General features: G+C 69.8%; 55 protein-coding genes and 2 tRNA genes (2 of these 57 running past the window's edge). 33 read left to right on the top strand and 24 right to left on the bottom strand.

The window, feature by feature from the left end; translation table 11 throughout:
- Positions 1–822, bottom strand: the 5' portion of a protein-coding gene (locus MCHT01_RS20115) for a LysR family transcriptional regulator (RefSeq protein ID WP_067067870.1). The gene continues 90 nt to the left of window position 1, outside the view; 822 of the gene's 912 nt are visible here — the first part of the coding sequence; its start codon is at positions 820–822; the stop codon falls past the left edge of the window.
- A 196-nt stretch (positions 823–1,018) separates the two neighbouring features.
- Here MCHT01_RS20115 and MCHT01_RS20110 point away from each other — a divergent pair, with 196 nt between their 5' ends.
- From MCHT01_RS20110 to MCHT01_RS20105, 3 genes are all read left to right on the top strand, one after another.
- On the top strand, positions 1,019–2,446 hold the full coding sequence (locus tag MCHT01_RS20110) for an aldehyde dehydrogenase family protein (RefSeq protein ID WP_067067868.1): 1,428 nt from the start codon (positions 1,019–1,021) through the stop codon (positions 2,444–2,446).
- A 195-nt stretch (positions 2,447–2,641) separates the two neighbouring features.
- Positions 2,642–2,812, top strand: coding sequence for a hypothetical protein (locus tag MCHT01_RS26860; RefSeq protein WP_169806169.1), 171 nt, complete (start codon positions 2,642–2,644; stop codon positions 2,810–2,812).
- A 122-nt stretch (positions 2,813–2,934) separates the two neighbouring features.
- Positions 2,935–3,309 carry a response regulator gene (locus MCHT01_RS20105; RefSeq protein WP_067067865.1) on the top strand — a complete coding sequence of 125 codons (375 nt, stop codon included), beginning with the start codon at positions 2,935–2,937 and terminating at the stop codon, positions 3,307–3,309.
- Here MCHT01_RS20105 and MCHT01_RS26855 read toward each other — a convergent pair.
- On the bottom strand, positions 3,306–3,449 hold the full coding sequence (locus MCHT01_RS26855; RefSeq protein ID WP_169806174.1) for a hypothetical protein: 144 nt from the start codon (positions 3,447–3,449) through the stop codon (positions 3,306–3,308). The two genes, MCHT01_RS20105 and MCHT01_RS26855, sit on opposite strands and share 4 nt — an antisense overlap.
- A gap of 172 nt (positions 3,450–3,621) precedes the next feature.
- Between MCHT01_RS26855 and nadB the strand changes: the two genes are divergently transcribed.
- Positions 3,622–5,244: an L-aspartate oxidase gene (gene nadB / locus MCHT01_RS20100; protein WP_067068083.1), complete on the top strand. Its 1,623-nt coding sequence runs from the start codon at positions 3,622–3,624 to the stop codon at positions 5,242–5,244.
- A 57-nt stretch (positions 5,245–5,301) separates the two neighbouring features.
- Here nadB and MCHT01_RS20095 read toward each other — a convergent pair whose 3' ends face one another.
- The 3 genes from MCHT01_RS20095 to MCHT01_RS20085 form a co-directional block, all read right to left on the bottom strand.
- Positions 5,302–5,589 carry a late competence development ComFB family protein gene (locus MCHT01_RS20095; RefSeq protein ID WP_067067862.1) on the bottom strand — a complete coding sequence of 96 codons (288 nt, stop codon included), beginning with the start codon at positions 5,587–5,589 and terminating at the stop codon, positions 5,302–5,304.
- A 174-nt stretch (positions 5,590–5,763) separates the two neighbouring features.
- A complete protein-coding gene (gene nadA, locus MCHT01_RS20090) occupies positions 5,764–6,879 on the bottom strand; it encodes a quinolinate synthase NadA (RefSeq protein WP_067067859.1) in 1,116 nt (371 codons plus the stop codon).
- 36 nt (positions 6,880–6,915) lie between these two features.
- Positions 6,916–7,737 (bottom strand): AraC family transcriptional regulator, encoded by an 822-nt coding sequence (locus tag MCHT01_RS20085; RefSeq protein WP_067067857.1) that lies wholly within the window; start codon positions 7,735–7,737, stop codon positions 6,916–6,918.
- A 189-nt stretch (positions 7,738–7,926) separates the two neighbouring features.
- On the opposite strand from MCHT01_RS20085, the gene MCHT01_RS20080 reads away from it, so the two are divergent.
- The 6 genes from MCHT01_RS20080 (at position 7,927) to rraA (ending at position 13,047) form a co-directional block, all read left to right on the top strand.
- Complete coding sequence (locus MCHT01_RS20080; RefSeq protein ID WP_067068081.1) at positions 7,927–9,174, top strand: MFS transporter; 1,248 nt, start codon at positions 7,927–7,929, stop codon at positions 9,172–9,174.
- Positions 9,175–9,409: 235 nt separating this feature from the next.
- A complete protein-coding gene (locus MCHT01_RS20075) occupies positions 9,410–9,883 on the top strand; it encodes a Panacea domain-containing protein (RefSeq protein WP_067067856.1) in 474 nt (157 codons plus the stop codon).
- A complete protein-coding gene (locus tag MCHT01_RS20070; RefSeq protein ID WP_067067853.1) occupies positions 9,880–10,362 on the top strand; it encodes a hypothetical protein in 483 nt (160 codons plus the stop codon). Before MCHT01_RS20075 ends, MCHT01_RS20070 begins: the two co-directional genes overlap by 4 nt.
- Before the next feature lie 56 nt (positions 10,363–10,418).
- Entirely contained in the window at positions 10,419–12,152 is a 1,734-nt protein-coding gene (locus tag MCHT01_RS20065; RefSeq protein WP_067067850.1) for a thiamine pyrophosphate-binding protein, read from the top strand.
- A gap of 78 nt (positions 12,153–12,230) precedes the next feature.
- Entirely contained in the window at positions 12,231–12,458 is a 228-nt protein-coding gene (locus tag MCHT01_RS20060; RefSeq protein WP_067067846.1) for an RNA-binding S4 domain-containing protein, read from the top strand.
- A 64-nt stretch (positions 12,459–12,522) separates the two neighbouring features.
- The gene (gene rraA / locus MCHT01_RS20055; protein WP_067067844.1) at positions 12,523–13,047 is read left to right on the top strand and encodes a ribonuclease E activity regulator RraA; all 525 of its coding nucleotides are present in this window, start codon (positions 12,523–12,525) and stop codon (positions 13,045–13,047) included.
- Positions 13,048–13,081: 34 nt separating this feature from the next.
- On the opposite strand, the gene MCHT01_RS20050 is transcribed toward rraA, so the two are convergent.
- The 6 genes from MCHT01_RS20050 to MCHT01_RS20025 all read right to left on the bottom strand — a co-directional run bounded on the left by MCHT01_RS20050 (position 13,082) and on the right by MCHT01_RS20025 (position 21,745).
- Entirely contained in the window at positions 13,082–14,929 is a 1,848-nt protein-coding gene (locus tag MCHT01_RS20050) for a putative bifunctional diguanylate cyclase/phosphodiesterase (RefSeq protein WP_245643455.1), read from the bottom strand.
- Between the two features lie 149 nt (positions 14,930–15,078).
- Positions 15,079–15,816 carry a phosphoserine phosphatase SerB gene (gene serB / locus MCHT01_RS20045; RefSeq protein ID WP_067067842.1) on the bottom strand — a complete coding sequence of 246 codons (738 nt, stop codon included), beginning with the start codon at positions 15,814–15,816 and terminating at the stop codon, positions 15,079–15,081.
- A gap of 135 nt (positions 15,817–15,951) precedes the next feature.
- On the bottom strand, positions 15,952–16,509 hold the full coding sequence (locus tag MCHT01_RS20040) for a PIN domain-containing protein (protein ID WP_169806173.1): 558 nt from the start codon (positions 16,507–16,509) through the stop codon (positions 15,952–15,954).
- Positions 16,510–16,519: 10 nt separating this feature from the next.
- Positions 16,520–16,921 (bottom strand): hypothetical protein, encoded by a 402-nt coding sequence (locus MCHT01_RS20035; protein WP_148661629.1) that lies wholly within the window; start codon positions 16,919–16,921, stop codon positions 16,520–16,522.
- A gap of 144 nt (positions 16,922–17,065) precedes the next feature.
- Positions 17,066–20,533: a transcription-repair coupling factor gene (mfd, locus tag MCHT01_RS20030; RefSeq protein ID WP_067068076.1), complete on the bottom strand. Its 3,468-nt coding sequence runs from the start codon at positions 20,531–20,533 to the stop codon at positions 17,066–17,068.
- Positions 20,534–20,680: 147 nt separating this feature from the next.
- On the bottom strand, positions 20,681–21,745 hold the full coding sequence (locus tag MCHT01_RS20025; protein ID WP_067067834.1) for an RNA methyltransferase: 1,065 nt from the start codon (positions 21,743–21,745) through the stop codon (positions 20,681–20,683).
- Between the two features lie 69 nt (positions 21,746–21,814).
- Between MCHT01_RS20025 and ispD the strand changes: the two genes are divergently transcribed.
- From ispD to ispF, 3 genes are all read left to right on the top strand, one after another.
- A complete protein-coding gene (gene ispD, locus MCHT01_RS20020; RefSeq protein WP_067067833.1) occupies positions 21,815–22,543 on the top strand; it encodes a 2-C-methyl-D-erythritol 4-phosphate cytidylyltransferase in 729 nt (242 codons plus the stop codon).
- On the top strand, positions 22,540–23,295 hold the full coding sequence (map, locus tag MCHT01_RS20015) for a type I methionyl aminopeptidase (protein WP_067067830.1): 756 nt from the start codon (positions 22,540–22,542) through the stop codon (positions 23,293–23,295). Before ispD ends, map begins: the two co-directional genes overlap by 4 nt.
- 61 nt (positions 23,296–23,356) lie before the next feature.
- Entirely contained in the window at positions 23,357–23,848 is a 492-nt protein-coding gene (gene ispF, locus MCHT01_RS20010) for a 2-C-methyl-D-erythritol 2,4-cyclodiphosphate synthase (RefSeq protein WP_067067828.1), read from the top strand.
- A 15-nt stretch (positions 23,849–23,863) separates the two neighbouring features.
- Here ispF and MCHT01_RS20005 read toward each other — a convergent pair whose 3' ends face one another.
- From MCHT01_RS20005 to MCHT01_RS19995, 3 genes are all read right to left on the bottom strand, one after another.
- Complete coding sequence (locus MCHT01_RS20005) at positions 23,864–24,991, bottom strand: TRAP transporter substrate-binding protein (protein WP_084453067.1); 1,128 nt, start codon at positions 24,989–24,991, stop codon at positions 23,864–23,866.
- A gap of 15 nt (positions 24,992–25,006) precedes the next feature.
- Positions 25,007–26,026 (bottom strand): Bug family tripartite tricarboxylate transporter substrate binding protein, encoded by a 1,020-nt coding sequence (locus MCHT01_RS20000; protein WP_067067823.1) that lies wholly within the window; start codon positions 26,024–26,026, stop codon positions 25,007–25,009.
- Between the two features lie 85 nt (positions 26,027–26,111).
- Positions 26,112–26,915: a maleate cis-trans isomerase family protein gene (locus MCHT01_RS19995; protein ID WP_067067821.1), complete on the bottom strand. Its 804-nt coding sequence runs from the start codon at positions 26,913–26,915 to the stop codon at positions 26,112–26,114.
- Between the two features lie 180 nt (positions 26,916–27,095).
- Between MCHT01_RS19995 and MCHT01_RS19990 the strand changes: the two genes are divergently transcribed.
- Positions 27,096–27,794: a GntR family transcriptional regulator gene (locus tag MCHT01_RS19990; protein ID WP_067067819.1), complete on the top strand. Its 699-nt coding sequence runs from the start codon at positions 27,096–27,098 to the stop codon at positions 27,792–27,794.
- A gap of 27 nt (positions 27,795–27,821) precedes the next feature.
- On the opposite strand, the gene MCHT01_RS19985 is transcribed toward MCHT01_RS19990, so the two are convergent.
- Both MCHT01_RS19985 and ompR read right to left on the bottom strand, forming a co-directional pair.
- A complete protein-coding gene (locus tag MCHT01_RS19985; protein WP_067067817.1) occupies positions 27,822–29,147 on the bottom strand; it encodes an ATP-binding protein in 1,326 nt (441 codons plus the stop codon).
- Between the two features lie 4 nt (positions 29,148–29,151).
- Positions 29,152–29,880, bottom strand: coding sequence for an osmolarity response regulator transcription factor OmpR (ompR, locus tag MCHT01_RS19980; protein ID WP_067067815.1), 729 nt, complete (start codon positions 29,878–29,880; stop codon positions 29,152–29,154).
- A 230-nt stretch (positions 29,881–30,110) separates the two neighbouring features.
- On the opposite strand from ompR, the gene MCHT01_RS19975 reads away from it, so the two are divergent.
- Positions 30,111–30,848 (top strand): SIMPL domain-containing protein, encoded by a 738-nt coding sequence (locus MCHT01_RS19975; protein WP_067067812.1) that lies wholly within the window; start codon positions 30,111–30,113, stop codon positions 30,846–30,848.
- A gap of 79 nt (positions 30,849–30,927) precedes the next feature.
- Here MCHT01_RS19975 and MCHT01_RS19970 read toward each other — a convergent pair whose 3' ends face one another.
- A complete protein-coding gene (locus MCHT01_RS19970) occupies positions 30,928–31,698 on the bottom strand; it encodes a 3-hydroxybutyrate dehydrogenase (RefSeq protein ID WP_067067811.1) in 771 nt (256 codons plus the stop codon).
- A gap of 48 nt (positions 31,699–31,746) precedes the next feature.
- Between MCHT01_RS19970 and MCHT01_RS19965 the strand changes: the two genes are divergently transcribed.
- From MCHT01_RS19965 to phaR, 8 genes are all read left to right on the top strand, one after another.
- Positions 31,747–32,613, top strand: a complete 867-nt coding sequence (locus MCHT01_RS19965; RefSeq protein WP_067067808.1) for an alpha/beta fold hydrolase — start codon at positions 31,747–31,749, stop codon at positions 32,611–32,613.
- Positions 32,614–32,673: 60 nt separating this feature from the next.
- The gene (locus MCHT01_RS19960) at positions 32,674–34,947 is read left to right on the top strand and encodes a RelA/SpoT family protein (RefSeq protein WP_084453066.1); all 2,274 of its coding nucleotides are present in this window, start codon (positions 32,674–32,676) and stop codon (positions 34,945–34,947) included.
- A 104-nt stretch (positions 34,948–35,051) separates the two neighbouring features.
- Positions 35,052–35,128: transfer RNA gene (locus MCHT01_RS19955), tRNA-Val, on the top strand.
- Positions 35,129–35,232: 104 nt separating this feature from the next.
- Positions 35,233–35,309 (top strand) — tRNA-Val (locus MCHT01_RS19950).
- A gap of 159 nt (positions 35,310–35,468) precedes the next feature.
- Positions 35,469–36,095, top strand: a complete 627-nt coding sequence (locus MCHT01_RS19945) for a biliverdin-producing heme oxygenase (protein WP_245643453.1) — start codon at positions 35,469–35,471, stop codon at positions 36,093–36,095.
- A gap of 124 nt (positions 36,096–36,219) precedes the next feature.
- A complete protein-coding gene (locus MCHT01_RS19940) occupies positions 36,220–37,251 on the top strand; it encodes a LacI family DNA-binding transcriptional regulator (protein WP_067067805.1) in 1,032 nt (343 codons plus the stop codon).
- Between the two features lie 219 nt (positions 37,252–37,470).
- Positions 37,471–38,460, top strand: coding sequence for a Bug family tripartite tricarboxylate transporter substrate binding protein (locus MCHT01_RS19935; protein ID WP_067067802.1), 990 nt, complete (start codon positions 37,471–37,473; stop codon positions 38,458–38,460).
- Between the two features lie 135 nt (positions 38,461–38,595).
- The gene (phaR, locus tag MCHT01_RS19930; RefSeq protein WP_084453064.1) at positions 38,596–39,177 is read left to right on the top strand and encodes a polyhydroxyalkanoate synthesis repressor PhaR; all 582 of its coding nucleotides are present in this window, start codon (positions 38,596–38,598) and stop codon (positions 39,175–39,177) included.
- Positions 39,178–39,246: 69 nt separating this feature from the next.
- Here phaR and MCHT01_RS19925 read toward each other — a convergent pair whose 3' ends face one another.
- The gene (locus MCHT01_RS19925) at positions 39,247–39,714 is read right to left on the bottom strand and encodes a GFA family protein (protein WP_067067801.1); all 468 of its coding nucleotides are present in this window, start codon (positions 39,712–39,714) and stop codon (positions 39,247–39,249) included.
- Positions 39,715–39,855: 141 nt separating this feature from the next.
- On the opposite strand from MCHT01_RS19925, the gene MCHT01_RS19920 reads away from it, so the two are divergent.
- Complete coding sequence (locus MCHT01_RS19920; RefSeq protein ID WP_067067798.1) at positions 39,856–40,251, top strand: DUF2845 domain-containing protein; 396 nt, start codon at positions 39,856–39,858, stop codon at positions 40,249–40,251.
- A 95-nt stretch (positions 40,252–40,346) separates the two neighbouring features.
- On the top strand, positions 40,347–41,756 hold the full coding sequence (rimO, locus tag MCHT01_RS19915; protein WP_067067797.1) for a 30S ribosomal protein S12 methylthiotransferase RimO: 1,410 nt from the start codon (positions 40,347–40,349) through the stop codon (positions 41,754–41,756).
- Positions 41,757–41,870: 114 nt separating this feature from the next.
- On the opposite strand, the gene MCHT01_RS19910 is transcribed toward rimO, so the two are convergent.
- Positions 41,871–43,271 carry an SGNH/GDSL hydrolase family protein gene (locus MCHT01_RS19910; RefSeq protein ID WP_245643451.1) on the bottom strand — a complete coding sequence of 467 codons (1,401 nt, stop codon included), beginning with the start codon at positions 43,269–43,271 and terminating at the stop codon, positions 41,871–41,873.
- A 148-nt stretch (positions 43,272–43,419) separates the two neighbouring features.
- On the opposite strand from MCHT01_RS19910, the gene MCHT01_RS19905 reads away from it, so the two are divergent.
- A complete protein-coding gene (locus tag MCHT01_RS19905; RefSeq protein WP_245643449.1) occupies positions 43,420–44,631 on the top strand; it encodes a PLP-dependent transferase in 1,212 nt (403 codons plus the stop codon).
- A gap of 61 nt (positions 44,632–44,692) precedes the next feature.
- On the opposite strand, the gene smpB is transcribed toward MCHT01_RS19905, so the two are convergent.
- On the bottom strand, positions 44,693–45,157 hold the full coding sequence (gene smpB / locus MCHT01_RS19900) for an SsrA-binding protein SmpB (protein WP_067067794.1): 465 nt from the start codon (positions 45,155–45,157) through the stop codon (positions 44,693–44,695).
- Between the two features lie 126 nt (positions 45,158–45,283).
- On the opposite strand from smpB, the gene MCHT01_RS19895 reads away from it, so the two are divergent.
- Both MCHT01_RS19895 and MCHT01_RS19890 read left to right on the top strand, forming a co-directional pair.
- On the top strand, positions 45,284–45,748 hold the full coding sequence (locus MCHT01_RS19895; protein WP_067067792.1) for a type II toxin-antitoxin system RatA family toxin: 465 nt from the start codon (positions 45,284–45,286) through the stop codon (positions 45,746–45,748).
- On the top strand, positions 45,735–46,091 hold the full coding sequence (locus MCHT01_RS19890; RefSeq protein WP_084453060.1) for an RnfH family protein: 357 nt from the start codon (positions 45,735–45,737) through the stop codon (positions 46,089–46,091). The genes MCHT01_RS19895 and MCHT01_RS19890 overlap by 14 nt, the downstream gene beginning before the upstream one ends.
- A gap of 96 nt (positions 46,092–46,187) precedes the next feature.
- On the opposite strand, the gene MCHT01_RS19885 is transcribed toward MCHT01_RS19890, so the two are convergent.
- Entirely contained in the window at positions 46,188–46,697 is a 510-nt protein-coding gene (locus tag MCHT01_RS19885) for a DUF4124 domain-containing protein (protein WP_067067790.1), read from the bottom strand.
- A gap of 98 nt (positions 46,698–46,795) precedes the next feature.
- Between MCHT01_RS19885 and guaB the strand changes: the two genes are divergently transcribed.
- From guaB to guaA, 3 genes are all read left to right on the top strand, one after another.
- Entirely contained in the window at positions 46,796–48,268 is a 1,473-nt protein-coding gene (gene guaB, locus MCHT01_RS19880; RefSeq protein WP_067067787.1) for an IMP dehydrogenase, read from the top strand.
- A 5-nt stretch (positions 48,269–48,273) separates the two neighbouring features.
- Positions 48,274–49,578: an MFS transporter gene (locus MCHT01_RS19875; protein WP_245643448.1), complete on the top strand. Its 1,305-nt coding sequence runs from the start codon at positions 48,274–48,276 to the stop codon at positions 49,576–49,578.
- A 63-nt stretch (positions 49,579–49,641) separates the two neighbouring features.
- Positions 49,642–51,246, top strand: a complete 1,605-nt coding sequence (gene guaA, locus MCHT01_RS19870; protein WP_067067784.1) for a glutamine-hydrolyzing GMP synthase — start codon at positions 49,642–49,644, stop codon at positions 51,244–51,246.
- A gap of 131 nt (positions 51,247–51,377) precedes the next feature.
- On the opposite strand, the gene MCHT01_RS25780 is transcribed toward guaA, so the two are convergent.
- Both MCHT01_RS25780 and MCHT01_RS26415 read right to left on the bottom strand, forming a co-directional pair.
- The gene (locus MCHT01_RS25780; RefSeq protein WP_245643447.1) at positions 51,378–51,908 is read right to left on the bottom strand and encodes a type II toxin-antitoxin system VapC family toxin; all 531 of its coding nucleotides are present in this window, start codon (positions 51,906–51,908) and stop codon (positions 51,378–51,380) included.
- Complete coding sequence (locus MCHT01_RS26415; protein WP_148661628.1) at positions 51,886–52,101, bottom strand: AbrB/MazE/SpoVT family DNA-binding domain-containing protein; 216 nt, start codon at positions 52,099–52,101, stop codon at positions 51,886–51,888. The genes MCHT01_RS25780 and MCHT01_RS26415 overlap by 23 nt, the downstream gene beginning before the upstream one ends.
- A 186-nt stretch (positions 52,102–52,287) precedes the next feature.
- Between MCHT01_RS26415 and MCHT01_RS19865 the strand changes: the two genes are divergently transcribed.
- Together MCHT01_RS19865 and MCHT01_RS19860 are read left to right on the top strand one after the other, a co-directional pair.
- A complete protein-coding gene (locus MCHT01_RS19865; RefSeq protein ID WP_067067782.1) occupies positions 52,288–52,506 on the top strand; it encodes a hypothetical protein in 219 nt (72 codons plus the stop codon).
- A gap of 71 nt (positions 52,507–52,577) precedes the next feature.
- Positions 52,578–53,141, top strand: coding sequence for a 2'-5' RNA ligase family protein (locus MCHT01_RS19860; RefSeq protein ID WP_067067779.1), 564 nt, complete (start codon positions 52,578–52,580; stop codon positions 53,139–53,141).
- A gap of 140 nt (positions 53,142–53,281) precedes the next feature.
- On the opposite strand, the gene MCHT01_RS19855 is transcribed toward MCHT01_RS19860, so the two are convergent.
- Positions 53,282–54,839, bottom strand: partial view of a glycosyl hydrolase family 18 protein gene (locus tag MCHT01_RS19855; RefSeq protein WP_067067777.1) — the 3' portion only. It continues 482 nt past the right edge of the window; 1,558 of the gene's 2,040 nt are visible here — the last part of the coding sequence; its start codon lies beyond the right edge, outside the window; the stop codon is at positions 53,282–53,284.

Here is a 54,839-nt window from a genome sequence, read left to right as displayed (position 1 = left end):
CGGCATCGGCGGCGCCCAGTCGTCCAGCACGCGTCGCAGGCGGCCGCTGGCCAGATCCTCGGCGACATACCACTCGGCGACCTGCGCCAGCCCCAGCCCCTCGCGCGCGGCGGCCCGCATCATCAGCGCCGAATCCAGCACCATCGGTCCCGGCACGTCGATCGTCGTGATGGCGGCGGTCCTGGCGCGCCGGGACTTCAGGAAGTCCCAGGGCGAGGGCAAGCCGCTGGGCATGCGGGCGCGCAGGCAGGCGTGGCGGACCAGATCCGCCGGCTTCGCGGGCGTGCCGTGCCGTTCGAAGTAATCGGGCGTGCCGACGACCACTATGCGAAGCGGCTGGCCGATCTGCACGCGGATCATGTCGCGCGGCACTTGCGTGGCCAGCCGCAGCCCGGCGTCGAAGCCCTCGGCGACGATGTCCACCATGCGGCCCTCCGTCACGACGTCGAGCGTCACGCCGGGATGGCGCCGCAGGAACTCCGCGAGCACCGGCTGGAACACCATCAGCGCCGCGCCCAGCGAGCTGTTCAGGCGCAGCGTCCCGCCGGGCGGCCCAGCGCGATCGCCCGCGGCGGCCACCGCCTCCTGGATCTGCGTCACCGCGGGCCGGATGCGGTCGACGAAGGCGCGGCCGGCCTCGGTGAGCGAGACGCTGCGGGTGGTGCGATGGAACAGCCGCACGCCCAGGCGCGCCTCCAGCCCGGCGACGGCGTTGCTGACGGCGGAGGTGGACATCTCCAGCTCCACGGCGGCCGGCCGGAAGCCTTGGCGCCGCGCGACGGCGAGCACCACCTCGAACTCGGTCAGGCTGTCCTTCTGCATGGCGGGCCTCGTCGCTCTGTTTCGTGGATCGGCATGGACGCCATCCTAGCGTTTCGATTTCCGGGACGACCCATCTACCTTCGTATGGCTTATCGCGAAGGCCCCGGCTTCCTACATTGGCGACATCGGGCGAGGGATCGCGGCCCGCCCGGGCCGCGGGTTCCCCCTCGTCCTCCCTCCGAGAAGGAAGCGAATCATGTGGAATGTCGACCAGAGCTACATCGGCGGCCGTTTCGTCCCCACCGTCGGGGACGAGGTCGTCGACATCGTCAGCCCCGTCACCGAGGCCGTCATCGGCCGCGCGCGGCTGGCCAACGGCGAGGACGCGCGGCGCGCCATCGCGGCGGCGAAGCAGGCCCAGCCGGCCTTCGCTCGGGCCACCAAGGCCGAGCGGATCGCGCTGCTGGAACGGCTGCAGATGGCGATGCTGGCGCATGCCGACGAGATCCGCGACGCGACCATCCAGGAGTACGGCGGCCCGGTGGCGCGCTCGCAGTGGGTGGCCAACTTCGCGTCGCAGTGCTTCGGCGACGCGGCCCGGCTGCTGCCGACCTATGCCTTCGAGCGGCCGGCCGGGCTGGACGGTGTGTCCACGCTGGTGATGGAGCCGGTCGGGGTGAGCGGGCTCTACGCGCCCTGGAACGCGACCGCCGGCACCATGGCCAGCAAGCTGGCCGCGGCCATCGCCGCCGGCTGCGCCAGCGTCGTCAAGCCCAGCGAGCTGAGCCCGCTGCAGGCCGAGGTCTTCACGCGCGCGCTGCACCAGGCCGACCTGCCGCCGGGCGTGGTCAACGTGGTGACCGGCCGCGGCATCGACGCGGGCGCGGAGATCGGCACCCACCCGGACGTGGTCAAGCTGTCGTTCACCGGCTCGACGCCGACCGGCAAGCTGATCGCGCGCGCGGCGGTGGACACGATGAAGCGGGTCAGCCTGGCGCTGACGGGCAAGTCGGCCTCGCTGGTGCTGGACGACGCGGACCTGGCGTCCGCGATCCCGCTGGCCATCGGCACGGCCTTCATGAACAGCGGCCAGGCCTGCGTCGCCGGCACGCGCCTGCTGGTGCCGCGCGCGCGGATGGACGAGGTGATCGAGCGGGTGAGGGCGGCCGTCGCGGCGCTGAAGGTCGGTGATCCGGCGGACCCGGCGACGATGGTCGGCCCGATGGTCAGTCGCGCGCAGTACGACCGCATCCAGCACTTCATCCGGCGCGGCCTCGAGCAGGGGGCGACGCTGATCGCCGGCGGCGAGGGCCGACCCGAGGGGCTGGCCCGGGGCTGGTTCGTGCGGCCGACGGTGTTCGCCGACGTGCGCAACGACATGGACATCGCGCGCGAGGAGATCTTCGGCCCGGTGCTGTCCATCATCCCGGTGGACTCGGAGGAGGACGCGATCGCGATCGCCAACGACTCGCCCTACGGCCTGCACGCCTACGTGTTCTCGACCGACAGCTTCCACGCGGGCCGCGTCGCCGCGCGGCTGCAGGCGGGCACGGTGCTGATCAACCGAGTCGCGCCGGACCTGCTGGCGCCGTTTGGCGGCGTCAAGCAGTCGGGCGTGGGCCGCGAGTTCGGCGTGGCCGGCCTCGAGGCCTTCCTCGAACCGAAGACCATCACGCGCGGCTGAGCTGCAGGGCGACCGAGCCGCCGAATCGCCGAATCGCCGAGCCAACGAGCCAACGAACGGACCAGCAATCGGATGATCGGGCCATCGGATCGGGTCATCGGCAAAGCCGAACGGCCGGGTCCGAACTTCGACCTTGAGCGGGCGCGGCGCGGCGCCCACACTGCGGCCTTTCGTCAATCGGATCGAGGAACGACCGTGGAAGCGCTCAGCACGCCGGTGATTGCCGGGCTCCTGTTCACCGCGACATTGGCCGCCGTGGCCCTGATGGCCTGGAAGGGTGACAGCGAGCGCCGCGACGTCACTTTCCTCGCGTCGGCCGCCGGGCTGGGCGGCGTCTGCACGGTCGTGGCTGCCGTGCTGCTCTGAGGTTCGCACGCCCGGATACGACCCGTTGCCAATGCGACGCCCATGGCGTCCGTGGGTGAATGGCGGGCGCGCCAGAATGGCCTGTCGCCGGCGGAGTCCGGTCCAGGAGCGGAGGGGAGGGCATGCGGGTCTTGCTCGTCGAGGATTCGGAGTTCATTCGCCAGCAGTTCCTGCGGCTGTTCGACGAGGTCGGCTTCGTGACCGTCGTCGGCTATGCGGACCGCGAGGACGACGCGGTCGCCGCGATCGCGACGCTCCAGCCGGACGTGGTGCTGGTCGATCTCAACCTGCAGGGCGGCTCCGGCATGCATGTGCTGAGCCGCGCGCGGCAGGAGGGCTACACCGGCAAGCTGTTCGTGCTCAGCAGCCGCGATCCCGACTTCTACCGCGCGCTGTGCGAGCGTCACGGCGCCGATGGGTTCTACGACAAGGCGCATGAACAGGGACAGCTGATCGCGGACCTGAAGGCCCTGGCGGCCGCTGGCCCATCAAACTAGTCCTTCCAGCGATCCAGCACCCATCGCAGCACGGCGAGCGCCACGATGCCGCCGAGCATGAAGAGACGAGGCTCCCCGACGTTCATCGACGCGAGGACGATCGTCGCGAGGAAGGTGGTGAGGATGAGATCGCGATGCATGCGGGAAGGTCGTCGTGGGCCCGTGTGCATCGTTGCCGCGAGGTCTGCTGTCTTCAATGGCCCGAGTTTGCGGTGTCCGTCCCCGCGAAACCCCGCTGAAACCGGACGACCCACGGCGGTCCTTAGAATCGCTGCTCCCAAGCGATGACGCCCCGATGACCGGGCGATGACGATGACAGCTGCTGTTCGGACCGCTTCGAGCCCTTCTTCCGGGGCGCCGGTCGTGATCGTGGGTGCCGGCCTGGCCGGATTGACCGTGGCCCTGCACCTCGCCGAACAGGCGCCGGTCATCGTGCTCGCCAAGCGCGAGCTCCATGAGGCCGCCACGGCCTGGGCCCAGGGCGGCATCGTCGGCGTGCTCGGCTCTGACGACAGCATCGACAGCCATGTCCGCGACACGCAGGACGCCGGCGCCGGACTGGTCGACGAGATCACCGCCCGCTTCATCGCCGAGCGCAGCGCCGACGCGGTGGGCTGGCTGGTCGAGCAGGGCGTGCCCTTCACGCCCGACGAGCAGGGCCCGCTGGGCCTGCACCTGACGCGCGAGGGCGGCCATGCGGTGCGCCGCATCGCCCACGCCGCCGACGCCACCGGCAAGGCCATCCACGACGCGCTGCTGGCCAAGGCCAAGGCCCACCCCAACATCGAGCTGCGCGAGCGCTGGATGGCGCTGGACCTGATCACCTCCCGCCACGTGCAGCGCCACGAGCAGTCGCGCTGCTATGGCATCTACGCGCTGGACATGGACGCCGGCCGCGTCGAGACCATCGCCGCGCGCGCCGTCGTGATGGCCACCGGCGGCGCCGGCAAGGTCTACCGCTACACGACCAATCCGGACACCTCCACCGGCGACGGCATCGCCATGGCCTGGCGCGCGGGCTGCCGCATCGCCAACATGGAGTTCATCCAGTTCCACCCGACCTGCCTGTACCACCCGCAGGAACGCAGCTTCCTCATCACCGAGGCGCTGCGCGGCGAGGGCGGCCATCTGAAGCTGCCGGACGGCACGCGCTTCATGGCCGCGCACGACGAGCGCATGGAGCTCGCGCCGCGCGACGTGGTCGCCCGCGCGATCGACTTCGAGATGAAGAAGCACGGCCTGGACCATGTGTGGCTGGACGCCACGCACCTGGGCGAGGCCTTCCTCAAGGAACACTTCCCGACCATCCACGCGCGCTGCCTGGCGCTGGGCATCGACATCGCGCGCCAGCCCATCCCGGTCGTGCCGGCGGTGCACTTCACCTGCGGCGGCGTGGTCTCGGACCTGCACGGCCGCGCCGACCTCCCGGGCCTCTACACGGTGGGCGAGACCGCCTACACCGGCCTGCACGGCGCGAACCGCCTGGCCAGCAACTCGCTGCTGGAATGCGTGGTGCTGGGCCGCACCTGCGCCACCGACATCCTGTCGCAGCCCCCGCAGGAACCGGCGCCGCTGCCGGGCTGGGACGAGAGCCAGGTCGAGGACGCGGACGAGCAGGTCGTCATCGCCCACAACTGGGACGAGCTGCGCCTGCTGATGTGGAACTACGTCGGCATCGTGCGCACGACCAAGCGGCTGCAGCGCGCGCTGCATCGGATCGACCTGCTGCGCGCCGAGATCGACGACTACTACGCCAACTTCCGCGTCTCCCGCGATCTGCTGGAGCTGCGCAATCTGGTGGACTGCGCCGAGCTGATCGTGCGCTCCGCGCTGCTGCGGCACGAGAGCCGGGGCCTGCACTACAGCCGCGACTATCCGCGGACGCTCCCGGCCAGCCTGCCGACGGTGCTGGTGCGCAACGGCGAGACGCGTTGACCAGGGCGCCCGCCGCGGCCTCGAGGCGGGCGATGGCGCTGGCCCTGGAGGTGCGGCTCAGCGCGGCTTGGAGCGCAGCACGCTGCGCGCCTGCACGAAGTTGAAGGCGTAGCCGACGGCCTCCTTGATGGCGGCGTCGACGTCCAGCCGTTCCTGCTCGGTGAGGTAGAACGAATAGTCGACCGCGTGCCGGATGTAGCGCGGCGGCAGGCGGTTCAGCGCGACGCAGGCCACATCGGCCAGCAGCTCGGAGTTGCGATGGATCTCGGGATATTGCGTCGCGGTGTCCATGACCGCGGCGAAGACTTCGCGTTCGTGATGGTTGTAGAGCGAGGTGAAGTCCATGGCGCGTCCTGCGGATGACGGGGGAATGGCCACAGCATAGGCCCCGCGATGCGCAAATGAGAAGCCCCCGCGGACACTCGTTCACGCGGGGGCTTGGAGGCGTGGCCCTCGACGGGCCCGGTCGGCGGTGGCGTCCGTCGCCACGCCGGTCGAGCCCGCGGCACGGGCGTCAGCTCAGGCGGCGCCGATGCCCGGCACCATCGCGCCGGCGGCCTGACCGGCCTGCTTCGCCTTGAGCGCGGCCGTGAAGTCCAGCATGCGCTCGATGCACGACAGCGCCTTGGCGCGGGTCGGCTCCTCGACGAAGATCTCGCCGGTGCCGCGCTCCAGGCAATCGACGATGCCTTGCAGGCCGTTCATCGCCATCCACGGGCAATGCGCGCAGCTCTTGCAGCTGGCGCTGTTGCCGGCCGTCGGCGCCTCGATCAGCACCTTGCCCGGCGCCAGCTGGCGCATCGCATGCAGGATGCCCTTGTCGGTGGCGACCACGTACTCACGCGCCTTGCCCTCGACCACCGCCTTGATCAGCGCCGAGGTCGAGCCCACCACGTCCGCCTGCGCCACCACCGAGGCCGGCGACTCCGGATGCACCAGGATCATCGCGTCGGGGTGTTCCTGGCGCAGCAGTTCCAGCTCCAGGCCCTTGAACTCGTCGTGGACGATGCAGGCACCGTTCCACATCAGCATGTCGGCGCCGGTCTGCTCCTGGATGTAGCGGCCCAGGTGACGGTCGGGCGCCCACAGGATCTTCTCGCCGCGGGCCTTGAGCTCGGACACGATCTCCAGCGCGCAGGAACTCGTGACCATCCAGTCCGCGCGCGCCTTCACGGCGGCGCTGGTGTTGGCGTAGACGACGACGGTGCGATCGGGATTCGCGTCGCAGAAGGCGTTGAAGTCCTCGGCCGGGCAGCCCAGGTCCAGCGAGCAGGTCGCGTCCAGATCGGGCATCAGCACGCGCTTCTCGGGGCTGAGGATCTTGGCGCTCTCGCCCATGAACTTCACGCCGGCGACGACCAGCGTCTGCGCCGCGTGGTCGCGGCCGAAGCGCGCCATCTCCAGCGAGTCCGACACGATGCCGCCGGTCTCCTGCGCCAGGTCCTGCAAGTCGCCGTCGACGTAGTAATGGGCGACCAGCACGGCCCCCTTGGCCTTGAGCAGCTCGGCGGCGCGGGCCTTGAGTTGTTGGCGCTGGGGGGCGGTCAGCGGTGCCGGCACCTTGGCCCAGGCATGGGCGGTGCAGGTGGCGCCTTCGGCGTCCTGGCGGGCGAAGTCGTAGAGAACCTGATCCATAGGGGCGGGATTGTAGGGAGACGGGCGAGGGCGCTTTCAGCCCTGGCCGAAAAACCGGCTCGGCGGCATGCCCACCGTGCGGGTGACCATGGCGGTGAAGGCGCTGGCGCTGGCATAGCCCAGCTCGGCGGCGATCAGCTGCATGGGCTTCTTCTGCGCCGCCAGCCGCAGCGCCTCGGCCAGCAGCGCCTGCTGGCGCCATTGGGCATAGCTGCTGCCCAGCTCCTGCCGGAACAGTCGCGACACGGTGCGCGCGCTGGCGCCGACCTCGGCCGCCCAGTCGTCCAGGCTGGCGTGGCGCATGGGCTCGGCCAGCACCGCCTCGCAGAGCCGGCGCAGGCGCTTGTCCGCCGGCAGCGCGACGCCCAGCTGCAGGCTGCGGGCGCGGTGGATCTCGTCCAGGATCAGCTTGCCGAGCCAGACCTCGCGGTCGGTGACCGCGTCGCCGGGTTCGATCTCGTCGCGGGCCAACTGCACGACCAGCTCGCGCAGCAGCGGGGAGACCTCCAGCACCCGGTTCTCGTGCCAGACCTCGGCGTCATCGGGCGGTGTCAGCAGGTAGAGGGTGCGCAGCTCGCAGCGCTCGACGGCGGTGACGGCGTGGATCACGCCGGCCGGGATCCAGACCGCGCGCGAGGGCGGCACCAGGAAGGTCGCCCGGTCCGTGCTGACGCGCACGACGCCGGACACCGAGAACACCAGCTGGCCCCAGAGATGGAAGTGCGCCTGGATGTCCATGTCGCCGGCCATGCTGCGGGACTTGGCGCGCACCGGGCGCTGTGCGCTGGGGGCGAAGCGGCGCGGGTCCAGCGGCGGCACGCTGGAGCGGCCCGGCACCTGGCCGTCGGAGGACGGCATCAGCCGGCGCGGCCGCGGCGCCGCCGCGCGGGACGCGCTCCGCCTCGGGGACGGCGCCGGGCCGGACGAGGCCTCACGGGTCTGCGTCGATTGCCGGAGCGATGCGGGTGGTCGGGTCATGGCTGAAATTCGACAGAAGTTGTCCGGCTATCGTAATTCCGTCGTGGCGGCCCTGTCACCATGTCGCCCATGAACACCGCCACCACCACCGCCACCGGCGCCGCCCTCGGGCTCAGCGCCGAGCAGAGCGCCAAGCGAGACATCCAGACCATCAGCCTGATCGGTCTGGCCCACGGCACCTCCCACTTCTTCCACATGCTGCTGCCGCCGCTGTTCCCCGTGTTCATGCGGGAGTTCGGCCTGAGCTACTCGGAGCTGGGCCTGCTGGTGACGATCTTCTTCGTCATCTCGGGCGTGGGGCAGGCGCTGTCGGGCTTCCTGGTGGACAAGACCGGCGCGCGGCCGGTGCTGTTCGTGGCGCTGGGCTGCTTCGTGCTGGCCTCGCTGGCGGCGGGCACGGCGCAGGGCTTCAGCGGGCTGGCCTTGGCGGCGGCGCTGGCGGGGCTGGGCAACTCGCCCTTCCACCCGGTGGACTTCACCATCCTGAACAAGCGCGTGTCGCAGCAGCGGCTGGGGCACGCGTTCTCGGTGCACGGCATCACCGGCAACCTGGGCTGGGCGCTGGCGCCGGTGCTGCTGATCTCGGTCCATGAGGCCACCGGGCACTGGCGCTACGCCTACGCCGCGACGGCGCTGTGGGCGCTGATCGTGATCGCGTTGCTGGCCTTCAAGCGCGACGCGATCGACGACCGGCAGGGCTCGTGGGGCCATGAGAAGGCCGGCGCGGCGAAGGCGCCCGTGGACGAGCACCCGATGGCCTTCCTGAAGCTGCCCTCGGTGTGGCTGTGCTTCTCGTTCTTCTTCTTCACGACCGCGGCGCTGAGCGCGATCCAGAGCTTCTCCTCGCCGGCGTTGTCGGCGATGTACGGCCTGAGCCTGGCGAGCACCGCCTTCGTGGTGACCGGCTACATGCTGGCCGGCGCGGCGGGCATGATCGTGGGTGGCTTCCTGGTGGCGAAGTCGCAGAACCTGGAGCGCAACATCGCCGGCGCGATGGCGGCGGCCGCGGCCTTGCTGGCGCTGACGGCGACCGGCTGGCTGCCGGCGAGCCTGGCCTTGGTGGCGGCCGCGACGGCCGGATTCGGCACGGGCCTGGCGGGACCCTCGCGGGACATGCTGATCAAGCGCGCGGCGCCTCCCGGGGCGACGGGGCGGGTGTACGGCACGGTGTACTCGGGCCTGGACGTGGGCTTCGCGACGGCCGCGCCGATCTTCGGCGCGATGATGGACCGCCACTGGAACAACGGCGTGTTCTGGGGCGCGTCGATCGCGCTGCTGATGGGCATCGCGGCGGCGAGCGTGGTGCGCAAGGCCTGACCCTTGAGCGTCGGTGATGAGCCCGAGCGGGATGCTCGGGAATTGCCTTCCACAGGTCGCTCGGACGCCTGATTCAGGGGAGTCGAATGACGGTTGGCGGTAGGTCCTGGGTAGGGAAACGCGCATTCGAGTCGGGTGTTTCGGCGATGCTGATACCCAGGCGCAACGCCCTTGGATGCGCGCTTGCAAGCATGGACGCGGTCGATAGAGTCGACGGCCTTGGAGTCGTCGCGCCATGTCCTATTCCACCTTCGTCGTCGCCAATGCCGTCATCTTTCGAGCCAGAGAGAAGGGCATCTTCGTCAACCACCTGAAGATCCAGAAACTGGTGTTCTTCACGCATGCCTGGCTGCTGGCCTTGCATGGCGTCCCCGCCGTCCGGGAGCGACCCGAGGCGTGGGAGTACGGACCGGTCTTCGATGCGCTGTTTCATCGGCTCAAGAACAGAAGGAGGGACGCGATCCGAGATTGCATTCGTTTCGCGGACGTCACGACCAATGCGTTCCAGGCGTTGATGCCGTCTCGCAAGGACGAGCGCTTCTGGGACGTGCTTGAGCAGGTGCTGGATCGCTATGGTCGTCTGACCGAGCGACGTCTGTCGACCTTGGCTCATGTGCCGGGTGGACCTTGGGACCAGGCGCGAAGAAACAGGCAGGCCTTCATCCTCGATGACGTGGTTCGCGAGCACTTCAAGGGGATGCTGAAATGAGCCATCAGGATCCCGCGTCGGAGGAAGGCGAGCCCACCATCGTCCCACCCGCGTACTACTTCGACGACGACTCGCCGTCGTCGACCGAGTTGAGGAAATTCGATCTCGCCCATCTGGACTACCGGCTCAAGCGAGCCAGCGCCTACGGTGGCCTCGCAATCGCGGGCGCGCTGTACGCGATCGGCGTCATGGTCGTGCTTCGCCAGATGGGCATCTGGCCCTTCGACTGCATCCCTATCTCGGATCTCGCGGACGACGTCCTGCACATGGTGGAGTGCCCGGTGCCAGGCGCCGATACGTCGTCCTGGCATGTGTTCATCGCCATCATGATCGCGCTGTTCTCGGTGCCGACGGTGCTGGTGATCTCCATCCTGCGCGGCGTGTCCGCCAAGAAGGATGTCGCGGCCGACAACGCGTACTCGCTGGTCGGCGAGAAGCTGATGGGCGTGGTCGACAGTTTGCTTGGCCGCAAGAAGTGACCCTCTCAGGCGCATCCCGCTTGCACGAACGGATCCGCTCGCTACAGTCGTCCGCCATGAACAGCAGCCCTCCGCGAGCCGGCGCGCGTTCCGCCGGCCATGTCCTCGTCGAAGCCCTGATCGAGCAAGGCGTCGACACCGCCTTCGGCGTTCCAGGCGAGTCCTTCCTCGCCGTCCTCGACGGTTTCCACGAGCACCGCGACCGCATCCGCTTCGTCGCCTGCCGGCAGGAGGGCGGCGCGGCCTTCATGGCCGAGGCGCAGGGCAAGCTCACCGGTCGCCCGGGCATCTGCTTCGTGACCCGCGGGCCCGGCGCGACCAACGCCAGCATCGGCCTGCACACCGCCTTCCAGGACTCCACGCCCCTGGTCCTGTTCATCGGCCAGGTGGCCAGCGATCAACGCGATCGCGAGGCCTTCCAGGAGGTCGACTACCGGCAGATGTTCGGGCCCGGCACGCTGGGCATGGCCAAGTGGGTCGGCGAGATCCAGGACGCCGACCGGCTGCCCGAGTACGTCGCCCGCGCCTTCCACACGGCGCTGCAAGGACGTCCCGGCCCGGTCGTGCTGGTGCTGCCCGAGGACATGCTCACGCAACTCACCGACGCGCCCGTGCTGCCGCGGGCCAAGGCCGCGGTGGCCTGGCCGGCGCCCGCCGACCTCGTCGAGCTGCAGGCCCGGCTCGAGGCCGCGCAGCGGCCCTTCGTCATCGCCGGCGGCGGGGGCTGGACCTCCGAATCCACCGTCGCGCTGCAGGATTTCGCGCAGGCCTGGCAGCTCCCCGTCGGCTGCGCCTTCCGCTTCCAGGACCTGTTCGACAACCGCGATCCGCTCTATGCGGGCGATGTCGGCATCGGCATCAACCCGGCGCTGGCCCGCCGCGTCGCGGACGCGGACCTGATCCTGGCGATCGGCCCGCGTCTGGGCGAGATGACCACCGGCGGCTACACCTTGCTGAAGGCGCCGCGGCCGGCGCAGCAGCTGGTCCACATCCACGCGGGCGCGGAGGAACTGGGCCGCGTCTACGCCGCCGACCAGATGATCCAGGCCAGCATGAGCACGGCGGCGCTGGCGCTGCAGCAGCTGCGTCCGCCCGGCGGCGCGCAGGAGCTGCCCTGGCTCGACTGGACCCGCGAGGCCCATGCCGACTACCAGCGCAACCAGCAGGCGCAGCCCGTGGCCCCGATGGACATGACCGAGGTGATCCGCACGCTCGACCGCCTGCTGCCCGCCGAGACCATCTTCACCAACGGCGCCGGCAACTACAGCGGCTGGCTGCACCGCTTCCACCGCTACACCGCGCTGCATCAGGGCGGGCGGACGCAGCTCGCGCCCACCAGCGGCGCCATGGGCTACGGCTTCCCGGCCGCGGTGGCGGCCAGCGTGCTGCAGCAGGATCGCTGGGTGGTGAACATCGCGGGCGACGGCGACTTCCTGATGACCGGCCAGGAGATGGCCACCGCGATGGCCCATGGCGCGCGCAAGCTGATCTGCGTGGTCGTCGACAACGGCACCTACGGCACCATCCGCATGCACCAGGAACGCGAGTACCCCGGCCGCGTCAGCGGCAGCGACCTGCACAACCCCGACTTCGCCGCGATGGCGCGGGCCTTCGGCTGGCAGGCCTTCAGCGCCGAGCGCACTGCGGACGTCGAGCCCGCGTTGCGCCAGGCCATCGCCGCGCAGACCCCCACCTTGCTGCACCTGAAGCTGCCTGCTGATGTCTCCACCAGCCGCGCCACCCTCACCACCATCCGCGAGGCCGCGCGGCGACGCCTGGCCGGCGGCTGACGCCGACGGACAAGTCCCCGCGCCGCAGGACCCGCGAGGCCCGACGGACCCACCGACCGGCTGAAGGACAATGCGCCGATGTCTGCACCCGTGATCCCTTTCGCCCTGCGCGGCGACTTCATCGAACTCGACAAGCTGCTCAAGGCCACCGCGCTGACCGGCAGCGGTGGCGAGGCCCGGCACTTCATTTCCGAAGGGCAGGTCCGCGTCGACGGCCAGGTCGAGCTGCGCAAGACCGCCAAGATCCGCGCGGGTCAAGTGATCGAGTTCAACGGCCAGCGCATCGAGGTGCAGGCCCCCGCCTGATCCCTTTCCGAACCCCCGACCGCCGAGTCCTCCGGCCCAGCGCGGAGGCTCCAGGAGCCCCGCGATGACGACCCCGACCCCCGCGATCCGTTTCTCCACCTGCGACCTCTGCGATTCGCTGAAGTCCGACAGCAGCGGCGACACCCGCTGGCTGCCCGGCTCGCTGTATCGCGGCTACGGCGGGTTCCCGCGCTTCGCCGGGCCGGTGGCCACGGTGCGCTGCCTGGACGACAACTCGCTGGTGAAGGCCGCGGTCGAGAGCTTCGGCGCCGGCCGCGTGCTGGTCGTCGACGGCGGTGGATCGCTGCGGCGCTCGCTGGTCGGCGGCAATCTGGCCGTCAGCGCGGCCAAGAACGGCTGGGCCGGCCTGCTGATCCATGGCGCCGTCCGGGATCTGGAGGAACTGCGCGCCGCCTCGGTGGGCCTCTTCGCGCTGGGCCATGTGCCCATGCCGACCGAGCGTCGCGAGCAAGGCCTGGCCGATGTCCCCGTGCAGATCGAGGGCGTGTGGATCCGCCCCGGCGACTGGCTCTACGCGGACGAGGACGGCATCGTCGTCACGCCCAAGCCGGTGCATCCGGCCGTGTGATCCCGCGCGCGGTTCGCGTGGTCCGCGTGGGCGATCAGGCGTCGCGGGCGCGTTCCGCGATCCACGCGGCCAGCGCGTCCGCGGCCATCGGTCGCCCGAACAGCCAACCCTGGGCCGCCTCGCAGCCCATGCCCAGCAGGATCTCTCGCTGCCCCTCGGTCTCGACGCCCTCGGCGACCACGGTCAGCCCGAGCGAGCGTCCGATGCCGATCACGGCGCTGGACAGCGCCCGGTCGTCGGCGTCCTGCTCCAGGTCGCGCACGAAGCTCTTGTCCAGCTTGAGCTCGGTCACCGGCAGGCGCTTGAGGTAGCTCAAGCTGGAGTAGCCGGTCCCGAAGTCGTCCACCGACACGCCCACGCCCATCTCGTTGAGCTGTTGCAGCTGCTCCCGCGGCCGGCTGGTGTCGTCGAGCATCAGGCGCTCCGTCACTTCCAGGGTCAGGTCTTGCGCCGCGAGCCCGTGGCGTGCCAGGACCGCGCGCGCATGGGCGGCGACATCGTCCTGATGGAAGCGTTGCGGGGAGACGTTGACCGACAACGCCGGCACGTCCACGTCCGCCGCCCGCCAGCGCGCCAGCTGCGCGCAGCCATGTTCCAGCACCCACGCGTCCAAGGCGTTGATCAGGCCGCTTTCCTCGGCGACCGGGATGAATCGGTCCGGTGGCACCCAGCCGCGCGCGGCGTCGTGCCAGCGCAGCAGCGCCTCGACGCCGACCAGCCGGCGGTCGGCGACCCGCACCTTGGGCTGGTAGTGCAGTTGCAGCAGGTGGTTCGAGAGCGCGTGGCGCAACGCCGCCTCGATGTCCAGCCGCTCGTCCAGCGCCTGGTTCATCGCGTGCAGGAAGAAGCGCGCGCAGTCACGGCCGGCGCGCTTGGCCTCGTACATCGCGATGTCGGCGTTCTTCAGCAGCTGGTCGAGGTCGGTGCCGTCCTTGGGAAAGGCGCAGACGCCGATGCTGGCGGTCAGCTGCACGCGCGCGTGGCTGCCGTCGAGCGGGATCGGCGCCTCCAGCGCCGCGCGCAGCTTGGCGGCCACGTGCATCGCGTCCTCGGCGATGCAGCCGGGCAGCAGGACGACGAACTCGTCGCCGCCGATGCGGGCCAGGGTGTCGCTGTCGCGCAGCACGCGCAGCAGGCGCGCGGCGATGTGCTGGAGGACCTGATCACCGACCGCGTGGCCCAGCGAATCGTTGACGGTCTTGAAGCGGTCGATGTCCAGCAGCAGCAGGGACACCGGCGCCTCGGCGCGGGTCGCCAGCAGCAGGGTCTGGCGGGCGCGGTCGCCGAGCAGCGTGCGATTGGGCAGCCCGGTGACGCCGTCGAAGTAGGCCAGGCGTTCGATCTCGCGCTGATGGCGGTCGTGCATGAACGCGATCTGGCACAGCTGCGCGCAGGCCTGCACCATCTGGCGGTGAAAGGGGGCGGCGCCGCGGGGTTCGCGGTAGTAGAGGGCGAAGGTCGCGACCACCTGGTCGTGGCCGGTCAGGATGGGCGTGGACCAGCAGGCGGCCAGGCCGTGGGACAGCGCCAGCTCGCGGAAGTTGCGCCACAGCGGGTCCTGGGCGATGTCGGTGACCTCGACGGCCTCGCGCCGCCAGGCGGCGGTGCCGCAGGAACCTACCTCCGGGCCGACCTGCAGGCCCTCCAGCGCCGCGCTGTAGGAGGCGGGCAGGCTGGGCGCGGCCAGCGGATGCACGACGCCCTCGGGCGAGACCGACAGCACCGAGCAGAGCACTTCCGGTGCCAGCGCCTCGACGCCGCGGCACAGCAGGTCCATGACGGCCGTCAGCGGCCGGCCGAGGGCCACCGCCTCCAGCACGTCACGCTGCAAATGGTCGATGGACGCCTGTTCGTCCGTCCTGGTCGCGTGCTGTTCTCGCATCGCTGCTCCCTGTCAATTCGGGCAGCATGGCAGGGATGGCGCGCCGCTACAAGACCACGAACGCCGCCCTGTGGGTCGAACGCCCCGTCGCGTGACCGATTGCACCCGATGCCCGCGACATCGACGGCGACCCGTGGGCCGCGGAGGCCTCAGCGCAGGACGTCGAGCAGCCGGTCCAGGCCGCCGTCGTTGATCGCCACCATGGCTTGCTCGCGCACCTTGGGCTTGGCGTGGTACGCCACCGACAGGCCGGCGGCGCCCATCATGGGCAGGTCGTTGGCGCCGTCGCCGACGGCGATGCACTGCGCGGACGTGGCGCCGATGCGCTCGGCGCAGGCCAGCATCATCCTGCGCTTCTCCTCGCCGTCGCAGATGTCGCCCCAGTCCTGCATCACCAGGCCGCCGGTGAGCTGGCCGTCGACGATCTCCAGCTCGTTGCTGCGGACGAAGTCCATGCCGAGTTCGCTGGCGACGAAACGGGTGAAGTAGGTGAAGCCGCCGGACACCAGCACCAACTTCAGGCCCGCTGCCTTGAGCGCCGCGCAGAGTTCGCGCGCGCCGGGGTTGAAGCGCAGCCGGTCGCGCAGGACCTGGGCGAGGGCGTCCTCGCCGACACCCTTCAACAGGGCCAGCCGGCGGCGCAGGCTGTCCTTGAAGTCGGTGATCTCGCCACGCATGGCGGCCTCGGTGATCGCGGCGACCTCGGCCTTGCGGCCCGCGGCGGCGGCGATCTCGTCGATGCACTCGATGGTGATCAGCGTCGAATCCATGTCGAAGGCGGCCAGCTTGAAGCCGCCCAGCGACAGCGGCGGCGTGAAGCCTTGCAGCACGAGCGGAGTCAGGGAGACCGAGGGATCGGTCGACGAGGAGGACGGCGAGGTGGTCATGCGGGCGGCGCCTGGGGCGGAGACAGGAATGCGGACATGGAACCGCGGATACGGAACGCGGAAGGTTCCGCCAGCAATCAGGACGATGGGCCGGCGGGGACGGGCGGGAGCTTAGCGTACTCGCCGGGAGGCGATTCATTGTGCATGCGCATGCGCGTACGAGGCCATATCGGCGTGTGTCATCCAGACACCCGGCGATTGAGGGGCCCTCGCTGTCCAGGGGCGCAGCCCCGCCGCATAGTCGGCCATCGGCTCGGCCGCACCGGGAGAGCGACGCGACCGCGTGGGCTCCGGCAACAACCAGTTCTCCAGCTTCAGCCGTTCCACGCGCGACATCGACCGATCATTGCTCACCAGGGTGGCGCCGAGCGCGATCGCATGGGCGACGATGAAGGTGTCGAGCTCGGAGAGGGGGAGCCCTGCGCGCAGCAGCGCGGCCCGCTCGATGGCGTAGATCTCCGCGATCTCAAGATCGCGGTCGATGTACTCGACACGTATACGGCGCTTGAGCTCGAGGAATCGAGCCTCCTTGCGGATCGACATGCTCTTGCGGAATCCCGCTCGGGCTTCCGCGTCGACCACCACGCTGATCGCGAGGTCGCCGTCGAGCTGCGCCAAGCGTTGTTCGCAGAGCTCGCGCCGCGGCGTCCCCTCGGGCTCGACCAGCGCGCTCACGATGTTGGAGTCCAGCATGAAGAGCGGTTTAGTCGGCGCCATGACGAGCCTCCCAGTCTTGGAATCGCGCGAGACGAATCTGTTCGGCGGCGACGTTGTCGCCCCAATCGTCCACGCCCATCACCCGGAATCGGACCGGCTTGCCGTAGTTCTCGGGCAGATAGGGGCAGTCGTCGCAATCGCCTTGGGCATGGCAGGCCACGCGTCGATGGCGCCGCATTTCGATCAGGGTGAGAGAGAAATCGTCCAGGTCGGGCTCGACCTCGTTCTGCGGCAGATGGGGGCAGGCCAGGCAACGAGGCATGTTCTCCATGCCGCGATGTCGCGCCTCCCGCTCCGCCACCATCATTTCGTAGAACCCGTCGTCCTCGTCCTCGCTCATCTCCCGGACATGGGCGGGCAGGGGCACATTCCTCAGATCGACAATCACTTGGGGCATCGGCTTCTCCCGAAGTTGAGAAGCCAGCAGTCTAGGAATCGGTCATCGATCGCGCACTGACCCGAACTGGTCGACGTGCGTGACGCCTTCCAGCAGTTCGAGTCAGCGCGGGCCGTCCGCGCCCGAGCGGGGCCCTCAGTCCTGCTTCACCGGCGCGCCCAGCAGCCTCAGCACTTCGCGCACCGCATGCGCCCGATCCTTCGGATCGGTGAGCGCCTTGTCGATGCGCAGCTTCTCATTGCCCACCAGCTTGATGTTGCGGTTCTTCTGCACCAGCTCGATCACGCGCATCGGATCGATGGGCGGGTTGGGCCGGAAGTTGATGTTGATGACGCTGGGCGCCGCATCGATCTTCATCACGCCGTAGGGCTTGGCCAGCACCCGCAGCCGGTGCGTGTCGAACAGCGTCTGCCCCTGCGCCGGCAGCTTGCCGAAGCGATCGGTGATCTCCTCCAGCATCGCGTCGATCTGCTCGGCACGATCGGCCGTGGCCAGCCGCTTGTACAGCGACAGCCGCTGGTGCACGTCGCCGCAGTAGGCGTCGGGCAGCAGCGCGGGCGCGTGCAGGTTGATCTCGGTGGTGGCCGACAGCGGGCTGAGAAGATCCGGCTCGCGGCCGGCCTTGAGCGAGCGCACGGCCTCGGACAGCATCTCGTTGTAGAGCTGGAAACCGACTTCCATCATGTTGCCGCTCTGGTGCTCGCCCAGCACCTCGCCGGCGCCGCGGATCTCCAGGTCGTGCATCGCGAGATAGAAGCCCGAGCCCAGCTCCTCCATCGCCTGGATCGCGTCCAGGCGCTGCGCGGCCTGCTTGGTCAGGCCCTCGACGTCCGGGACCATCAGGTACGCATAGGCCTGATGGTGCGAGCGCCCGACCCGGCCGCGCAGCTGGTGCAGCTGCGCCAGGCCGAACTTGTCGGCGCGGCTGATCACGATGGTGTTGGCGCTGGGCACGTCGATGCCGGTCTCGATGATGGTCGAGCACAGCAGCACGTTGTGCTTGCCGCCGACGAACTCGCGCATCACGCGTTCCAGCTCGCGCTCGGGCATCTGGCCGTGCGCGACGACGATGCGCGCCTCGGGCAGCAGCTCCTCGAGCTTCATGCGCCGGTTCTCGATGGTCTCGACCTCGTTGTGCAGGAAGTAGACCTGGCCGCCGCGCTTGAGCTCGCGCAGCACCGCCTCGCGGATGGTGCCGCTGGTCTCGCTGCGCACGAAGGTCTTGATCGCCAGACGCCGCTGCGGCGCGGTGGCGATGACGCTCAGGTCGCGCAGACCTTCCAGCGCCATGCCCAGCGTGCGCGGGATGGGCGTGGCGGTCAGCGTCAGCACGTCGACCTCGGCCCGCATGGCCTTCATCGCCTCCTTGTGGCGCACGCCGAAACGGTGCTCCTCGTCGATGACCAGCAGGCCCAGGCGCTTGAACTTGACGTCGCTGGAGAGCAGCTTGTGCGTGCCGATGACGATGTCGATGGAGCCGTCGGCCAGGCCCTCCATCGCCGCCTTGATCTCCTTGGCGGAGCGGAAGCGGCTCATCTCGGCCACCTTCACCGGCCACTTGCCGAAGCGGTCGGCGATGTTCTGGTAATGCTGCTCGGCCAGCAGCGTGGTGGGCGCCAGCAGCGCGACCTGCTTGCCGCCCATCACCGCGACGAAGGCCGCGCGCAACGCCACCTCGGTCTTGCCGAAGCCCACGTCGCCGCAGACCAGCCGGTCCATGGGCTTGGGGCTGATCATGTCCTGGATCACGGCGTGGATGGCGGCGCGCTGGTCGGGCGTCTCCTCGAAGCCGAAGCTGGCGGCGAAGGCCTCGTAGTCGTGCGGCGAGTAGCGGAAGGCATGGCCCTCGCGCGCGGCGCGGCGGGCGTAGAGGTTGAGCAGTTCGGCGGCGGTGTCGCGCACCTGCTCGGCGGCCTTGCGCTTGGCCTTGTCCCACTGGCCCGAGCCCAGCTTGTGCAGCGGCGCCTCCTCGGCGCTGACGCCGGTGTAGCGGCTGATCAGGTGCAGCTGCGCGACGGGGACGTAGAGCGTGGCCTTGTCGGCGTACTCCAGGTGCAGGAACTCGCTGGGGCCGTCGCCCAGGTCGATGTTGATCAGGCCCAGATAGCGCCCGATGCCGTGATTGGTGTGCACCACCGGGTCGCCGACCTTGAGCTCGGACAGGTCCTTGATCAGCGCGTTGACGTCGCTGACCTGCTCCTGCTTGCGGCGCCGGCGAGTCGTGGGGGTGGTGGCGAAGAGCTCGGTCTCGGTGAGCAGCTGGATCTGGCGCCCATCGTCCGGCTCGTTCCAGAAGAAGCCCGCGGCCAGCGGGGCTGCGGTGATCGCGAAGCGCTCGTCCCGGTTCGCCTCGAACTCCGCCAGGTCCTTGACCGAAGGCGGATCGATCTTGTTGTCGCGCAGCAGCTCGAGCAGGCTCTCGCGCCGGCCCTCGCTCTCGGCCAGCAGCAGCACGCGGTAGGGCGTCTGCTTCAGGTGGGCGGCCAGGCGGGCGAGCGGCTCCTGCGCGCCGCGTTCGACGCTGACGTCGGGCAGCGGGCGGGCGTAGTCGACCGCGTCGGTGCCGCGCACCGACAGCACGGCATGGCGGTGCGTGGCGGTGAAGAAGTCCTCGGGGCGGAGGAAGATCTCCTCGGGCGGCAGGATGGGGCGGTCCGGGTCGTGCTGCAGGAAGCGGTGGCGCTCGCGGGTGTCGGTCCAGAAGCGCTGAAGCGCGTCGTCGACCTCCCCATGCAGGACCAGGCCGGCCTCGGCGGGCAGGTAGTCGAAGACGCTGGCGATCTCGTCGAAGAACAGCGGAAGGTAGTACTCGATGCCGGCGGTGGCCAGGCCGGTGTCGATGTCCTTGTAGATGCGCGACTTGGTCGGGTCGCCGTCCATCTTCTCGCGCCAGCGCGCGCGGAAGGCCTTGCGCGAGGCCTCGTCCATGGGGAACTCGCGGCCCGGCAGCAGACGCACTTCCGGCACCGGATACAGCGAGCGCTGCGAGTCCGGATCGAAGACGCGGATGGAGTCCACCTCGTCACCGAAAAGATCCACGCGGTAGGGCACCGGCGAGCCCATCGGGTACAGGTCGATCAGGCCGCCGCGCACCGCGTACTCGCCGGGCGAGACGACCTGGCTGACGTGCTGGTAGCCGCCCAGCGTGAGCTGCTGCTTCAGGCCGGACTCGTCCAGGCGCTGCTTCTGGCGGAAGTTGAAGGTCGTGGCGGCCAGGAACGAGGGCGGCGCCAGGCGCGTGAGCGCGGTGGTGGCGGGCAGCAGCACGACGTCCAGGTCGCGCTCGGCGACCGGCTTGCCGCCGGCCTGCTGCAGCCGCCACAGCGTGGCCAGGCGCTCGGAGATCAGGTCCTGGTGCGGGCTGAAGCTGTCGTAGGGCAGGGTTTCCCAGTCGGGGAAGACGGCCACGCGCAGCTCGGGCGCGAAGAACTTGAGCTCGTCCTCCAGGCGCTGGGTGTCACCGGGCTCGGCGGTGACGATCAGCGTGAGGCGTCCCGCCGCCACCTGCTGCCGCGCGAAGCGGGACAGCAACAGCGCGTCGGCGGAGCCGACGGGGCGGGGCAGGGTGAAGCGTTTGCCGGGAGAGATCGAGGACAGCTGCATGGCGCACAAATGAGGACAGCCCCGGGAAGGGGCCGAGGGGAATTGTAGGGAGCGGGCGGCGACAGGGCGTGACAGGAGCGCACGGCAGTCGGCAACCCCGTCGGCCAGCGCACGGGGGATCGGGGTCGCGAGCCGATCGGGGAGGCCTCAGGACGCCGGCCGGACCGGCGCGATCGGGATCGCGCGGCGGGCGTCCCGCATCGACGCGGGCGTCTCCTGGCTGCGCGCCCGCAGCTGGCCGCAGCCGCCGTCCACGTCCTGGCCGGCCGAATCCCGCAGCTTGGTCAGCACGCCGCGCTCATGCAGCCGCCGGGCGATCGCGCGCGCCTTGTCCCAGTCCGGGCGGGCGAAGGGGAGCTCGGGCACGCGGTTGTACGGGATCATGTTCAGCACGCCGTACTTGCCCTTGAGCAGCGCGACGATCCCGTCCATCTCGTCCTCGCCGTCGTTGACGCCCTCGATCAGCGTCCACTGGTACTGGATGGGATAGCCGCTGGATCGTGCGTAGCGCTCGCCGGCCTCGACGATCTCGCGCGGCGTCAGGCGCGGCGCGCGCGGCAGCAGCTCGCGCCGCAGCTCGGGCTTGCTGGTGTGCAGCGACAGCGCCAGCGCCGGTTTCACCGGCCCCTGGTCCAGGCGCTCGAACGCGCGCGGATCGCCGACCGTCGAGAACACCAGGTTCTTGTGGCCGATGTTCCCTTCGAGCCCCAGCAGCTCGATCGCCTCCATCACCGCCTCCAGGTTGTGCGAGGGCTCGCCCATGCCCATGAACACGACCTTCTTGACCGCCCGCTCGCGCCGCGCCAGCGCGACCTGCGCGACGATCTCGGCGCTGGTGACCTGGCGCAGCAGCCCGTCCTTGCCGGTCATGCAGAAGCGGCAACCCACCGCGCAGCCGACCTGGCTGGACACGCACAGCCCATCGCGCGGCAGCAGCACGCTTTCCACCGTCTGGCCGTCGGTGAGCCGCACCAGCAGACGGGCCGAGCCGTCCTCGCCGGGATGGCGCTCGACCAGCGTGGCCAGGCCGTGCAGCTCGTCCATCAGCGCGGGCAGCGCCTCGCGCACCGCCAGCGGCAGGTAGTGCTCCAGCTGGCGCCGACCCTGCGTCAGCGGCCGCGCCTGCACCCAATGCCGCAGCACGCGCCCGGCGTGGGCGTCGTTGGCGCCCAGGGCGGTCAGGCGGCGGCGGAGGTCGGCGATGGAGAACACGGTGGGACGGGCAGGGCGATCGCGGGAAGCGCGGATTTTCGCCGATCGCCCTCCCTACAATCGCGCCCCATGACTTCCTTTCCGATCGGCCTGACGCCGCGCTGCTACGCGCTGGTGCCGGCCGCCGGCGTCGGCAGCCGCTCCGGCGCCGACCGCCCCAAGCAGTACGTGCCCCTGGCCGGCCGCGCCCTGATCGCCCACACGCTGGACGCGCTCTCGCGGGTCGCGCGCGTCGAGGCGACGCTGGTCGTGCTCTCGCCCGAGGACGACCAGTTCGAATCCGCCGTCCCCGGCTTCGTCGGCGAGCGCGGCTGGATCGCGCGCGACGGCGGCGCCACGCGGGCCGACTCGGTCGCCGCCGGCCTGCGCGCGCTGCGCGAGCGCGGCGCCCAGCCGCACGACTGGGTGCTGGTCCACGACGCCGCCCGCTGCCTGCTTCGCCCCGAATGGGTCGATGCGCTGATCGACGCCTGCGACGACGACGAGGTCGGCGGGCTGCTGGCGCTGCCGGTGGCCGACACGCTCAAGGACGCGGTCGTGACCGAGGGCGAGGGCGCCCGCGTGGCCGCGACCGTGGACCGCCGCGGCAAGTGGGCCGCGCAGACGCCGCAGATGTTCCGGCTGGGGCTGCTGGCCCCGGCGCTCGCCGGTCCGCGGGACGGCATCACCGACGAGGCCAGTGCCATCGAGGCGCTGGGCCATTCGCCGAGGCTGGTGGAAGCCTCGATCGAGAATTTCAAAGTCACCTATCCGGCGGACTTCGCGCTCGCCGAACGCCTCTTGAGGAGCCGCGCATGACCATCGAATCCGACGACGACATCCAGGGCCTGAAGCTGGCCGGCGAAGCGGTGGCCACCGTGCTGCGCCGCATGCTGGACGCGATCCGGCCCGGCATGACCACCGGCGAGCTCGACGACCTGGGCGCGCGCTGGCTGGAGGAGTTCGGCGCCAAGTCCGCGCCGCGCGTCATGTACGACTTCCCCGGCGCCACCTGCATCAGCATCAACGAGCAGGCCGCCCACGGCATCCCCGGCAGCCGCGTGATCCAGAAGGGCGACGTGGTCAACGTGGACGTGTCGGCCGAGCTGGGCGGCTACTTCGCCGACACCGGCGGCACGCGCATCGTCCCGCCCACCACGCCGACCAAGACCCAGCTGGTCTTCGCCGCGCAGTACGCGCTGGAGCAGGCGATGAAGGAAGTGAAGCCCGGCGCGCGGCTGAACCGCATCGGCCATGCGATCGAGCGCGTCGCCAAGGCCCACAAGTTCAAGATCATCGAGAACCTGTGCAGCCACGGCGTCGGCCGCGCGCTGCACGAGGAGCCCAAGACCATCCCGGGCTACTACGACGCCAGCGACACCCGCATCCTGGAGGAGGGCATGGTGATCACCATCGAGCCTTTCCTCTCCACCAAGAGCCGCTGGGTGGACGAGGAGTCCGACGGCTGGACCTTGTCCGGCGTGAAGGGCAACCTGTCCGCGCAGTTCGAGCACACGATGATCGTCACCCGCGGCGGCCCGCTGGTCGTGACGCATCCGCGCGCGCAGTGAGGCCGAGGCGCCTCGCTGCCCGTTTCCCATCGATCCTGACGTCCGCGACGCGGCACCGCACATGAACTACGACTTCCGCATCGGCGAGGGCTGGGACACGCACCAGCTCGTCGAGGGCCGCCCGCTGATCCTGGGTGGCGTGACCATCCCGCACACGCACGGCCTGCTGGGCCATTCCGACGCCGACGCGCTGGCGCACGCGATCACCGACGCGCTGCTGGGCGCGGCCGCGCTGGGCGACATCGGCAAGCTCTTCCCCGACACGGCGGCCGAGTTCAAGGGCGCCGACTCGATGGTGCTGCTGGCCGAGGCCTATCGCCGCGCGCGCGGCAAGGGCTGGGTGATCGGCAACATCGACACGACCATCGTCGCGCAGGCGCCGAAGATGGCGCCGCACATCGACGCGATGCGCCGCCGGCTGTCGGAGGTGCTGGAGATCGCGCTGGACCAGGTGAACGTCAAGGCCAAGACGGCCGAGAAGATGGGTCCGGTCGGCGAAGGCAAGGCCATCGAGGCGCGGGCCGTGTGCCTGCTGGTGCGCCAGCCCGGCTGAGCGCCGGCACGGTCATCACGCCCCGCGCGCCTGGAACACCGCCTGGTCGGCGGCCAGGCTGTAGGCCTGCACGCGAGCCCGGTAGCCGAGCAGGCTGTCGATCACCCGGCGCGCGTCGGGATGCCTCGCGGCATCGGCGGCCAGTTCCTCCGCGGCCGCTCGGCGCAGGGCCGCTAGGACCTCCGCGGGCCAGGGGGTGATGTCCTGCCCGCGGGCTCGCATGGCCGCGAGCGCGACCGCGTTGCGGTCGTTCGCGCGGGCCATCGAGCGCATCGAGGCGGCTTGCGCGGCCTGCCGGACGATCTGGCGCAGGTCGTCGGGCAGGGTGGCCAGCCGGCCCGCGTCGATGAACAGGTGCAAGGCGACGTCGGGTTCGTGCCAGGGCGCCATGTAGTAGGGCGCGTGGCGCGACAGCGGCAGGGTCGCGTCGACGGCCGGCCCCACGACATCGGCGGCGTCGATGCGGCCGTCCTCGAAGGCCGGGATGATCTGCCCGAGCGGGAGATTCACCGGCGTCGCGCACACGCGTGCCAGCACGCGTCCAGGGAAGCCCGCGATGCGGATCCGCAGGCCGCGCAGGTCGGCCGCCGTGGCGATGGGTCTGTTGAACCATCCGCCCATCTGGATGCCGGTGTGCCCCGCCGTCAGCGGCACCACGCCGAGCGGGGCGAGCAGGGACTCGAACAAGGCCTGCCCCCCGCCTTCGGCCAGCCAGCCTTCCTGCTCGACGGGCGTGAGACCGAAGGGGATGGCGGTGAAGTAGTCGATGGCCGGCAGCTGCGCGGCGTAGTACTGCGCCGTCGTGTGCGCCATCTCGAACTCGCCGTCCCGCACCGCCGCCAGCAACCCGACGGGTCGGCCGTGGCGGGCGGGGTCGACCAGCTCGATCGACAGCCGTCCGCCCGATGCGTCGCGGACCAGGTGCGCGAAGTCCTGCGCGCAGTCGTTCAGCAAGGGCAGCGAGGCGGGCCAGGAGGTGGCCATGCGCCAGCGCAGCGGGGCGCTGGAGGCCGTCGGCGGCCGCGTGGACGCGCAGCCGGTCGCCACGGTGACCGCTGCCGCGCCGCCGGCGACAAGGCCGGCGCGCATCGCGCGGCGGCGGGATGGCGAGGACGGGAGGCAGGTCGTGTCAGGTGTGCTCATGGGGCCGTCCTCCGCTCAATCGGGCTTGATGTGCTTGGCCGCGGCCAGCCGGGCCCAGCGCGTGATCTCGGCGCGCAGATAGGCCTGGGCGTCGGCGGGGCCGAGGATGCGGATCTCGGTGCCCAGCTGCTCCAGCCTCGCGCGAACCTCTGGCGTGGCCAGGGTCTGGCGCATCGCGGCGGCGAGGCGCTCGACGACGGGCGGGGGCAGGCCGGCCGGCCCCATCAGCATGTACCAGGCGCCGATCTCGTAGTCCGGCACGCCGGACTCGATCAGCGTGGGGACCTCCGGCAGGCTCGCCGCCCGCTGGCGCGAGGTCACCGCGAGCGCCCGCAACTGGCCCGAGCGGATCTGCTGCAGGACCGTGGGCACGGTGTCGAAGTTGACGTCGACCTGACCGCTCAGCAGGTCGGTCAGGGCGGCGCCGCTGCCGCGATAGGGGACGTGCGTCATCGTCGTCCCGGTCGCCTGCTGGAACAGCTCCGCGGCGAAGTGCTGCTGCGTGCCGGCCCCGGAGGACGCGTAGTTGACGCCGCCCGGCTTGTCGCGGGTCCACGCGATGAAGTCCTTCAGGCTGCGCGGCGGCGCGGCGGCGCGCACGACCACCACCTGCGGCACGCTGCCGATCAGCAGGATGGGCGTGAAGGCCGTGGCCGGCGCGTAGGGCACCTGGGTGATGGCGGGGACCATCGCGTTGGAGCTGACATGGCCCAGCAGCAGCGTGTAGCCGTCCGGCCTGGCGCGCGCGGCCTGTCCCGTCGCGATCGTGCCGCTGCCGCCGGCGCGGTTCTCGATCACCACGGACTGGCCCAGCAGCTGGGACAGGCGCGGTGCGATCTGGCGCGCGATCAGGTCGGTGCCGCCGCCCGGCGCGAAACCGACCAACAGCGAGATCGGCCGCGTGGGCCAGTCCGTCGGCGCGCCGACGGCGGGGGCGGTCTGGGCCAGGGCCAGCGCCGGTGGCGCCAACGCCGCCATCAGGCCGGCCCGTGACAGCAGGCGCCCCAGGAGGCGCCGGCGGGAAGGATTCGTCATGGGGGTCTCCTCGTGATCGGCGCGCCTGGGCGCGCCGGCCGGCTCGCTCGCGGCACCGGCCAGAACGGGAACGCGGGGCAGGGGCTCAGTGGAATTCCATCAGGCTGCCGAATCCCGTCATCCGGTCCTGGATGCCCATCTTGCGCAGCGCCGACCAGTAGATGACGGGACCGGACGCGAAGACCGGCAGGCGGAGCCACTTCTCCGCGTCGTTGGCCACCTGCGCGTAGGCGAGGTTGGTGCCCAGCTGCAGGATCGCGTCCGGCCGCGCCGCGTGGCAGCGCAACGTGGCCTCGGCCAGTTCCTGGTAGGTCTGCGAGGCGACGTGGATGATGCTCTTGCACTTCAGGCCCTCCACGTGGACGACCTCGAAGCCGCGCGCGCTGAAGTAGCTCACCGCGTTCTGCTCGATCACCGGGTAGTAGGGCGTGAGCAGCGCGATGCGTCTGGCGCCGCACAGTCGGAAGGCCTGCTCGGCGGACTGGGCGCCCATGGTCACCGGCACGCCGGAGAGCTGCTCGAGATGCGCCTGCAACGCGAAGCTGCCGCGCTCGCCGCCCATGTAGCTCTGCGAGGACATGCCCAGCACCAGGTGGTCGATCAGCGCCTCCTTGAGCCGTCGCACCGAGTCGTCCAGGTGGGCGGTGACGTTGCGCATGATGATCGACCAGTCCTCGTCCTGCGCGATGCGCTGGTTGGGCACGTAGTAGCGGTCGACGGCATTGATCACGCCGGCGGGCCGCATGTCCATCATCTCGTTCTCGACGTTGACGTTGGGCCCCGGCGTCATCACGCCGATGACGCCGCGGGGCCCGAGCGCGTTCACGTAGCGCTGCGCGTCGTGGGTGGATCCCTGGACTTCCTGGATGCCGTGTTGAAGTGAATTCATTTTCGTCCTTGATCGGCGATGGTTGACGGTTTGTGGAGATTCATTGGGCCTAATGAATGCAATCAATGTAGGCCTGGCATCCAGCGAAGTCAACGAGATGAATTCACTCCCTGGGAAGCGTCGCTGTAGAAGTGGCGAAGGAACCGGGTGGAGATGAGGAATGAATTCATAATCGCCACCATGTCCAAGGATTTCGTTCACACGGGATTGGTGGCCTCGCTGCGCGAGCTGCTGGTGCAGGGGGAGTTGCCGCCCGGAAGCAAGGTGCCGGAGGCCGCGCTCTGCGAGCGCTTCGGCGTGTCGCGCACCCCGCTGCGGGAAGCGCTCAAGGTGCTCGCCGCCGAGGGCCATGTCGAGCTGCTGCCCAATCGCGGCGCGCGGGTGCGCGAGGTGTCGCTGGAGGAGGTGGAAGGGCTGTTCGCCGTCACGGGCGCCCTGGAGGCCCTGGCCGGTGAGCAGGCCTGCGAACGCATGAGCGCGCCGGCGATGGCCGCGCTGACGGCCCTGCACGAGCGGATGCGGGAGGCCTTCGAGCGCCGGGATCTGCCGACCTATTACGCGCTCAACCGGGAGATCCACGAGGCCATCGTGGCGGCCACCGGCAACCCGGTGCTGGCGGCCCAGTACGCCATGCTGAACGCGCGCATCCGGCGCATCCGCTTCGCCTCACCGATGACCGAGGAGATCTGGTGCCGGGCCATGGCCGAGCACGAAGGGATGCTCAACGCGCTGCAGCGTCGCGACGCCCAGGCGATGGCGGGCATCCTGCGCACGCACCTGAAGCACAAGAGCGAGGCGATCCTGACCGCGATGCGGGCCGAGATCGCCGCGCGCGAGGCCGCCGAGCCTCGTCGGCGCGCGCGCGGTCAGCCGGGCTGACGGCCCTCCGCTCGCGCGCTCACGTGCTCAGACGCTCGCCCGCTTGAGCCTCAGCTGCGCGACGAAGCCGCTGTCGTCGGCATTCGCGAGGCGCAGTTGCGCGCCCAGTCGCTGCACGGATTTCTCCACGATCGCCAGACCCAGGCCCGCGCCGGTCGCCGCCGTGCGCGCGCTGTCGCCGCGATAGAAGGGCGTGGTCAGCTTGGCCAGCTTGTCCGGCGGCACGCCCGGCCCCCGGTCGCGCACCGTCAGCAGCACCCAGGCGCTGTCGGCCTCGGCGGTGACCTCCACGCGCGCCGGCTCGTCCTCGAAGCGGCCGTAGCGGCGCGCGTTCTCGAACAGGTTCAGCAGGATGCGGCCGAACTCGGTCGGATCGGTCCAGATGCGCAGCGCCGCCGACAGCCGCACCGAGATCTGGATCTGCTGCGGATCGCGGAAGCCCTGGGCCTCGCGCTCCACCAGCTCGCGCAGGTTGAGCGCCTGCAGCTGCAGCTCGCTCGGGCGCGCGTAGTCCATGAACTTGTTGATGATGGCGTCGAGCTGGTCGATGTCCTGCGCGATGTAGGTCCGCGCCTGCTCGTCGTTGACGCTCATCTCGGCCTCGAGCCGCAGCCGCGCCAGCGGCGTGCGCAGGTCGTGGGAGATGCCCGCCAGCATCACGCTGCGGTCCTCTTCCATCTTGGCCAGCTCGCGCGCCATCCGGTTGAAGCCCATGTTGACCTCGCGGATCTCGCTGGTCAGGGTGCTCTCGTCCAGGCGCGAGTCGTACTCGCCCTCGCGGATGCGGCTGGCGGCGATGGACAGCTCGCGCAGCGGCTGGTTGATCAGCCGCGCGATCGCCGCCGCGCCCAGCAGCGACGCGCCCAGCGCGATCGCGATCCACCACCAGTTGCTGGAGAAGCTGGTCGACAGCGGGGCCGGATTGGTCTGCAGCCAGAACTGGTCCGGCCCGACATCGAAGCGCACCCACAGGCCGGAGACGCCGTTCAGCCCGCTGGCCAGCACCGTCTGCGGTCCCAGCCGCGACACCAGCTCCTTGCGCAGGCGCTGGGCGAAGGGGCTGTTCTCGTAGGGGAGCCAGCGGTCGGTGGCCTCGGCCACCTCGACCTGGACCGCCTCGCTGCGCGCCAGCGACTTGACCACCGCCACGCGGTTGATCGCGTCGGTGCTGGACAGCGCCACGCGGGACAGGTTCACCAGGCCGGCCAGCTGCTGGGCGGCTTCCAGCGCCTTGGGCTCGGCCTCCAGCGCCTTGAAGGTCTGCTGCCAGGCCAGCACCCCGGCGGCCAGCAGCAGGGCCAGCAGCGCGAAGGTGCGCCAGAACAGGTTGAGCGCCAGACGGGGCGGCGTCACGGGATCAGGCCGCCTCGTCGGGCACGAACACGTAGCCCACGCCCCACACGGTCTGGATGAAGCGCGGTTGCGCCGGATCCTCTTCCAGCAGCTTGCGCAGGCGCGAGACCTGCACGTCCAGGCTGCGGTCGAAGGGCTCGAACTCGCGGCCGCGGGCCAGCATGGCCAGCTTGTCGCGCGACAGCGGCTGGCGCGGGTGGCGCACCAGGGCCTTGAGCATGGAGAACTCGCCGGTGGTCAGCGGGACCGGCTCGCCGTTCTTGGCCAGGCGGCGCAGCGCCAGGTCGAACTCGAACGGGCCGAACTGGACCGTCATCGGCTCCTTGGACGGCGCGCCCGGGGCTTCCGGCGGCGGACGGCGACGCAGCACCGCGTTGATGCGGGCCAGCAGTTCGCGCGGGTTGAAGGGTTTGGCAAGGTAGTCGTCGGCGCCGACTTCCAGACCGACGATGCGGTCCACTTCCTCGACCTTGGCCGTCAGCATGATGATGGGCGTGCTGTCGCCGGCGGCGCGCAGGCGGCGGCAGATCGACAGGCCGTCCTCGCCGGGCAGCATCAGGTCCAGCACGATCAGATCGACCGTCTCGCGGGTCAGCTGCTTGTTCAGCGCCTTGCTGTCCTCGGCCAGCAGGACTTCGAAGCCTTCCTGCGCCAGGTACCGGCGCAGCAGGTCGCGGATGCGGGCGTCGTCGTCCACGACCAGGATGCGGTTGGGGCGGGTTGGGCTTTGCATGGCGAGGCCACTCCTGAATTTGTAACAGCGGGACTTTAAGGGCAGTTTTCCGCCGGTTTTGCCGGCTGCATCAGTCCTTACGGGTTGGTTACATCTTTTGTAACAGGCCAACCTGCGCCCTACAAGGTCTTAACAAACGGCACACAAACGGTGCACGGAAAGCGTCAACCGTGATCGATTCCTCAGCCGTTATGCTGGCCGCCCCACGGCACAACTACGGAGGAACCCTGATGATCCGAACTTCCAAGACCAAGGCGCTCACCCGCGTCCTGCTGGCCGCCGGCGCCGTTGCCCTGGTCCCCGCCGCCGCGCGCGCCGAGGCCCCCCGCACGGACGTGCTCAACCTGAGCGCCTCCGCCACCACCGAGGTCCCGCGCGACCTGCTGCAGCTGCGCTTCTCGACGACGCGCGAGGGCAAGGACGCCACCGCCGTGCAGAACGAGCTCAAGCAGGCGCTGGACGCCGCCCTGGCCGAAGCGCGCAAGGTCGCCAAGCCCGGCCAGGTCGAGCTGCAGGCCGGCAACCTGTCGGTCTATCCGCGCTACGGCAACGGAAAGACGAGCAGCAGCGCTCCCCAGATCACCGGCTGGCAGGGCAGCGTCGAGCTGCTGGTGCAGGGCCGCGACATGGAGTCGATCTCCCGCCTGAGCGGCCGCATCCAGACGCTGTCCATCGCGAACGTCGGCTACGGCCTGTCGCGCGAGGCGCGTGAGAAGGCCGAGGGCGACGTGGTGTCGCAGGCGATCTCGGCCTACAAGGCCAAGGCCGCGACCTATGCGCAGCAGTTCGGCTACACGAACTACCGCATCGGCGAGGTCAGCGTGAACGCCGACCAGCCGCAGCTGATGATGGCCGCGGCGCCGCGCTTCAAGGCCATGGCCGCGAGCGCCGACGAGGCCCTGCCGGTCGAGTCCGGCAAGGCCACGGTGACGGTGAACGTCAGCGGCAACGTGGTGATGACCCGCTGATCGGGTCTCCCCCGCGACGAGAAACGCCCGGCTTGGCCGGGCGTTTTTCATGGGGGGATCCGAACGGATCAGCGCGCGCTCATTGCGCCGTCCAGCCGCCGTCCATCGCCCAGGCCTGGCCGCGCACGTTGATGGCCGCGTCCGAGCACAGGAACACCGCCAGCGCGCCCAGCTCCTCGGGCGTCGTGAACTGCAGCGAGGGCTGCTTCTCCGCCAGCAGCTGGCGCTTGGCCTCGGCGGGATCGAGCTTCTCGTTCTGGGCGCGGGTGTCGATCTGCTTCTGCACCAGCGGGGTCAGCACCCAGCCCGGGCAGATGGCGTTGACCGTCACCGGGAGCTGCGCCGTCTCCAGCGCCGCCGCCTTGGTCAGGCCGACCAGCCCGTGCTTGGCCGCCACGTAGGCCGACTTGCCGGCGGAGGCGACCAGCCCGTGCGTGGAGGCGATGTTGATGACCCGGCCCCAGCCCCGCTTCTTCATGCCCGGCAGCGCCAGCCGCATGGTGTGGAAGGCCGAGCTCAGGTTGATCGCGATGATCGCGTCCCAGCGGTCGGCGGGGAACTCGTCGACATTGGCGACGAACTGGATGCCGGCGTTGTTCACGAGGATGTCGCAGCCACCGAACGCCTCGTCGATGTACTGCATCATGGCCTCGATCTCGGCCGGCTTGCTCATGTCGGCGCCGTGATAGCCGACCTTGACGCCCAGTGCTTCGATCTGGGCCTTGGGCCCCTCGTGGTCGCCGAAGCCGTTGAGCACGATGTTGGCGCCTTGCCCGGCCAGGGTCAGGGCAATCCCCAATCCGATGCCGCTGGTCGAGCCGGTGACGAGCGCCGTCTTTCCTTTCAACATGCGAGGTCCTCTTCAGGGTTGTTAGGATGGGTGCAAAGGATACGAGCGATGGCTGAACCGTTGTTGAAAAAAGTCCAGGCGCTGAGCCCCTGCGGCCTGCACCGGGTGGCGTATTGGGAGTGGGGGCGCAGCGACAACCCGCGGGTGCTGGTCTGCGTGCATGGCCTGTCACGCCAGGGCCGTGACTTCGACGTGCTGGCCCAGCGCCTGAGCGACCGCTACCGGGTCATCTGTCCCGACGTGGTCGGTCGCGGCGAGTCCGACTGGCTCGGCGACCCCCGCAACTATCAGCTGCCGCAGTACGTCTCCGACATGGTCACGCTGCTGGCGCGGGTCGGGGCGACGCAGGTGGACTGGCTGGGCACCTCGATGGGCGGGCTGATCGGCCTGGCCTTGGCGGCGATGCCGGCCAGCCCCATTCACCGGCTGATCCTCAACGACGTGGGACCGGCGATCGAGTTCGCCGCGCTGCAGCGCATTGCCGGCTATGTCGGCCGCGCGCCGCAGTTCGAGAACTGCCAGCAGGGCGCCGACTATCTGCGCAGCGTCTCCGAGGGCTTCGGCAAGCACACCGACGAACAATGGCTGGCGCTGTCGCGCGCGATGTTCAAGCCCGACGGCGACCGTTGCCGGCTGCATTACGACCCGCGCATCGGCCAGGGCCTGGCCGGCCTGACGCCCGAGCTGGCCAAGGCCGGCGAGGCGCAGCTCTGGGCCGCCTACGACGCGGTGCGCGTGCCCACGCTGCTGCTCCGGGGCGCGGACTCGGACCTGCTGACCCGCGCCACCGCCGAGTTGATGACGCAGCGCGGCCCGCGGGCCGAACTGCACGAGTTCCCGAACGTCGGCCATGCGCCGACGCTGGTGCGGGAGGAACAGATCCAGGTGGTCGAGCAATTCCTCGACCGCGGATGACGTCCGGCGGCGCGCGCGGGGGACCGACGAGCGCCGCGCCGGGACACGATTGAGAGAAGCATGAAGACCGAATTGGGTCTGCGCCCGGAACCGGCGGCGCCCATCGTGGCGCTGCTCGACGGGGACCTGCCGAGCCGGCTCCCCACCGCGACGCCGCAGACCGAAGAGAAGATCGATCCGGTGCGCCGCGCGCGCGCCTTCGCGGAACCGCTGCTGGCGGACCATCTGCTGGGAACGGGCGAGCAGGCGCTGGCGCATGCCGACGGCGTCGCCGCGATCCTGGCGGGCGTGGGCGCGGCCCCCTCGATGCAGGCGGCCTCCTACCTGGTCTACGCCGGCGACTACCTGAACAAGCCCGAGGAGATCGTCGCCAAGGCCTTCGGCGAGAGCGACGCCAGCCTGGTCAGTCACACGCGGCGTCTGGTGCAGATCCAGCGCGCCGCGCGCGAGGCCAAGGTCGAGGACCAGCGCAAGCAGGAACAGACCGAGCTGGTGCGCAAGATGCTGCTGGCGTTCTCGCGCGACCTGCGCGTGGTGCTGCTGCGCCTGGCCTCGCGGCTGCAGACGCTGCGCTGGTTCGCGGCCAGCAAGACCCCGTGCCCGCGCGATCTGGCGGCGGAGTCGCTGCAGGTCTTCGCGCCGCTGGCCAACCGGCTGGGCATCTGGCAGATCAAGTGGGAACTGGAGGACCTGGCCTTCCGCTTCCTGGAGCCGGAGCAGTACCACCAGCTCGCCAAGGGCCTGCACGAGAAGCGCGTCGAGCGCGAGCAGTCGGTCGAGGCGGTGCGCGCCGCGCTCGAGCGCGAGCTCCAGTCGCAAGGCATCGCCGCGCAGGTGCAGGGGCGACCCAAGCACCTGTACAGCATCTGGAAGAAGATGCGCGGCAAGGGCCTGACGCTGGAACGGGTCTTCGACCTGCGCGCGCTGCGCGTGGTCGTGGCCGAGGTGGCCGACTGCTACGCGGTGCTGGCGCGGCTGCACGAGCTCTACACCCCCGTCGACGGCGAGTTCGACGACTACATCGCCCGCCCCAAGCCCAACGGCTACCAGTCGCTGCACACGGTGGTGATCGCGGCGGACGGCCGGCCGATGGAAGTCCAGATCCGCACCCGCGCCATGCACGAGCACGCCGAGCACGGCGTGGCCGCGCACTGGGCCTACAAGGAGGCGGGCACCAAGGGCTACGCCGGCGTCACCGCCGCGGGCGAGTTCGAGGAGCAGGTCGCGCAGGCCCGCAAGGCGGTGCTGCGCCAGCTGCTGGCCTGGGAGCGCGACTACATCACCGAGAGCGGCCCCGCGTTCGATGACCGCATCTACGTCTTCACGCCGCAGGCCAACGTGGTGGAGCTGTGTGCCGACGCGACCGCGATCGACTTCGCCTATGCGCTGCACACCGACCTGGGTCACCGCTGCCGCGGCGCCAAGGTCGACGGCCAGATGGTGCCGCTGAACACGCCGCTCAAGAGCGGCCAGACGGTGGAGATCGTCGCGCTGAAGGAGGGCGGTCCCTCGCTGGACTGGCTCAACGCGGAGCTCGGCTATCTGCAGAGCCCGCGCAGCAAGGCCAAGGTCCGCGCGTGGTTCAACGCGCAGGTGCAGACGCACACCATCGCCAAGGGCCGCGAGCTCGTCGAGAAGCTGCTGCAGCGCGAGGGCAAGACGGCGGTCAAGCTCGACGACCTGGCCGCTCGGCTGGGTTTCAAGAGCGCGGATGCGCTGTTCGAGGTCGTCGGCAAGGACGAGTACTCGCTGCGCAACATCGAGACCTTGCTGCGTCCGCCCGTCCCGGAAGCGGACGAGGAGGAGTTGCTCGTCCAGAAGCACACCCGCAGCCCGGCCTCGGAAGGACGCACCCCCAAGGGCGGCGTGCTGGTGGTGGGCGTGGACTCGCTGCTGACCAGCCTGGCACGGTGCTGCCGGCCGGCGCCACCGGACGTGATCGCGGGCTATGTGACACGAGGGAAGGGCGTGGCCATCCACCGGGCGGATTGCTCCAACCTGCGCCAGATGGCCAAGACCTCGCCCGAACGCGTGATCGCCGTGGCCTGGGGTGAGCCTGCGCCGGATCGGCAAGGCAAGACCGCGCAGTACCCGGTCGACCTGGTCGTCGAGGCCGCCGACCGGCCCGGCCTGCTGCGCGACGTGCTGGAGCTGTTCGCCAAGGACAAGCTCCACGTGATCTCGGTGAACCAGCAGAGCGGCAAGGGCAAGCCCGCGCGCAACGACCTGTCGAGGATGAACTTCACCGTCGAGGTGAGCGATGCGCAGCGGCTCCAGCAGACGCTGGTGGCGCTGTCGCAGCTGTCCGGGGTGAGGAGCGCGCGGCGACGTTGAAGGGCGTCGACGGACGCGGAGAAATTGATCGTGCGCTATTCGCTCAATTTCCGGTCGATTCTTGGAATGGTCTCGGATTCCGGTCTATACTGCGAGGCTGCATTAGGCGCGTAGCTCAGTTGGTTAGAGCACCACCTTGACATGGTGGGGGTCGTTGGTTCGAATCCAATCGCGCCTACCAGATTTGGTAGGAAGGTCCTTCGGGACCCCTCAAGCAAATCGCCCGGTCAGACGGGCGATTTGTTTTCCGGACCCGCGGATTGACCACCGTCGGCCGAGTATTTCAGGCGCGTAGCTCAGTTGGTTAGAGCACCACCTTGACATGGTGGGGGTCGTTGGTTCGAATCCAATCGCGCCTACCAAACGGTAGGAACTCCCTCGGGAGATTTCTCTGCAAAAAGCCCGCTTCATGCGGGCTTTTTGCTTTGGCGAGACGAGTGCCGCACAGGGCCACGCTGGCCGAACCGGCTGTGATCCAGGATCGATCCTTGCCCTGGGCCGCCATGACCCACGCGACCCCGATGCCTCTGAGCCAACGCCTGAAGGCCGCGACCCGCGGTGACCACGAGGGCCTGGACCAACGCCTCATGGCCTTCCAGCCCTTCGCCTCGCGAGCGCGCTATGCGGCCTTCCTGCAGGTGCAGTACCGCTTTCACCGTGATGTGGCGCCGATCTTCGAGGCGTCGATGCTGGAACGGATGCTGCCCGGGTTGCGCGGTCGGCAACGCCTGGACGCGGTGATCGCGGACCTCGGCGACCTCGGACAGGCCGTGCCGATCTGCTACGAACCCGTGGTGCTGTCGACCTCCCCATCTCCTTCCCCGCAGATGGCGGCGGACGCGGCAACGCCACCGCTGGATCTGCCCACGGCCCTGGGCTGGCTGTACGTGGAGCAGGGCTCGCATCTCGGCGCGGCGTTCCTGTTCAAGGCCGCGGCGGGGCTGGGCCTGGACGCCACCTGCGGTGCGCAACACCTGGCCCCGTTGCCCGGCGGTCGCGCGATGGGCTGGAAGGACTTCGTCTCGCAGCTCGACGGCGTGCCGTTGACACCCGACGAGATCGAGCGCGCCGAGGCTGCCGCCCGCGCCGCGTTCACGCGTGTGCGGGAGCACATCGAGGTCTGCTGCCCGGTGGTCGCGACGACCTGATCCGCGCGCCGAGGCGCACGCTCACGGCCGCCCGATGCGTGCCGATGGCGCCTCGGTCGGTTGGAGCGCCGACTCCAGCGCGAACCCTCGCGACGGCGCCCCCCGACGCCTATGATCGGCGCCCATGTCGGAGAACGAATCCTTCCCCCGTCCCCGCCGCCGCAAGGGCAGCGGTGCCGTGACGCTGCGCGACGTCGCGCAGATCGCGGGCGTCGCCCCCATCACGGCCTCGCGCGCGATCAACACGCCCAACCAGGTCTCGCCCGAAGTGCGCGAGCGCGTCACCGAGGCGGTCCGCAAGACCGGCTATGTGCCCAACCTGCTCGCCGGCGCGCTGTCCTCGATGAAGAGCCGCATGGTGGGGCTGGCGGTGCCGACCATCGCCGGCCCCGTCTTCCTCGACACCGTGCAGAGCCTGACCGAGGCGCTGTTCGAGGCGGGCTACCAGGTCCTGCTCGGCCAGACCGGCTACGACAACGCGCGCGAGGACGCGTGGCTGGACGCGATGATCGGTCGCCGTCCCGACGGGCTGGTGCTCACCGGCACGAGTCATTCGGAACAGACCCGCACGCGGCTGCGCGCCTCCGGTGTGCCCGTGGTCGAGACCTGGGACCAGAGCGACGATCCCATCGACATGCTGGTGGGCTTCTCCCACGTCGAGGTGGGCCGCAAGGTCGCGAGCTATCTGCATGAGCGCGGGCGGCGCAAGCTGGCCGGCGTGTCCGGCAGCGACGAGCGCGCGCTGCGTCGCTTCCATGCCTTCCAGGAACAGGCCCGTGCTCTTGGCGTCGAGGAGGTGCCGGTGGCCACGGTCGCCACGCCGACCACGCTGGGCAGCGGCCGCCGCGGGCTGTCCGATCTGCTGGACCGGCCGGGCGGGGTGGACGCGGTGTTCTGTAGCTCCGACTCGCTGGCGCTGGGCGTGCTGATCGAGGCGCAGGCGCGTGGCCTGCGCGTGCCCGAGGACATTGCCATCGTCGGCTTCGGCGATCTGGCGCTCGCCCGCGATCTGGAGCCCGCGCTGACGACGATCCGCATCGACGGCTTCGCCATCGGCCGCCAGGCCGCGCGCTTCATCCTCGACCGCGCCGACGGCCCCGTCGAGCGCCGCGCCATCGACATCGGCTTCGAGCTGGTCCAGCGCGCCAGCGCTTGACGGCGGCGTGGCCTCTCTCCGAAGAGGCCTCGGTCGGACTCCCTCGCCCGCTTGCGGGAGAGGGCGGGGGTGAGGGTCTTCGTCCCCGGAGAATCCCTTACTCACGCCTTCTTGACGCCCGCGAAGGTACCGATACCATCGGCGCCATCACAACGATGGTATCGGTACCAATCCAATCGCGGAGCGGGCCGGATCGCCACGAGGATGGAGACAAGCGAGATGAAATCGGTGTTCCGGGCGGGCGCCCGCGTGATGGTGTCGGTGGCCGCGCTGGCGGCCGTGTCGGTGGGCACGAGCGCGCAGGCGTCGGACAACTGGCCCAGCCAGACGGTGAAGATCGTGGTGCCCTTCGCACCGGGCGGCACGTCGGACGTGATCGCGCGCGAGATCGCGATGCGGCTGCAGCTCTCGCTCAAGCAGACCTTCGTGGTCGACAACAAGGCCGGCGCCGGCGGCGTGCTGGGCGCGGACAGCGTGGCCAAGTCCGCGCCGGACGGCAACACCATCCTGCTGGGCACCATCGCCACGCACGCGATCAATCCGGCCCTGTTGCCCAAGATGCCCTACAAGGCCGACAAGGACTTCGCGCCCGTCATCCTGCTGGGCAAGATCTCCAACGTGCTGCTGATCGGTCCGGGCTCGCAGGCCAAGACCGTCAAGGACATCGTCGCCGCGGCCAAGGCCAAGCCGGGCGACATCACCTTCGCCTCGGCCGGGCAGGGCACTTCCCAGCATCTGTCGGGCGAGGTGTTCCGGCTGATGACCGGTGCCGACCTGACGCATGTCCCGTACAAGGGCAGCGCGCCCGCGATCCAGGACGTGATGGGCGGCCAGGTGCCGATGAGCTTCGAGACCGTGACCGTGGCGCTGCCGCAGATCAAGGCGGGCAAGGTCAAGGCGCTGGCGGTGACCTCGGCCAAGCGCAGCGCGCAGCTGCCCGACGTGCCGACGCTGGCCGAGTCCGGCGTCCCCGGCTTCGACGTGTCGAGCTGGCAGGCCTTCTACATGCCCGCGGGCACGCCGGCGTCCACCGTGGCCAAGTTCAACGCGGAGGTGCAGAAGATCGTCGCGATGCCCGAGGTCAAGGCCAAGATGGAGGCGCTGGGTCTGGAGTACACGCCCAACACGCCGGCCCAGTTCGCCGAGTTCCAGAAGGCCGAGCAGGCCAAGTGGGCCAAGGTGATCAAGGACGGCAACGTCAAGCCATGACCCTGGCGCCCCGGTCCGGGGCGCGCGGGCGCGGACCGGGCGCGATCCGCCTCCCGCACAGCGAGGGAAACCACCCGGCGGGGCGCTTGTCGGCGGCCTCCTAGAATGGGTTTCAAGACCCTCAGAGGAGACAGCATGGTGACGGCCCGACGCGGCAAGACCGCCCCCGGCAATGACGACCCCGCGCGACCCAAGGGTCCGCGGGTGCTCAAGAAGTACCCCAATCGGCGGCTCTACGACACGCACACCAGCAGCTACATCACCTTGGCCGACGTCAAGAAGATGGTGCTGGAGGGGCTGGAGTTCGAGGTCCGCGACGCCAAGAGCGGCGACGAGCTGACGCGCTCGATCCTGCTGCAGATCATCCTGGAGGAGGAGATGGGCGGGATGCCCATGTTCTCCACGCCGCTGCTGGCGCAGATCATCCGCTTCTACGGCCATGCGATGCAGGGCTTGATGGGCGCGTACCTCGAGAAGAACCTGCAGGCCTTCGGCGAGATGCAGTCGCGCTTCGCCGAGCAGAGTAAGAGCGGCGGGTTCGACCCGCAGCTGTGGTCGCAGTTCATGAGCGGTCAGGCGCCGATGATGCAGGGCCTGATGGGCAACTACCTGGAGCAGTCCAAGAACCTGTTCTTGCAGATGCAGGAGCAGTTCCAGAGCGCCGGCAACATGTTCCCCGGCATGCCGGGCTTCCCGCCCGGTCCGCCGAAGAAGTGATCGCCGCGGGGCGGCGAGCTGGCGTCTGACGCGACTCGCGCCGGCGCCTCGTCGCCCGATCGCGGACCGCTAGAGCCCATGCCGCCGATGCCACTCGGCGAGCGACTCGTCCGGGTAATGCGCGAAGCGCGCGTCGCCCGGCTTCCCCTCCACCTGGACCCACGGCGCCTTCGAATCCAGCAGGCCGTGCACCGACTGGGGCGGGATCGGCAGTGGCGTGTCGATCGCGCCCGCGTGCGGGTGGATGAGGTCGGGCCAGGTCTCGTCGTAGAGCCAGAGTGCCGTGCCGCAGCGCCCGCAGAAGTGGCGCTGGCCGGTGCTCTCCCGGCCGTCGATGACGGCGCGGTAGACCTTCAGGTGACGCTTTCCCTGAAGGATCCGGAAGGTCCGATGATCGGCGCCGAGGTTGATCGCATAGCCGCCGGTCCCCGCCGTCTTGCGGCAGATCGAGCAGTAGCAGCGCATGAAGGGCACGGGCTCGGCTGACTCGACCGAGAAACGGACGCTGCCGCAATGGCAGGAACCTTCGAGGTGCATGGGACTCTCCTTGTTCCGGGCAGGTCAGCAAGCGACATGCCGTGGCCGGGCCTCGTTCGCGCATGTCAACGCCGCCTCTCCGAGGGCCGTTGCCCGGGCTTCGGACCGACGGTTCCCGTCGTCCGCCTCCAGGGAGAACGAATGACAAGAAGCATCCTGCCACGCCGACTGATCCAGGCAGCCGCCGCGCTGACGCTGCTGGCGGCCGGCACCGCGGCCCAGGCGCAATCGCTGCAATGCACGCAGGGCAACGTCCGCGAAGGTGACGCCCGGGTCTGGCTGCTGCGCGCCTGCGGGCAGCCCGCGATCGCCGATGCCTACTGCGCCCGTGTCTACTCGACGCCGCCGCAGCCGCCCCAGCCCGTGCTGCCGGGGACCTATGTCCCCGTCCAGCCGGTGCCGCAGCTGAACTGCCTGCCGACCGATGAATGGCTCTACGAGCGCGGCGACGGCAACCTGCCCGCCTTCGTCCGGATCCGTGAGGGCAAGGTCATCTCGATCCGCTTCGGGGAGCAGGGGCGGTCGCTGCCGCGCTGAGATCGGGGGGGATGCGGCATCCTGCCGCCTCCGTTTTGAGCGGCTGACGTAGAATGCCGCCCCAGCTCCCAGCCAGGCCTTCCGGCGGAATTCAAATGGAATCAACGACTTACGACCTCTCCGCCGACAAGAAGGCCGCCGCTCCCAAGATCGGCTTCGTCTCGCTCGGCTGCCCCAAGGCGCTCACCGACTCCGAACTGATCCTCACGCAGCTGCGCGCCGAGGGCTACGAGACGTCCAAGACCTTCGCCGGCGCGGACCTGGTGATCGTCAACACCTGCGGCTTCATCGACGACGCCGTCAAGGAATCGCTGGACACCATCGGTGAGGCCCTGGCCGAGAACGGCAAGGTCATCGTCACCGGCTGCCTCGGCGCCAAGGCCGGCCCCACGACGGACAACATGGTCCGCGAGATCCATCCCAGCGTCCTGGCCGTCACCGGCCCGCATGCGACGCAGGAGGTGATGGACGCCGTTCACACCCACGTCCCCAAGCCGCACGACCCCTTCATCGACCTCGTCCCCGAGGCCCGCGGCGTCGCAGGCATCAAGCTGACGCCCAAGCACTACGCCTACCTGAAGATCTCCGAGGGCTGCAACCACCGCTGCAGCTTCTGCATCATCCCGAGCATGCGCGGCGACCTGGTCTCCCGCCCCATCGGCGACGTGCTGTCGGAAGCCAAGGCGCTGTTCGAGTCCGGCGTGAAGGAGCTGCTGGTCATCAGCCAGGACACCTCCGCCTACGGCGTCGACATCAAGTACCGCACCGGCTTCTGGGACGGCAAGCCGGTCAAGACCCGCATGTTCGATCTGGTCGCCCAGCTCGGCGAGATCGCCAAGCCCTACGGCGCCTGGGTTCGTCTGCACTACGTCTACCCGTACCCGCACGTCGACGAGATCGTCCCGATGATGGCCGAGGGCCTGATCCTTCCGTACCTCGACGTCCCGTTCCAGCACGCGCATCCGGACGTGCAGAAGCGCATGAAGCGCCCGGCCAACGGCGAGAAGAACCTCGAGCGCATCCAGCGCTGGCGCGAGATCTGCCCCGAGCTGGTCATCCGCTCGACCTTCATCGCCGGCTTCCCCGGCGAGACCGAGGCCGAGTTCCAGTACCTGCTGGACTTCATGCGCGAGGCCCAGATCGATCGCGCCGGCTGCTTCGCCTATTCGCCGATCGAGGGCGCGCCGGCGAACGCGCTGGAAGGCGCGCTGCCCGACGAGGTCCGCGAGGAGCGCCGCGCCCGCTTCATGGCCGTGGCCGAGGAGGTCTCGATCGCCAAGCTGCAGCGCCGCATCGGCGCGACCATGCAGGTGCTCGTGGACTCGGCGCCGGCGCTGGGCCGCAAGGGCGGCGTGGGCCGTTCCTACGCGGACGCCCCCGAGATCGACGGCACTGTCCGACTGCTGCCGCCGGAGAAGGCCAGCAAGCAACTGCGCGTGGGCGAGTTCACCCGCGCCCGCATCGTCGGCGCCGAGGGCCATGACCTGATCGCGCTGCCGATCTGATCGACGGTGTCGGTCCTCGGACCGAACTGGCCACGACAAGGACGCGCCTCGGCGCGTCCTTTGCTTTTGGGGCCCGCGATGCGATGCGCCTCGCCGCGCGGGGCGGCTCGACGCTCACTCCCCGAGCAGCCGGGCGAGGTCGATGGCATCGGCCATCGCCGCATACCCGGCATCGCCCGGATGCAGGTGGTCGCCCGAGTCCCAGGCCGGCGCCAGCCGCGACGGCCGCTTCGGATCGCGCAGCAAGGCGTCGACATCGACCACGCCGTCGAAGGCGCCCGACGTGCGGATCCAGCGGTTCACGTCCTGCCGCACACGGTCCTTCGCGGCGCTGTGGTGGCCCTCGAAGGGCGTGCCCGCGAGCGACTGCTCGTTCGGCGGAATGGTGCCGCCGATCACCCGCACGTTGGCCGCGTGGGACTGCTCGATCAGCAGACGCAGTCCGGCGATCAGGCGTTCGGCGGTCATGGGCGTCTCGTCCGGCGAGAAGGGGCCCCGCGGGTAGCCGATGTCGTTGGTCCCCAGCAGCACGATCACGGCACGGATGCCGGGTTGGCCCAGGACGTCGCGCTGCAGGCGTGCCAGGGCCGAGGGCCCCATGCCGTCGCTGAGCAGCCGGCCGCCGGAGATGCCCGCGTTCAGCACCGCGACGCCGCGTGGCGCGAGCCGCTCGGCCAGTCGGTCCGGCCAGCGCCGATCGGTGCCGGGCGTCGAGCCGTTGCCATCGGTGATCGAGTCGCCGATCGCCACCACGGTCGCGGGCGGCGCGTGCCGTTCGACGCGCACGCCGGCGAGGAAGACACGAGGGCTCATGGTCTCGCCCCCGTCGGGCCAGACGGTGTCGGCCACGTGCCTGCCCGCGGCGACGTAGGCGGTGTCCCGACCCTCCCAATGGAAGGTCGAGGGGGCGACCGGTCCCGGCAGGTACAGCGAGATCGACAGGCGTTCGAGTGCCCGCACCGGCAGGTCGACCGGATCGCTGACGACCCGGGCACCGGGCGGAACCGCGACCGAGGTGGCGCCGCCGAAGCGCAGCGGCCGCAGCGAGTCCGCGGTGATGCCCGCGCCGGCACCGGCGGCTGCCGCGGGTCGGGCGACCGTCGCGGCATCGATGCGCAGCGGGGTGCTGCCGTACTCGTTGCTGAACTCCACGCGCAAGCGCTCACCGCCCACGCTCAGCCGCAGCGATTGCCGCACGGTCTGGTCGCGGAACTGGAAGGGCACCAGCGTCGGCAGCGCGAAATCGCCGGACCACAGCGCTTGCGGCGGCGCGATCCAGCTGGGGGACCAGGCGGTGCCTGTGGCGGAGGAGGCCGGCGGCGGCGCGGCGATCACGGTGGCTGCGTCGATCGCAGTGATCGGGGAGGTCGCGGCGGCCGTGCCCGTCTTGACCGCCGGTGCCATGCCGGCGGGCAGGTCGGCGGCCCACGAGGGCAGCGACGGCAGGGCGATGGCGCCCATCAGCGCGGTGGCACGCGCGGCGGCGCGCAGGGCGGAAAGGGGAGAGCAGGTCATGGGTCGTGATCGGAGAGCAACGATGACGCACTCTCGCCAAGCGCGTGCCGGCTGGGAAGACCGCGCGGGGTCCAAGCATCTGTTCCGATTCGGAAAAGATGAGGCTGGCGGAGAATCGCCGCACCCCCAAGATCCCCGAGGACTTCCCGTGACCCAGCGCGGCATCGCCACCGACCTGATCCACCATCCCTTCCGCGCGCCCGAGGGCTGGGACGCCGTGCCCGTGCCGGTCATGAAGGCCTCGACCGTGCTGTTCAGCAGCACCGCCGAGCTGCACGCGCCGCGACCGCGCGATGGCATCAGCTACCGCTACGGTCTGCCCGGCACGCCGACCACCTACACCTTGGCCGCGCGCATCGCGACGCTGGAGCACGCCGAGCATTGCGTGCTCACGCCCAGCGGCGTGTCGGCCGTGACGCTGACCAGCATGGCCTTACTCCAGCCGGGCGACGAGGTCCTGCTGCCCGACAACGTCTACGGCCAGAACCGCTACGTCACCACCGGGCTGCTGAGCCGACTCGGCATCACGCACCGCTTCTACGATCCGCTCGACGCCACCGCCTTCGCGGCGCTGCTGGGCGAGCGCACCAGGCTCGTGTGGCTGGAGGCCGCCGGCTCGATCACGCTGGAGTTCCCCGATCTGGTCGGTCTGCTGCGGGCCTGCCGTGCGCGCGGCGTCCTGACCGCGATCGACGACACCTGGGGCGGCGGCATCGCCTTCAATCCTTTCGAGGTCGCGCCCGCGCTGGCCCCGGGACTGGGCGCGGACATCGCCATGCATGCGCTGACCAAGTTCCCCTCCGGCGGCGCGGACCTGCTGATGGGCGCGGTCTGCACGCGCGACGCGGCGCTGAATCGCCGGCTGGTCGAGATGCACGAGTTCCTCGGCTACGGCCTGGGCCAGAACGACGTCGAGATGGTCCTGCGTGGTCTGCCCAGCATCTCGCTGCGCTATCGCGCGCAGGACGCGGCGACGCGGGTGCTCGCGCGCTGGATGGCGGACCGGCCGGAGGTCGCGCGCGTGCTGCACCCGGCGCTCGCGGACTCGCCGGGCCATGCCTACTGGCGCCAGGTGAGCCCCGACGCGGCGGGCTGTCTGTTCTCGGTGGTGTTCAAGCCGGCCTATGACCAGCGACGCGTCGACGCCTTCGTCGACGCGCTGCGCTGTTTCGGGATCGGCTACTCGTGGGCGGGGCCGATGAGCCTGGTCGTGCCTTACGACCTCAGCCGCAGCCGCTCGCTGGGGCTGCCGTGGACGCCGGAGGAGGGCGGCTCGCTGGTCCGCTTCGCGATCGGGCTGGAAGAAGTCGAGGACCTGCGCGCGGACATCGAGCAGGCGCTGGGGGCGCTCGCGGGCTGAGGCCGGATCGCCGGCCCGGGCCGGCTGCGCGAGGGGGCGTCGACGAGGCCCGACGGGGGCCTCAGTCCTTCGCGGGGCCCGAGACCTTGTGCCGCATCAGGCGGCCCTTCTCGCGTTCCCAGTCGCGCTTCTTCTCGGTCTCGCGCTTGTCGTGCTGCGCCTTGCCCTTGGCCAGCGCGATCTGCGCCTTCACCCGGCCGCCCTTGTAGTGCAGGTCCAGCGGGATCAGCGTGAAGCCGCGCTGCTCGACCTTGCCGATCAAGCGACGAATGTCGGCGCGGCTCATCAGCAGCTTCTTCGTGCGGTCGGCCTGCGGGTGCACGTGGGTGGACGCGGTGCGCAGCGGATTGATGCGGCAGCCGATCAGGAAGAGCTCGCCGTCCCGGATCACCACGTAGCCGTCGGGCAGCTGCACCTGGCCGGCGCGGATGGCCTTCACCTCCCAGCCTTCCAGGACCAGGCCGGCCTCGTACTGCTCCTCGATGTGGTACTCGAATCGGGCGCGGCGGTTTTCTGCGATGGACATGATGCGTGTTCTTCTGCGTGGGGCGGGCTCGCCGGACTCGTGCGAGCCTCGCCCGGATGACGGCGGGGCGACCGACCAGATGGGGTCGAACGGGCCGCCTACAATCCCGCCATTCTAAGAAGCACCATGAAGCAAGTCCGGAAGACAGTCCTCCTCTGGTATTCCCCGCGGGAGATGTACGAGCTGGTCACCCAGGTCGAGCGCTACCCGGAGTTCCTCCCCTGGTGCTCGGCCGCGGAGGTCCTGGAGCGCCACGACGACGGCATGACCGCCAAGCTGTCGCTCTCCTACGCGGGCCTGCGCCACGCCTTCACCACCCGCAACAGCCACGAGACCGATCGCCGCGTCCGCATGGAGCTGGTCGACGGCCCGTTCTCGATGCTGGACGGCGACTGGCAGTTCCTGCCGCTGAACCGCCCCGGCACGCCGCCCGGCGCCGAGCCGCAGGCCTGCAAGATCGAGTTCGAGCTGCGCTATGCGTTCTCGAGCTTCGCGCTGGAGGCCGTCGTCAGCCCGGTCTTCGACCGCATCGCCAACACCTTCGTCGACACCTTCGTGAAGCGGGCGGAACAGGTCTATGGCCCCCGCTGAACCCGAGGCGACCGACCCGTCCGGCGCGGACGTCCTGCGCATCGAGATCTTCTGGAGTCCGGTCGCGGGCGAGCTGCGCGAGCAGTGCCTGAGCCTGCCCACCGGTGCCACGCTGCGCCAGGCGCTGGTGGCCAGCCGGTGGTTCGAGCCCGCCGCGATCGACACGCTCAAGGCCGGCATCTGGGGCCGCATGAAGCCGCTGGACACGCCGCTGCGCGAGCTCGACCGGGTCGAGATCTTCCGGCCGCTGACGGTCGATCCCAAGGAAGCGCGCCGGCAGCGCTACAAGGACACCGGCCGGCGCATCGTCACGCGCCATCGGCCACTCGGCCTCAAGGCCTGAGCGCGCGTCCCGGCGCTCCCCCTGAAAGCGAAACGGCGACCCCTGGGGTCGCCGTTCTCACGTGGGCATCACGTCGATGCCCGGGCGCTCGTCGCCTTACTTGCAGTTCGCGCTGATCACCGATTGCATCTGGCGGATCTCGTCCTGGCGCATCTGCTCGGTCATGGGCTGGGACTCGCCGGTCTGCGTGCCGCTGCGCAGGCGCACGCCGGACTCAAGCACGCGCATGCGGTTCTGCGAGTTGCGGCAGTTCTCGGCCATCGCCTCGGTGCGTTGCTTCTCCTCGGCGGCCTTGCGTTCGCGCTCGAGCTTCTCGCGCGAGGAGGCCTCGCTCGCGGCCTTGCCCGGCGCCGACGCGGCGGAGGCGGGGGCCGAGGCGCCCATCGCCGCGGCCGCCGCGGGGGACACGGTGGGGCGCTGCACGTTGGAGGGACGCTGCAGGATGTCCTTGTCGGTCACGTTGGGCGGGGGCGGACGGTCGCTGTACTGGACGCGGCCGTCGGCGTCGCGCCATTTCCATTGCGCCTGCGCCGACGGGGTCAGCGCCAGCAGCGCGAGCGCGCACAGCAGACCGGTCGTGAGGCGCGAGTGTCGAAGAAGCGTCATGGCGTGGGGAATGCTCTTTTTGCGGTGGGATTTACCGGCGTCGGCGAGTGTAGCGCCCGGCTTCTCTATAATGCGCCTTTGCGTCTGGAGCTTCCCACATGCGCCTACTCGGAAAAGCGCTCACCTTCGACGACGTGTTGCTGGTGCCGGCGTTCTCCCAGGTGTTGCCGCGCGACACCAGTCTGGCCACGCAGTTCACGCGTGGCATCCGCCTGAACCTCCCCCTCGTGTCCGCCGCCATGGACACCGTGACCGAAGCCCGCCTGGCCATCGCGATCGCGCAGGAGGGCGGCATCGGCATCGTCCACAAGAACCTCACCCCGCAGCAGCAGGCGTCGGAAGTCGCCCGCGTGAAGCGTTACGAGTCCGGCGTGTTGCGTGACCCGATCACCATCACCGCCTCGACCACGGTGCGCCAGGTCAAGCAGCTGAGCGAGCAGCACGGCATCTCGGGCTTCCCGGTGCTGGACGGCAAGAAGGTCATCGGCATCGTCACCGGGCGCGACCTGCGCTTCGAGACCCGCATGGACGCCCCGGTGTCCGAGATCATGACCCCGGCCGAACGGCTGATCACGGTCCCGGAAGGCGCCTCGCTGAGCGAGGGCAAGGCGCTGATGCACACGCACAAGCTGGAGCGCGTGCTGGTGGTCAACGACGCGTTCGAGCTGCGCGGCCTGATGACCGTCAAGGACATCACCAAGCAGACCAACTTCCCCAATGCCGCCCGTGACGACCACGGCAAGCTGCGCGTCGGCGCCGCCGTCGGCGTGGGCGACGGCACGGAAGAGCGCGTCGAACTGCTGGTCAAGGCCGGCGTGGACGCGATCGTCGTCGACACCGCGCACGGTCACAGCGCCGGCGTGATCGAGCGCGTGCGCTGGGTCAAGAAGAACTACCCGCAGGTCCAGGTCATCGGCGGCAACATCGCCACCGGCGCCGCGGCGCTGGCGCTGGTGGAAGCCGGCGCGGACGCGGTCAAGGTCGGCATCGGCCCGGGCTCGATCTGCACGACCCGCATCGTCGCCGGCGTCGGCGTCCCGCAGATCGCCGCGATCGACTTCGTCGCCACGGCGCTCAAGGGCACCGGCGTGCCGCTGATCGCGGACGGCGGCATCCGCTACTCGGGCGACATCGCCAAGGCCATCGCGGCCGGCGCGAGCACGGTGATGATGGGCGGCATGTTCGCCGGCACCGAGGAAGCCCCGGGCGAAGTGATCCTGTACCAGGGCCGCAGCTACAAGAGCTACCGCGGCATGGGCTCGATCGGCGCGATGAAGGCCGGCTCGGCCGACCGCTACTTCCAGGAGAACGACGAGACCACCAACCCCAACGCGGACAAGCTGGTCCCCGAGGGCATCGAAGGTCGCGTCCCCTACAAGGGCTCGATGGTCGCCATCGTCCACCAGATGGCGGGCGGCGTGCGGGCGGCGATGGGCTACTGCGGTTGCGGCAGCATCAGCGACATGCATGACAAGGCCGAGTTCGTCGAGATCACCTCGGCCGGCATTCGCGAGAGCCACGTCCACGACGTGCAGATCACGAAGGAAGCGCCCAACTACCGTCTGGAGTGAGTCTCTTGTCCGACTCGGCGAAGACCGGCGGCGGCCTGGAGGCCGTCGCCAACCCGAACGCACATGGCGGCCGCAAGGCCGCCATGTCGTTCATCCTGATCGCGGTGCTGATCGACATGGTGTCGATCGGCCTGATCATCCCGGTGCTCCCCCCGCTGGTGGGCACCTTCACGCAGAGCGAGACCCAGCACACGCTGGCGCAGCTCGCCGTGGCGTTCGCTTTCGGCATCGCCAACTTCTTCGGCAGCCCCATCCTGGGCGGCCTGTCGGACCGCTTCGGCCGCCGCAAGGTGATGCTGATCGGCTTCAGCGGCCTGGCCCTGAGCTTCTTCGTCACCGCGATGGCGAACGCGCTCTGGATGCTGGTCGTGGTCCGGCTGTTCTCCGGCGCGATGCAGGCCAATGCCGCCGTCGCCAACGCCTACGTCGCCGACATCACCCCACCCGCCGACCGCGCCAAGCGCTTCGGCATGCTGGGCGCGGCCTTCGGCATGGGCTTCATCCTGGGCCCGGTGATGGGCGGGCTGCTGGGCAGCATCGACCTGCACCTCCCGTTCTATGTCGCCGGCACGTTGGCGCTGATGAACTGGCTGTACGGCTTCTTCGTGCTGCCCGAATCGCTGTCGCCTGAACATCGTCGCCCCTTCGACTGGCGCAAGGCCAACCCGGTCGCCGCGCTGGGCCGCCTGCGCAACCTGCAGGGCGTGGGGCCGCTGATCTACGTGATCGCCTGCTCGGGACTGGCGCAGCTCGTCATCCAGACCAGCTGGGTGCTCTACAACCAGCACAAATTCGGCTGGGGTCCGCGCGAGAACGGTCTGTCGCTGTTCGTCGTCGGCCTGATGTCGGTGATCGTGCAGGGCGTGCTGCTGCAGCCGCTGATGCGCTGGCTGGGCGCGCGCCGCCTGGTGCTGATCGGCCTGGCCACCTCCATCCTGACCAACCTGATCTGGGGCCTCTCGACCGAGGCCTGGATGATGGTCGGCGCGATCTTCCTGAACATCGCCGGCATCGCCTCCGGTCCCGCGATGCAGAGCCTGATCTCCAACTCCGCCGACGCGCGCACGCAGGGCGAGACCATGGGCGCGGTGGCCGCGATCAACAGCCTGATGGCGGTGATCTCCCCGATCTGCGGCCTGGGCTTGATGGCGCTGGTGGCCGAGCTCCCGAAGACCGACTGGCGCCTGGGCGCCCCCTTCTATCTGTGCGCGCTGCTGCAGCTGGTGTCGCTGTTCTTCGCGTGGCGTCATTTCCATGCGCCGGTTCAGCCCGGCCCGACCGCTCAGGCCAAAGCCGAGGCCGCGACCTGACGTCCGGCGACCTGATTTCCGCCGCCCAGATTTCCGATTACCAAGCATCCGCAAGACAAGACCATGCACGACAAAGTCCTCATCCTCGATTTCGGTTCCCAGGTGACGCAACTGATCGCGCGGCGCGTGCGCGAGGCCCACGTCTATTGCGAGATCCATCCCAACGACGTCAGCGACGACTTCATCCGTTCGTTCGCGCCCAAGGCGATCATCCTGTCGGGCAGCCACGCCTCGACCTACGAGGACCATGAGCTGCGTGCCCCGCAGTCGGTGTGGGACCTGGGCGTGCCGGTGCTGGGCATCTGCTACGGCATGCAGACCATGGCGGTGCAGCTGGGTGGCAAGGTCGAGTGGAGCGACCACCGCGAGTTCGGCTACGCCGAAGTCCGCGCGCACGGCCACACCAAGCTGCTGAACGGCATCCAGGACTTCGGCACGCCCGAAGGCCACGGCATGCTCAAGGTCTGGATGAGCCACGGCGACAAGGTCACCGCGCTGCCGCCGGGCTTCACGCTGATGGCCTCGACGCCCAGCTGCCCGATTGCCGGCATGGCGAACGAGGACAAGGGCTATTACGCCTTCCAGTTCCACCCCGAGGTGACGCACACGCTGCAGGGCGCGGCCATCATCACGCGCTTCGTGCGCGAGATCGGCGGCTGCCAGGGCGACTGGATCATGGGCAACTACATCGACGAGGCCGTCGCGAAGATCCGCGAGCAGGTGGGTGACGAGGAAGTCATCCTGGGCCTGTCCGGCGGCGTCGATTCGTCGGTGGCCGCGGCGCTGATCCACCGCGCGATCGGCGATCAGCTGACCTGCGTCTTCGTCGATCACGGCCTGCTGCGCCTGAACGAGGGCGACATGGTGATGGACATGTTCGAGGGCAAGCTGCACGCGAAGGTGATCCGCGTCGACGCCGCCGATCTGTTCCTGGGCCAGCTGGCCGGCGTCACGGATCCGGAGCGCAAGCGCAAGATCATCGGCGGCCTGTTCGTCGACGTGTTCAAGGCGGAAGCCGAGAAGCTCAAGGCCAGCGGTCAGGGCCACAAGGGCGCGACCTTCCTGGCGCAGGGCACGATCTACCCGGACGTGGTGGAGAGCGGCGGCACCAAGACCAAGAAGGCCACGACGATCAAGAGCCACCACAACGTGGGCGGGCTTCCTGAGCAACTGGGTCTGAAGCTGCTGGAGCCGCTGCGCGAGCTGTTCAAGGACGAGGTGCGCGAGCTGGGCGTGGCGCTGGGTCTGCCGCCGGAGATGGTCTACCGCCACCCGTTCCCGGGCCCGGGCCTGGGCGTGCGCATTCTGGGCGAGGTCAAGAAGGAGTACGCGGACCTGCTGCGCCGCGCCGACGCGATCTTCATCGAGGAGCTGCGCAACACGCGGGACGAGGCGACGGGCAAGACCTGGTACGAGCTGACCAGCCAGGCCTTCACGGTGTTCCTGCCGGTGAAGAGCGTGGGCGTGATGGGCGACGGCCGGACCTACGACTACGTGGTGGCGCTGCGCGCGGTGCAGACCAGCGACTTCATGACGGCGGACTGGGCGGAGCTGCCCTACAGCCTGCTCAAGCGCTGCTCGGGCCGCATCATCAACGAGGTCCGCGGCATCAACCGCGTGACCTACGACGTGTCGAGCAAGCCGCCCGCGACGATCGAGTGGGAATGAGCATCGCAGTCGCGATGAGATGAGCAAGGGGCCCGAGGGCCCCTTGTTTGCGTTTGGAGATCGGTCTCGCACCACGATCCCAAGATCGCCTTCGCTGGGTGCGCCAGGGCAGAGGCAGCGGGGAGAAGGCCTCAGGCCGGCGATCTCGCCGTGCATGAGACGGCGGGCCTCGACTTGGGCCAGCCTTCCCAATGTCCGTGTGGCTCACATGTTGCCGGCAGGCTCAGCCGTGGATCTGGACGTTTAGGGTGGAAGACGACCGCTGGCAGTTCCTTGAAATGAGCATCGCAAGTGAGGACCTGGACACCTAGGCGCAAGGCCGTCGCATAGATGACGGCATCAGCGGTGGCCAGCTTGTACGCCGCATTGGCTGAGGCGGCCAGCAGAGCGGTCTCGGTATCCAGGAGCTCGATCTGACAGCGCTGCATCAGTTGAAGAATGCGGTCGTGCTGCTCTTCGCTCAACTCGCGCCGCGCCCACTTCGACAACTCCAGCTGAACCATCGTCGGGACGATGCACTGCTCAGGTCGAACCAGGCGAGGCGCAAGGAGGCGACCGAGCTCGGAGTCCGCGATCCATTCGATCCACGCCGAGGTGTCGATCACGATCGATGCCGGCGCGGCGTCATCGATCGAGGCGCTAGTAGCGGTCGGAGCGATCACGATAGCCCTCGGTGTTGGCACCCCTGCCGATGCCGGCGATCTCCTGAGGGGAGATCAGCGGCCCGACGAAGACACCGTTCTTGTGCGGAATGAGCATCAGCTTCTGGCCTGGTTTCCAGTTCAGGGAGCTGCGCAGTTCCTTCGGCAACTCGATGCGGTGGCGGGGGGAGAGTTCTGCGGTCGGTGCAGGCATGAGGGCCTCCGTCTGTGATGAAGCCCTGATTCTTCGCTCGCCGTTCCTTCCTGACCACGACGCACACGAGTGCGATTCACCGGTGTCCTGCCACGTTTTGACCGGCGCGACTCCTTGCTTGAGTCGCCCTGTCCGCGGCGCGGCCGTTATCCTCCGTGCCATTCGATTCGTCATCCGGAGCCCCTCATGCGCAGCGCCCTTTCCATCCTCGGACTCGTGATCGTGCTGGCCATCGTGATGTTCAGCGCCAAGCATCAGATGCAGGCGATCAAGCCCCCCGCGGCCGCGTCCGCCGCGGGCTCGGGCGCGTCGACCGACGGCGCGTTGCCGCGGCCCGAGGCGGTCGGCAAGCAGGTCGAGGACCTGATGAAGCAGGGCGAGCGCCGCGCCTCGGAAGCCGAATGAGCCACTGATCACGGCGCACGCGACATGCCATGCTGAGCGCTGAACGCTGAACCGGAACTCGGAGCGCGCCCGTGACCGTTCACGCCCTGTTCTTCTGTCTGCGGCCCGACCCGGCGACGGCGATGCGCCTGAGCGGCGTGTCCGACGAGATCGCCCATCGCTTCGGCCTGCGCGTGCGCCCGAGCCGGGCGGAACGCCTGCATGTGACGCTGCACCACCTCGGTTGGTACGACGATCAGAACGACGAGGCCGACACCATGGCCGAGGTCCGCCGACTCGCGGAAGGCGCCGCGGACACGCTGCGGCATGCGCCGCTGCGCCTCGATTTCGACGAGCTGCTCAGCTTCCGCCGCAAGCCGCGCAACCTGCCGCTGGTGCTCAGCGGTGGACGCTGTCTCGACGAGGTCCGCGCCCTGCGGGCCGCGCTCGGCGAGTGCCTGCGCGCCGCGGGCCTGCGGACCGATCCGCAATTCACGCCGCACCTCACGCTCTTCTACGACAACACGCCGATCGAGCCGAAGCCGTTCATCGTTCCCGGCTGGGACGCGGCCGACTTCCACCTCATCGACAGCCTGCAAGGCCAGTCGCGCCATGTCGATCTCGGACGCTGGGCGCTGACCGCCGCGTCGGCATGAGAAAGGCCTCGCGCCGGATCACCGGGCGCGAGGCCTTGGGCTGACGAGGTCGCCAGGACGCCAGGCCGTGAGGGCCGGACCGATCGACGGCCCCGCCTCACGACCTCGCGCTCAACGCGCTCAACGCGCGAGACGTTGCCTCACTTCAGTCCGGTCCCGACCGCCTTGGCCAGGGAGCCTTGCGGATCGTCGCCGGAGAACTCCCAGAAGAAGGCGCCGCCGAAGCCCTTGGACTTCACGTAGGCCATCTTGACGGCGATGGTCGCCGGCGTGTCGAAGCTCCAGAAGGTCGTGCCGTTGAAGATCCACTGGGCCTTGCTCACGTCGTCCACGCGGCTGGTGTAGCCCTGCAGGTTCTTCAGGACCTTGTAGTCCTCGTTGCCCGCCTCGTAGGTGCCCGGGGCCGGCGTGCCGGTCTGGTACAGCCCGTTGTTGACGTTCGGGACGTTGGTCCAGCCGCGGCCGTAGAAGCCGATGCCCACGTTGAGCTTCTTGGCCGGCACGCCCTTGTCCAGGAAGGCCTGCATCGCGTCGTTGGTGTTGTACTTCTTCACGTCGCCGGTGGACGGGTCGTTCGCCGGCGGGTACAGGGCGGAGTGGAAACCGGTGATGGTGTCCCAGCCGCCGTGGAAGTCGTAGGTCATGACGTTGATGAAGTCCAGGTAGGGGTGCACCTGGTCCGGGTCGTACTGGCGGATCTTGTCGACCCCCGCGCCCGACGCGATCGACAGCAGCAGGCCCGGCCGCACCGCGTCCAGCTGCTTGCGGAACTCCGCCAGCAGCGCGGTGAAGTTGGCCCGGTCCTCCGGCTGGCCGCAGGCCAGGCCGCAGGCGTTGGGGTACTCCCAGTCCAGATCGATGCCGTCGAACACGCCGGCCGCCGCGGCCGTGCCGCCCGCGCCGTCGGACACCGGCAGGTTGCCCTTGATGTAGGCGTCCACGCAGCTCTGCACGAAGGCCACCCGGTTCTCCGGACGCGCCGCGCTGGAGAAGCCGCGCGACCAGGTCCAGCCGCCCAGCGAGATCAGCACCTTCAGCTTCGGGTACTTGGCCTTGAGCTTCTTGAGCTGGTTCCAGCTGCCGCGCAGCGGCTGGTCCCAGGTGTCGGCCTTGCCGTCGACGCTCAGGTCCGCGCCGTAGGCCTTGCTGTAGTCGGCGAAGGCGTCGCCGCCTTCCCCGGTGCTCTCGTTGCTCGGGATCACCTTGCCCACTTCGCAGCGGTTGTTGCGCACGTTGCCGAAGGCGTAGTTGATGTGCGTGAGCTGGGCCGCCGAGCCGCTGGTGTCGATGTTCTTCACGTGGTAGTTGCGGCCGTAGATGCCCCACTGCGCGAAGTAGCCCAGCACCACCTTGTCGCCGCCCGTGCCCTGCGGGTCGGTCTTGACCGTGAGCGGCGCGGAGGGCTGCGAGCTGCCCGCCTGGTTGAAGGCGCTCACCGTGAAGGTGTAGCTGGTGTCCGGCGTCAGGCCGCCGACGCTGGCCGTGGTGGCCGCGCCCTGCGAGACCTGCGTCGTGCCCTGGTTGACGCGGTACTGCACCGTGCAGTTCGGGCCCGCGGCGACGGCGCTCCAGCTCAGGCTGACGCCGGTCGAGGACTTGGACGGCGCGCTCAGCCCGGCCGGGGTGGCGGGGGCCGAGGCGCAGTTGCCGTTGGCGGTGCTGGTCAGCAGCGCGGCGCTCAGCGCCGAGACGTTGCCG

The organism is Mitsuaria chitosanitabida ATCC BAA-476 = NBRC 102408 (assembly GCF_001598255.1).
GTDB lineage: Bacteria > Pseudomonadota > Gammaproteobacteria > Burkholderiales > Burkholderiaceae_C > Roseateles > Roseateles chitosanitabidus.
The sequence above is the reverse complement of the archived record's forward strand: the minus strand, read 5'-3'. Positions and strand labels throughout refer to the sequence as shown.

Bases quoted from the DNA above. Each gene is read 5' to 3' on its own strand.
- MCHT01_RS20110 (WP_067067868.1), top strand. From the start codon at position 1,019: ATGTGGAATGTCGACCAGAGCTACATCGGCGGCCGTTTCGTCCCCACC.
- MCHT01_RS20105 (WP_067067865.1), top strand. From the start codon at position 2,935: ATGCGGGTCTTGCTCGTCGAGGATTCGGAGTTCATTCGCCAGCAGTTC.
- MCHT01_RS26855 (WP_169806174.1), bottom strand. From the start codon at position 3,449: ATGCATCGCGATCTCATCCTCACCACCTTCCTCGCGACGATCGTCCTC.
- nadB (WP_067068083.1), top strand. From the start codon at position 3,622: ATGACAGCTGCTGTTCGGACCGCTTCGAGCCCTTCTTCCGGGGCGCCG.
- MCHT01_RS20095 (WP_067067862.1), bottom strand. From the start codon at position 5,589: ATGGACTTCACCTCGCTCTACAACCATCACGAACGCGAAGTCTTCGCC.
- nadA (WP_067067859.1), bottom strand. From the start codon at position 6,879: ATGGATCAGGTTCTCTACGACTTCGCCCGCCAGGACGCCGAAGGCGCC.
- MCHT01_RS20085 (WP_067067857.1), bottom strand. From the start codon at position 7,737: ATGCCGTCCTCCGACGGCCAGGTGCCGGGCCGCTCCAGCGTGCCGCCG.
- MCHT01_RS20080 (WP_067068081.1), top strand. From the start codon at position 7,927: ATGAACACCGCCACCACCACCGCCACCGGCGCCGCCCTCGGGCTCAGC.
- MCHT01_RS20075 (WP_067067856.1), top strand. From the start codon at position 9,410: ATGTCCTATTCCACCTTCGTCGTCGCCAATGCCGTCATCTTTCGAGCC.
- MCHT01_RS20070 (WP_067067853.1), top strand. From the start codon at position 9,880: ATGAGCCATCAGGATCCCGCGTCGGAGGAAGGCGAGCCCACCATCGTC.
- MCHT01_RS20065 (WP_067067850.1), top strand. From the start codon at position 10,419: ATGAACAGCAGCCCTCCGCGAGCCGGCGCGCGTTCCGCCGGCCATGTC.
- MCHT01_RS20060 (WP_067067846.1), top strand. From the start codon at position 12,231: ATGTCTGCACCCGTGATCCCTTTCGCCCTGCGCGGCGACTTCATCGAA.
- rraA (WP_067067844.1), top strand. From the start codon at position 12,523: ATGACGACCCCGACCCCCGCGATCCGTTTCTCCACCTGCGACCTCTGC.
- MCHT01_RS20050 (WP_245643455.1), bottom strand. From the start codon at position 14,929: ATGCGAGAACAGCACGCGACCAGGACGGACGAACAGGCGTCCATCGAC.
- serB (WP_067067842.1), bottom strand. From the start codon at position 15,816: ATGACCACCTCGCCGTCCTCCTCGTCGACCGATCCCTCGGTCTCCCTG.
- MCHT01_RS20040 (WP_169806173.1), bottom strand. From the start codon at position 16,509: ATGCTGGACTCCAACATCGTGAGCGCGCTGGTCGAGCCCGAGGGGACG.
- mfd (WP_067068076.1), bottom strand. From the start codon at position 20,533: ATGCAGCTGTCCTCGATCTCTCCCGGCAAACGCTTCACCCTGCCCCGC.
- ispD (WP_067067833.1), top strand. From the start codon at position 21,815: ATGACTTCCTTTCCGATCGGCCTGACGCCGCGCTGCTACGCGCTGGTG.
- map (WP_067067830.1), top strand. From the start codon at position 22,540: ATGACCATCGAATCCGACGACGACATCCAGGGCCTGAAGCTGGCCGGC.
- ispF (WP_067067828.1), top strand. From the start codon at position 23,357: ATGAACTACGACTTCCGCATCGGCGAGGGCTGGGACACGCACCAGCTC.
- MCHT01_RS20005 (WP_084453067.1), bottom strand. From the start codon at position 24,991: ATGAGCACACCTGACACGACCTGCCTCCCGTCCTCGCCATCCCGCCGC.
- MCHT01_RS20000 (WP_067067823.1), bottom strand. From the start codon at position 26,026: ATGACGAATCCTTCCCGCCGGCGCCTCCTGGGGCGCCTGCTGTCACGG.
- MCHT01_RS19995 (WP_067067821.1), bottom strand. From the start codon at position 26,915: ATGAATTCACTTCAACACGGCATCCAGGAAGTCCAGGGATCCACCCAC.
- MCHT01_RS19990 (WP_067067819.1), top strand. From the start codon at position 27,096: ATGTCCAAGGATTTCGTTCACACGGGATTGGTGGCCTCGCTGCGCGAG.
- ompR (WP_067067815.1), bottom strand. From the start codon at position 29,880: ATGCAAAGCCCAACCCGCCCCAACCGCATCCTGGTCGTGGACGACGAC.
- MCHT01_RS19975 (WP_067067812.1), top strand. From the start codon at position 30,111: ATGATCCGAACTTCCAAGACCAAGGCGCTCACCCGCGTCCTGCTGGCC.
- MCHT01_RS19970 (WP_067067811.1), bottom strand. From the start codon at position 31,698: ATGTTGAAAGGAAAGACGGCGCTCGTCACCGGCTCGACCAGCGGCATC.
- MCHT01_RS19965 (WP_067067808.1), top strand. From the start codon at position 31,747: ATGGCTGAACCGTTGTTGAAAAAAGTCCAGGCGCTGAGCCCCTGCGGC.
- MCHT01_RS19960 (WP_084453066.1), top strand. From the start codon at position 32,674: ATGAAGACCGAATTGGGTCTGCGCCCGGAACCGGCGGCGCCCATCGTG.
- MCHT01_RS19945 (WP_245643453.1), top strand. From the start codon at position 35,469: ATGCCTCTGAGCCAACGCCTGAAGGCCGCGACCCGCGGTGACCACGAG.
- MCHT01_RS19940 (WP_067067805.1), top strand. From the start codon at position 36,220: ATGTCGGAGAACGAATCCTTCCCCCGTCCCCGCCGCCGCAAGGGCAGC.
- MCHT01_RS19935 (WP_067067802.1), top strand. From the start codon at position 37,471: ATGAAATCGGTGTTCCGGGCGGGCGCCCGCGTGATGGTGTCGGTGGCC.
- phaR (WP_084453064.1), top strand. From the start codon at position 38,596: ATGGTGACGGCCCGACGCGGCAAGACCGCCCCCGGCAATGACGACCCC.
- MCHT01_RS19925 (WP_067067801.1), bottom strand. From the start codon at position 39,714: ATGCACCTCGAAGGTTCCTGCCATTGCGGCAGCGTCCGTTTCTCGGTC.
- MCHT01_RS19920 (WP_067067798.1), top strand. From the start codon at position 39,856: ATGACAAGAAGCATCCTGCCACGCCGACTGATCCAGGCAGCCGCCGCG.
- rimO (WP_067067797.1), top strand. From the start codon at position 40,347: ATGGAATCAACGACTTACGACCTCTCCGCCGACAAGAAGGCCGCCGCT.
- MCHT01_RS19910 (WP_245643451.1), bottom strand. From the start codon at position 43,271: ATGACCTGCTCTCCCCTTTCCGCCCTGCGCGCCGCCGCGCGTGCCACC.
- smpB (WP_067067794.1), bottom strand. From the start codon at position 45,157: ATGTCCATCGCAGAAAACCGCCGCGCCCGATTCGAGTACCACATCGAG.
- MCHT01_RS19895 (WP_067067792.1), top strand. From the start codon at position 45,284: ATGAAGCAAGTCCGGAAGACAGTCCTCCTCTGGTATTCCCCGCGGGAG.
- MCHT01_RS19890 (WP_084453060.1), top strand. From the start codon at position 45,735: ATGGCCCCCGCTGAACCCGAGGCGACCGACCCGTCCGGCGCGGACGTC.
- MCHT01_RS19885 (WP_067067790.1), bottom strand. From the start codon at position 46,697: ATGACGCTTCTTCGACACTCGCGCCTCACGACCGGTCTGCTGTGCGCG.
- guaB (WP_067067787.1), top strand. From the start codon at position 46,796: ATGCGCCTACTCGGAAAAGCGCTCACCTTCGACGACGTGTTGCTGGTG.
- guaA (WP_067067784.1), top strand. From the start codon at position 49,642: ATGCACGACAAAGTCCTCATCCTCGATTTCGGTTCCCAGGTGACGCAA.
- MCHT01_RS26415 (WP_148661628.1), bottom strand. From the start codon at position 52,101: ATGCCTGCACCGACCGCAGAACTCTCCCCCCGCCACCGCATCGAGTTG.
- MCHT01_RS19865 (WP_067067782.1), top strand. From the start codon at position 52,288: ATGCGCAGCGCCCTTTCCATCCTCGGACTCGTGATCGTGCTGGCCATC.